This is a genomic window from Enterobacter cloacae complex sp. P42RS (genome assembly GCF_014930595.1).
Taxonomy (GTDB): domain Bacteria; phylum Pseudomonadota; class Gammaproteobacteria; order Enterobacterales; family Enterobacteriaceae; genus Enterobacter; species Enterobacter bugandensis.
Genome location: NZ_JADBRK010000001.1, coordinates 229,359 through 286,017 on the forward strand (window position 1 = coordinate 229,359; position 56,659 = coordinate 286,017).

The 56,659-nt window shown below is 54.5% G+C and carries 54 protein-coding genes and 4 pseudogenes (2 of these 58 only partly in view); 29 read left to right on the forward strand and 29 right to left on the reverse strand.

The features are described 5' to 3' along the window. Both IM314_RS01090 and asd read left to right on the forward strand, forming a co-directional pair. A protein-coding gene (locus tag IM314_RS01090; RefSeq protein ID WP_193358290.1) for a glutathione peroxidase crosses the window boundary here: on the forward strand, positions 1-107 show its 3' portion. It extends 373 nt beyond the left edge of the window; the window shows 107 of its 480 coding nt (coding positions 374-480); its start codon lies off the left edge, out of view; it ends in the stop codon at positions 105-107. A gap of 231 nt (positions 108-338) precedes the next feature. Then, the gene (gene asd, locus IM314_RS01095; protein WP_060573009.1) at positions 339-1,457 is read left to right on the forward strand and encodes an aspartate-semialdehyde dehydrogenase; all 1,119 of its coding nucleotides are present in this window, start codon (positions 339-341) and stop codon (positions 1,455-1,457) included. A 287-nt stretch (positions 1,458-1,744) separates the two neighbouring features. Here the strand turns inward: asd and IM314_RS01100 are convergent, their stop codons facing one another. Both IM314_RS01100 and IM314_RS01105 read right to left on the reverse strand, forming a co-directional pair. Beyond that, entirely contained in the window at positions 1,745-2,119 is a 375-nt protein-coding gene (locus IM314_RS01100; protein WP_227008534.1) for a hypothetical protein, read from the reverse strand. A 92-nt stretch (positions 2,120-2,211) separates the two neighbouring features. Further along, positions 2,212-3,012 carry a winged helix-turn-helix domain-containing protein gene (locus IM314_RS01105; protein ID WP_193358289.1) on the reverse strand — a complete coding sequence of 267 codons (801 nt, stop codon included), beginning with the start codon at positions 3,010-3,012 and terminating at the stop codon, positions 2,212-2,214. 571 nt (positions 3,013-3,583) lie between these two features. Here IM314_RS01105 and IM314_RS01110 point away from each other — a divergent pair. The 6 genes and pseudogenes from IM314_RS01110 to IM314_RS01130 all read left to right on the forward strand — a co-directional run bounded on the left by IM314_RS01110 (position 3,584) and on the right by IM314_RS01130 (position 13,965). Beyond that, on the forward strand, positions 3,584-4,027 hold the full coding sequence (locus IM314_RS01110) for a winged helix-turn-helix domain-containing protein (protein WP_059354836.1): 444 nt from the start codon (positions 3,584-3,586) through the stop codon (positions 4,025-4,027). Positions 4,028-4,092: 65 nt separating this feature from the next. Next, positions 4,093-4,203 (forward strand): annotated as a pseudogene (locus IM314_RS22095) (ESPR domain-containing protein); the annotation flags it as partial. A gap of 2,076 nt (positions 4,204-6,279) precedes the next feature. Beyond that, positions 6,280-12,000 (forward strand): autotransporter outer membrane beta-barrel domain-containing protein, encoded by a 5,721-nt coding sequence (locus tag IM314_RS01115; RefSeq protein WP_193358362.1) that lies wholly within the window; start codon positions 6,280-6,282, stop codon positions 11,998-12,000. Between the two features lie 68 nt (positions 12,001-12,068). After that, a complete protein-coding gene (locus IM314_RS01120) occupies positions 12,069-12,650 on the forward strand; it encodes a hypothetical protein (RefSeq protein WP_048956397.1) in 582 nt (193 codons plus the stop codon). 57 nt (positions 12,651-12,707) lie between these two features. Further along, entirely contained in the window at positions 12,708-13,319 is a 612-nt protein-coding gene (locus IM314_RS01125; RefSeq protein ID WP_047365269.1) for a LuxR C-terminal-related transcriptional regulator, read from the forward strand. Between the two features lie 10 nt (positions 13,320-13,329). Next, the gene (locus tag IM314_RS01130; RefSeq protein WP_193358288.1) at positions 13,330-13,965 is read left to right on the forward strand and encodes a hypothetical protein; all 636 of its coding nucleotides are present in this window, start codon (positions 13,330-13,332) and stop codon (positions 13,963-13,965) included. Between the two features lie 35 nt (positions 13,966-14,000). On the opposite strand, the gene IM314_RS01135 is transcribed toward IM314_RS01130, so the two are convergent. Then, positions 14,001-15,188 (reverse strand): MFS transporter, encoded by a 1,188-nt coding sequence (locus IM314_RS01135; RefSeq protein ID WP_047365265.1) that lies wholly within the window; start codon positions 15,186-15,188, stop codon positions 14,001-14,003. 130 nt (positions 15,189-15,318) lie between these two features. On the opposite strand from IM314_RS01135, the gene IM314_RS01140 reads away from it, so the two are divergent. Then, a complete protein-coding gene (locus tag IM314_RS01140; RefSeq protein WP_047365263.1) occupies positions 15,319-15,855 on the forward strand; it encodes a MarR family winged helix-turn-helix transcriptional regulator in 537 nt (178 codons plus the stop codon). Between the two features lie 24 nt (positions 15,856-15,879). Then, the gene (locus tag IM314_RS01145) at positions 15,880-16,803 is read left to right on the forward strand and encodes a LysR substrate-binding domain-containing protein (RefSeq protein ID WP_041910158.1); all 924 of its coding nucleotides are present in this window, start codon (positions 15,880-15,882) and stop codon (positions 16,801-16,803) included. Positions 16,804-16,850: 47 nt separating this feature from the next. Here IM314_RS01145 and IM314_RS01150 read toward each other — a convergent pair whose 3' ends face one another. Beyond that, positions 16,851-17,321: a hypothetical protein gene (locus IM314_RS01150; RefSeq protein ID WP_041910156.1), complete on the reverse strand. Its 471-nt coding sequence runs from the start codon at positions 17,319-17,321 to the stop codon at positions 16,851-16,853. A 250-nt stretch (positions 17,322-17,571) separates the two neighbouring features. On the opposite strand from IM314_RS01150, the gene IM314_RS01155 reads away from it, so the two are divergent. Both IM314_RS01155 and IM314_RS01160 read left to right on the forward strand, forming a co-directional pair. Then, positions 17,572-18,249: a DUF1963 domain-containing protein gene (locus tag IM314_RS01155; protein ID WP_193358287.1), complete on the forward strand. Its 678-nt coding sequence runs from the start codon at positions 17,572-17,574 to the stop codon at positions 18,247-18,249. A gap of 140 nt (positions 18,250-18,389) precedes the next feature. Then, positions 18,390-18,866 (forward strand): WbuC family cupin fold metalloprotein, encoded by a 477-nt coding sequence (locus IM314_RS01160; RefSeq protein ID WP_193358286.1) that lies wholly within the window; start codon positions 18,390-18,392, stop codon positions 18,864-18,866. 65 nt (positions 18,867-18,931) lie between these two features. Here the strand turns inward: IM314_RS01160 and IM314_RS01165 are convergent. Next, positions 18,932-19,126 (reverse strand): annotated as a pseudogene (locus IM314_RS01165) (cysteine hydrolase); the annotation flags it as partial. 235 nt (positions 19,127-19,361) lie between these two features. Between IM314_RS01165 and IM314_RS01170 the strand changes: the two are divergent. Next, a complete protein-coding gene (locus tag IM314_RS01170; RefSeq protein ID WP_193358285.1) occupies positions 19,362-19,664 on the forward strand; it encodes a hypothetical protein in 303 nt (100 codons plus the stop codon). Positions 19,665-19,778: 114 nt separating this feature from the next. On the opposite strand, the gene IM314_RS01175 is transcribed toward IM314_RS01170, so the two are convergent. From IM314_RS01175 to IM314_RS01205, 7 genes are all read right to left on the reverse strand, one after another. Beyond that, entirely contained in the window at positions 19,779-20,378 is a 600-nt protein-coding gene (locus tag IM314_RS01175) for an NAD(P)H-dependent oxidoreductase (RefSeq protein WP_193358284.1), read from the reverse strand. Positions 20,379-20,452: 74 nt separating this feature from the next. Beyond that, the gene (locus tag IM314_RS01180) at positions 20,453-21,046 is read right to left on the reverse strand and encodes a TetR/AcrR family transcriptional regulator (RefSeq protein WP_193358283.1); all 594 of its coding nucleotides are present in this window, start codon (positions 21,044-21,046) and stop codon (positions 20,453-20,455) included. Positions 21,047-21,080: 34 nt separating this feature from the next. Further along, on the reverse strand, positions 21,081-24,170 hold the full coding sequence (locus IM314_RS01185) for an efflux RND transporter permease subunit (RefSeq protein ID WP_193358282.1): 3,090 nt from the start codon (positions 24,168-24,170) through the stop codon (positions 21,081-21,083). After that, positions 24,167-25,276 (reverse strand): efflux RND transporter periplasmic adaptor subunit, encoded by a 1,110-nt coding sequence (locus IM314_RS01190; RefSeq protein ID WP_193358281.1) that lies wholly within the window; start codon positions 25,274-25,276, stop codon positions 24,167-24,169. The genes IM314_RS01185 and IM314_RS01190 overlap by 4 nt, the downstream gene beginning before the upstream one ends. Before the next feature lie 74 nt (positions 25,277-25,350). Further along, complete coding sequence (locus tag IM314_RS01195) at positions 25,351-25,965, reverse strand: TetR/AcrR family transcriptional regulator (RefSeq protein ID WP_041910138.1); 615 nt, start codon at positions 25,963-25,965, stop codon at positions 25,351-25,353. Positions 25,966-26,161: 196 nt separating this feature from the next. Next, positions 26,162-26,476 (reverse strand): PTS sugar transporter subunit IIB, encoded by a 315-nt coding sequence (locus tag IM314_RS01200; protein ID WP_047365488.1) that lies wholly within the window; start codon positions 26,474-26,476, stop codon positions 26,162-26,164. An 84-nt stretch (positions 26,477-26,560) separates the two neighbouring features. Further along, positions 26,561-27,028 (reverse strand): nuclear transport factor 2 family protein, encoded by a 468-nt coding sequence (locus IM314_RS01205; protein ID WP_193358280.1) that lies wholly within the window; start codon positions 27,026-27,028, stop codon positions 26,561-26,563. A gap of 119 nt (positions 27,029-27,147) precedes the next feature. Between IM314_RS01205 and IM314_RS01210 the strand changes: the two genes are divergently transcribed. Continuing rightward, complete coding sequence (locus IM314_RS01210; protein ID WP_227008533.1) at positions 27,148-27,705, forward strand: TetR/AcrR family transcriptional regulator; 558 nt, start codon at positions 27,148-27,150, stop codon at positions 27,703-27,705. A gap of 101 nt (positions 27,706-27,806) precedes the next feature. Then, the gene (locus IM314_RS01215) at positions 27,807-28,319 is read left to right on the forward strand and encodes a GNAT family N-acetyltransferase (RefSeq protein WP_041910132.1); all 513 of its coding nucleotides are present in this window, start codon (positions 27,807-27,809) and stop codon (positions 28,317-28,319) included. On the opposite strand, the gene IM314_RS01220 is transcribed toward IM314_RS01215, so the two are convergent. Both IM314_RS01220 and IM314_RS01225 read right to left on the reverse strand, forming a co-directional pair. Continuing rightward, positions 28,300-29,088: a hypothetical protein gene (locus IM314_RS01220; protein WP_041910130.1), complete on the reverse strand. Its 789-nt coding sequence runs from the start codon at positions 29,086-29,088 to the stop codon at positions 28,300-28,302. The two genes, IM314_RS01215 and IM314_RS01220, sit on opposite strands and share 20 nt — an antisense overlap. A gap of 1 nt (position 29,089) precedes the next feature. Beyond that, positions 29,090-29,287 (reverse strand): hypothetical protein, encoded by a 198-nt coding sequence (locus IM314_RS01225; protein WP_008502331.1) that lies wholly within the window; start codon positions 29,285-29,287, stop codon positions 29,090-29,092. A gap of 257 nt (positions 29,288-29,544) precedes the next feature. Between IM314_RS01225 and IM314_RS01230 the strand changes: the two genes are divergently transcribed. Genes IM314_RS01230 through IM314_RS01265 form a run of 8 tightly spaced genes read left to right on the forward strand, consistent with a single transcriptional unit; the run spans position 29,545 to position 35,419 of the window. Next, positions 29,545-29,979 carry a nuclear transport factor 2 family protein gene (locus IM314_RS01230; protein WP_028013056.1) on the forward strand — a complete coding sequence of 145 codons (435 nt, stop codon included), beginning with the start codon at positions 29,545-29,547 and terminating at the stop codon, positions 29,977-29,979. After that, a complete protein-coding gene (locus IM314_RS01235; RefSeq protein ID WP_193358279.1) occupies positions 29,976-30,695 on the forward strand; it encodes an SDR family NAD(P)-dependent oxidoreductase in 720 nt (239 codons plus the stop codon). The genes IM314_RS01230 and IM314_RS01235 overlap by 4 nt, the downstream gene beginning before the upstream one ends. Next, positions 30,692-31,951: an NAD(P)/FAD-dependent oxidoreductase gene (locus IM314_RS01240; RefSeq protein ID WP_193358278.1), complete on the forward strand. Its 1,260-nt coding sequence runs from the start codon at positions 30,692-30,694 to the stop codon at positions 31,949-31,951. The genes IM314_RS01235 and IM314_RS01240 overlap by 4 nt, the downstream gene beginning before the upstream one ends. A 1-nt stretch (position 31,952) precedes the next feature. Next, positions 31,953-32,675 (forward strand): DUF1365 domain-containing protein, encoded by a 723-nt coding sequence (locus tag IM314_RS01245; RefSeq protein WP_193358277.1) that lies wholly within the window; start codon positions 31,953-31,955, stop codon positions 32,673-32,675. Next, on the forward strand, positions 32,672-33,892 hold the full coding sequence (locus IM314_RS01250; protein WP_060573023.1) for a cyclopropane-fatty-acyl-phospholipid synthase family protein: 1,221 nt from the start codon (positions 32,672-32,674) through the stop codon (positions 33,890-33,892). The genes IM314_RS01245 and IM314_RS01250 overlap by 4 nt, the downstream gene beginning before the upstream one ends. Next, complete coding sequence (locus tag IM314_RS01255; RefSeq protein WP_153655919.1) at positions 33,889-34,374, forward strand: DUF2878 domain-containing protein; 486 nt, start codon at positions 33,889-33,891, stop codon at positions 34,372-34,374. The genes IM314_RS01250 and IM314_RS01255 overlap by 4 nt, the downstream gene beginning before the upstream one ends. Beyond that, positions 34,371-34,895 carry a hypothetical protein gene (locus IM314_RS01260; protein ID WP_048956423.1) on the forward strand — a complete coding sequence of 175 codons (525 nt, stop codon included), beginning with the start codon at positions 34,371-34,373 and terminating at the stop codon, positions 34,893-34,895. Before IM314_RS01255 ends, IM314_RS01260 begins: the two co-directional genes overlap by 4 nt. Further along, positions 34,892-35,419 (forward strand): DUF3833 domain-containing protein, encoded by a 528-nt coding sequence (locus IM314_RS01265; protein WP_193358276.1) that lies wholly within the window; start codon positions 34,892-34,894, stop codon positions 35,417-35,419. Before IM314_RS01260 ends, IM314_RS01265 begins: the two co-directional genes overlap by 4 nt. 2 nt (positions 35,420-35,421) lie before the next feature. On the opposite strand, the gene IM314_RS01270 is transcribed toward IM314_RS01265, so the two are convergent. Both IM314_RS01270 and IM314_RS01275 read right to left on the reverse strand, forming a co-directional pair. Further along, positions 35,422-35,880, reverse strand: a complete 459-nt coding sequence (locus tag IM314_RS01270) for a DMT family transporter (protein WP_193358275.1) — start codon at positions 35,878-35,880, stop codon at positions 35,422-35,424. A 4-nt stretch (positions 35,881-35,884) separates the two neighbouring features. After that, on the reverse strand, positions 35,885-36,319 hold the full coding sequence (locus tag IM314_RS01275) for a DMT family transporter (RefSeq protein ID WP_193358274.1): 435 nt from the start codon (positions 36,317-36,319) through the stop codon (positions 35,885-35,887). A gap of 95 nt (positions 36,320-36,414) precedes the next feature. On the opposite strand from IM314_RS01275, the gene IM314_RS01280 reads away from it, so the two are divergent. After that, a complete protein-coding gene (locus IM314_RS01280) occupies positions 36,415-37,347 on the forward strand; it encodes a LysR family transcriptional regulator (RefSeq protein WP_193358273.1) in 933 nt (310 codons plus the stop codon). 5 nt (positions 37,348-37,352) lie between these two features. Here IM314_RS01280 and IM314_RS01285 read toward each other — a convergent pair whose 3' ends face one another. From IM314_RS01285 to IM314_RS01305, 5 genes and pseudogenes are all read right to left on the reverse strand, one after another. Beyond that, a complete protein-coding gene (locus IM314_RS01285) occupies positions 37,353-38,381 on the reverse strand; it encodes a methionine synthase (RefSeq protein WP_041910105.1) in 1,029 nt (342 codons plus the stop codon). A 23-nt stretch (positions 38,382-38,404) separates the two neighbouring features. Then, positions 38,405-39,379 (reverse strand): DUF1852 domain-containing protein, encoded by a 975-nt coding sequence (locus IM314_RS01290; protein ID WP_045261399.1) that lies wholly within the window; start codon positions 39,377-39,379, stop codon positions 38,405-38,407. 196 nt (positions 39,380-39,575) lie between these two features. Beyond that, positions 39,576-39,674 (reverse strand): annotated as a pseudogene (locus IM314_RS01295) (type VI secretion system tube protein Hcp); the annotation flags it as partial. Positions 39,675-39,692: 18 nt separating this feature from the next. Continuing rightward, positions 39,693-39,917: pseudogene (locus IM314_RS01300) on the reverse strand (DUF4926 domain-containing protein); the annotation flags it as partial. A gap of 10 nt (positions 39,918-39,927) precedes the next feature. Beyond that, positions 39,928-41,043: a DUF6883 domain-containing protein gene (locus IM314_RS01305; RefSeq protein WP_193358272.1), complete on the reverse strand. Its 1,116-nt coding sequence runs from the start codon at positions 41,041-41,043 to the stop codon at positions 39,928-39,930. Positions 41,044-41,351: 308 nt separating this feature from the next. Between IM314_RS01305 and IM314_RS01310 the strand changes: the two genes are divergently transcribed. Next, a complete protein-coding gene (locus tag IM314_RS01310; RefSeq protein ID WP_041910098.1) occupies positions 41,352-41,891 on the forward strand; it encodes a DUF2058 domain-containing protein in 540 nt (179 codons plus the stop codon). A 7-nt stretch (positions 41,892-41,898) separates the two neighbouring features. On the opposite strand, the gene IM314_RS01315 is transcribed toward IM314_RS01310, so the two are convergent. Together IM314_RS01315 and azoR are read right to left on the reverse strand one after the other, a co-directional pair. After that, positions 41,899-42,585 (reverse strand): RluA family pseudouridine synthase, encoded by a 687-nt coding sequence (locus tag IM314_RS01315; RefSeq protein WP_193358271.1) that lies wholly within the window; start codon positions 42,583-42,585, stop codon positions 41,899-41,901. Positions 42,586-42,675: 90 nt separating this feature from the next. Next, positions 42,676-43,281 carry an FMN-dependent NADH-azoreductase gene (gene azoR, locus IM314_RS01320; RefSeq protein WP_008502313.1) on the reverse strand — a complete coding sequence of 202 codons (606 nt, stop codon included), beginning with the start codon at positions 43,279-43,281 and terminating at the stop codon, positions 42,676-42,678. 204 nt (positions 43,282-43,485) lie between these two features. Between azoR and hrpA the strand changes: the two genes are divergently transcribed. Beyond that, a complete protein-coding gene (gene hrpA / locus IM314_RS01325) occupies positions 43,486-47,388 on the forward strand; it encodes an ATP-dependent RNA helicase HrpA (RefSeq protein ID WP_193358270.1) in 3,903 nt (1,300 codons plus the stop codon). Between the two features lie 71 nt (positions 47,389-47,459). On the opposite strand, the gene IM314_RS01330 is transcribed toward hrpA, so the two are convergent. From IM314_RS01330 to IM314_RS01350, 5 genes are all read right to left on the reverse strand, one after another. After that, a complete protein-coding gene (locus tag IM314_RS01330; protein ID WP_193358269.1) occupies positions 47,460-48,119 on the reverse strand; it encodes an O-methyltransferase in 660 nt (219 codons plus the stop codon). Between the two features lie 84 nt (positions 48,120-48,203). After that, on the reverse strand, positions 48,204-49,583 hold the full coding sequence (locus IM314_RS01335; RefSeq protein ID WP_193358268.1) for an efflux transporter outer membrane subunit: 1,380 nt from the start codon (positions 49,581-49,583) through the stop codon (positions 48,204-48,206). Continuing rightward, positions 49,583-50,662 (reverse strand): HlyD family secretion protein, encoded by a 1,080-nt coding sequence (locus IM314_RS01340; RefSeq protein ID WP_041910088.1) that lies wholly within the window; start codon positions 50,660-50,662, stop codon positions 49,583-49,585. The genes IM314_RS01335 and IM314_RS01340 overlap by 1 nt, the downstream gene beginning before the upstream one ends. A gap of 22 nt (positions 50,663-50,684) precedes the next feature. Further along, the gene (locus tag IM314_RS01345) at positions 50,685-52,337 is read right to left on the reverse strand and encodes an MFS transporter (RefSeq protein ID WP_032644875.1); all 1,653 of its coding nucleotides are present in this window, start codon (positions 52,335-52,337) and stop codon (positions 50,685-50,687) included. A 157-nt stretch (positions 52,338-52,494) separates the two neighbouring features. Continuing rightward, positions 52,495-53,814, reverse strand: a complete 1,320-nt coding sequence (locus tag IM314_RS01350; RefSeq protein WP_047365486.1) for an MFS transporter — start codon at positions 53,812-53,814, stop codon at positions 52,495-52,497. A 64-nt stretch (positions 53,815-53,878) separates the two neighbouring features. On the opposite strand from IM314_RS01350, the gene IM314_RS22040 reads away from it, so the two are divergent. Together IM314_RS22040 and IM314_RS01355 are read left to right on the forward strand one after the other, a co-directional pair. Then, positions 53,879-54,004: a hypothetical protein gene (locus tag IM314_RS22040; protein WP_255517940.1), complete on the forward strand. Its 126-nt coding sequence runs from the start codon at positions 53,879-53,881 to the stop codon at positions 54,002-54,004. Between the two features lie 137 nt (positions 54,005-54,141). Then, positions 54,142-54,936 (forward strand): YdcF family protein, encoded by a 795-nt coding sequence (locus IM314_RS01355; RefSeq protein WP_193358267.1) that lies wholly within the window; start codon positions 54,142-54,144, stop codon positions 54,934-54,936. A 53-nt stretch (positions 54,937-54,989) separates the two neighbouring features. On the opposite strand, the gene gap is transcribed toward IM314_RS01355, so the two are convergent. Beyond that, positions 54,990-55,991: a type I glyceraldehyde-3-phosphate dehydrogenase gene (gene gap, locus IM314_RS01360; RefSeq protein WP_028013079.1), complete on the reverse strand. Its 1,002-nt coding sequence runs from the start codon at positions 55,989-55,991 to the stop codon at positions 54,990-54,992. Between the two features lie 188 nt (positions 55,992-56,179). Here gap and cybB point away from each other — a divergent pair, with 188 nt between their 5' ends. Then, positions 56,180-56,659: the 5' portion of a cytochrome b561 gene (cybB, locus tag IM314_RS01365; protein WP_047365229.1), read on the forward strand. 51 nt of this gene lie beyond the right edge of the window; the window shows 480 of its 531 coding nt (coding positions 1-480); it begins with the start codon at positions 56,180-56,182; its stop codon lies off the right edge, out of view.

Here is a 56,659-nt window from a genome sequence, read left to right on the forward strand (position 1 = left end):
ACTTTACTAAGTTTCTGATCGGACGCGACGGTAAGCCGCTCAAGCGTTTTGCACCGATGACGACGCCTGAGAAAATGGAGGGGGCAATTGTTGCCGCCCTCGGTTGAACTCACCGCCAGGAGTGGACAACTGCGAGATGCCTGTACCTTATCATTTTCTTTAATATCAGAGGGCTGTGGCTTTTGTTTCTTTTCCGCGTATCAAAATCGCTGATGCCGTATGAAACATTTTAATAATAAATGAATCTGATGCCGTTCGTGATGACCTGCAATTTAAGATGAGATATAACGTGTTTCGAAAATAAATTAACATTCTCATAACGTCATAAGGTTAAGCAAATGAAACAGGTTGGCATTGTTGGTTGGCGAGGAATGGTAGGTTCTGTTTTGTTGCAAAGAATGGTGGAAGAGAACGACTTCGACGGTATTTCAGCGCATTTTTACAGTACTTCAAGTACAGGTGCCACCGGCCCTGTTATTGGTGGCGTCAGCTACACGCTCAAAGATGCTCATTCCATAAGTGCTCTGGCCGAAATGGATATTATCATAACCTGTCAGGGTGGTGATTATACTAAAGCAATCTATCCTGCTTTGATTGAACATGGCTGGAAAGGCTACTGGATTGACGCGGCCTCAGCGTTACGGATGGATGAGAGAGCCTGTATTATTCTTGATCCCGTCAATCGTGCCAATATTGATCGTGCAGTCCAGGATGGAATTAAACTCTTTGTCGGTGGCAACTGTTCCATTACGCTGAGTCTTATGGGGCTGGCTGGCCTGATCGAGGCTGACTTGATCGAATGGATGAGCGTGATGACCTATCAGTCTGCGTCAGGTGCAGGGGCGCAATATGTCAGGGAGTTGATCGCTCAAAGCGCTTATATCAGTAAGCATTTGTCCTCCGATGAACTGGCGTCATCAGGATCTGTCCTTCCTTTAGTCAATAAAGTCAGTGAGCTTATTAACAGTGCTGGTATGCCCATCCAGAATTTCGGCGCACCTCTCATGGGGAGTATCATACCCTGGATTGATAGCGATTTAGGTGACGGGAATAGCCGGGAAGAGTGGAAAGGTGAAGCAGAAACGAACAAAATACTTGGTCTTGCTCCTGGTACGATCCCGGTAAATGGTTTGTGTATACGTGTCGGCGTGATCCGGTGCCACAGTGCTGCAATTACACTGAAGCTCAAGCGTGAAGTCAGCGAAGAAGAATTCGCAGCGTTAGTCACGCATTCCCATCCCTGGGTTAACTATGTGCCTAATAATAAGGATGAAAGTGTCAGCAAGCTAACCCCGGCTCATATCAGCGGTTCGCTGCAGGTTGGTATTGGCCGTTACAAGAAAATGTCGCTAAACAATGACCCTATATATTCGGTTCTGACGGTGGGCGATCAGCTATTGTGGGGAGCAGCGGAACCCTTGCGCCGCATGCTGAATATTCTGCTTGGTAAAATCTGAGTCACCATTTTTATTCTAACTTGTTCCTGAATAATTACGGCTGTTTGGGTGAAAGAATGTAAGTCGACGTCCGTTACAGTACGTAGCGGACCTGACAGCCAACTAAAGTAGCTATTAGGTTGTTCAGATCCCTGTCGTAAATCAGATGGAAATGGTTTTATATGCTGGCGGACAATTTTACGCTATTGGGATAGGAACTAAATTTAATTATGGTCCGGGGAAAGACTAATCTGTTTCAGTATCAGGACGACGGTTCCAGAAGACCTCACGGTTCGGGGCTTATCGCATTACCGACGTGGTATGTTTTTACACAGCAGCAGGGGAATGCCATGCTGTCGGATCAGATAACTCCCGTCGCTTTGCTCCCGGAATTGATAGACATAATCCACATTTTCACTGGTGACGGAAAAAGGGAGCAGGTGACTGAATGCTTCATGGATGTCCTCTGACTGGTATGAGGTTTTGTTGCCGGTAAAACGAACATGATAATCCTCACCTGTGATCTGATAGGCAATACCGGAAACCAGTTTTACCGGTGTCTGTTGACCTGCAGGTGAAATATAGTCGCCGCTGATCTGAATACTGCCTTTTTCCCGGTACAGATAGAGCGTGACTTTGGCATTAAGGCGGTTCTGATTAACCTGGCTGTTAAACGCCGCCATACAGTGAATGACTCTCCCTTCGGATCTTTTTTTCAACTCCAGCAGATGATAAACGGAATAACAGAATACCAGCAGGCTGACAGTGCATGCTGTTATTCTGAGAGCTGTAGGTAGCCTGAACTGCATATTCTTTCTGCCTTATTTTTTCCATTACATGAAAGATAAAACACACTGTGGTAGTTACGGTACGGCGTAATATATCGTTGTGGTAACCGGCTACAGTTGGCCGTAGTACCCGGCCATCTCTTCAGGAACTGTTCAATTTTTAAACTTGACACGGTTTGACGTTTATTAACGTAAACCTCACACCCTTTTTGCGCGCCTGCATAATCATATTCCGAAGTAAAATCGTCGTGGTGGGTCGCTCCGTATCTGAAGTGCCCTGCAATAAAAATGACTAATGCAAGAATAAAAAAAATTGCCGCAACCGGGAGGGGCATACGGGACAGCAGGGTGGGGGCAGTGTCTCTGAGCAACAGAGTTTTACTGCCGTTACTATTTGGTTCAGATCGTTTTTTATCCGGAACTGAAACGGAATTCTCAGGAGAAACCCTTACTGTCACCGTCATGGTTTCATTAAACCGGAATCCCTTTCTGGGAACGGTGATGATAAAGTCGTCTTCACTTTCAGCGATATTGCGGAAGGCCTTACGGGCCAGAAGGATATTCTGGTAGAGGGTATTGGGTGCGACATCTTTATAGGCCTCACCCCAGCCAGCCTTATACAGTTCTGCCTGGGGGACAATGCTCCCCTCCGCATCCAGCAGCGCCTCAAGGCAACGGGCGCAGGGCTCATTCAGTATTTCCGTGAGATCCGGATTAACCTGGCTGGCCAGTTCATTTTGCCCACTGCGAAAGACTACCCTGCCGTCGATTAAATACGTTTTCTTCATGACTCCCTGCCTGCTGACTGCCTGCCCCAATTTTAGCTCTCCCCGATTCAGGACGCCATGAATTACTTCAGAACTCTTAAGTGGCTAAAGAGCGCATGGTTGATTCTACATTAAATTCAATTAGTTATGTGTTTTTAATCTTAAGTGAAATCTTAACCGTCTTAATTGAAGTGTTGATCCCTTCACCCTTGCCGGGCAGATGTTAACATCCGGTCAGACAGAAAAATCCTGGTCCCTGCCGGAAAACCCGCTCAACAAGAAATGGAGGGGATGAACCTTAAGTAGTAAACACTTTAAAAAAGAAATAATAAGCATAAAACACTTCATTAAAAAAAGAAGGTTTTTTGTTAATTTCATCAATCGAAATATTAATTATTTGGATGAAATGTCTTATTTATGCCTGTTTTATAGTGATATTGACTGGCTTGGCTTTAGTGCTTGGTGTTTTGCTTTTATCAAATTGATTAGTTTGATATTAGATTTCGTCTGAAACTATTATGCTGACATGCTTCCAACAGACCGCTGACAGCTATTGCAGAAATGCAGAGCCGGAATATGGAGATATCTATCCGTGAGAAAATTTGGTTATATTTTGGGAGATGACCGTAATGGTGTGATGGTTCTGCGGGAAAACCGGGTGCTTATCCCACTTAACAGTCAAAAATTAAATCAGAAGCATATTTATCTGAGGCAGACTATGTTCCGGCTGCTGGAATTTCTGCTGGAAAGAGGGCGGTCTGGACTATTGCGCGATGAAATCATCATGAGAGCCGTGTGGGAGGCATATGGGCTGAAATCCTCAGGGCCACGCTTATGGCAGGTCATGAATGAATTAAAGAAAAGGCTCGTCGGTCTTGGTGTCGATGAGGATTTTATTATGCGCGTGGAGGGGCGGGGCTATATGGTGAATACCGCAGGCTATGAACCTGTTTATATACGGGCATCATATGATCGCTTGAATCGTTTTATTTTTACCCGCCAACAGGCTACTGATATGGTCAAGTCAGTAAAATAACTGTTGATCTGAGATTTAACTACTTAACGCAAAATTTAATTACGCCCAGGGCGTAAGGACCTTATATGAACGCAATCTATAAAGTAATATTTAACAGAGCGACCGGACAGCCCGTTGTTGTTTCTGAACTGGGGAAGGGGAAGGTTAAAAGCTCTTCGGTAAAAAACAGTATTAAATCGGCCATCTTTCTTAGCATGGTGTCGATTATATCCCCTGCATATGCAGCAACTTGCGATACAACTACTTTTTCATGTTTATTAGATACTACGTGGAGTTATGACTCAGTTGGCGCAACCATATCAGATGGCAATAAATGGTCTGTTAGTGGCATCGCTAACTGGAAGAAAGCCTCCAAGTCTTATGTATCGTACGATAATTTATATGATGTCATTAAGGGAGGGTATTCTGTTGCAAATGCTAACGGTACCGTCACCTCTTTGCCGACAACAAATATTCGCTTGAGTTTACCTGGATTACAGACGGCTATAACTGTTACAGATCCTATAACGCAAAATACATCTACTGTTAATGTTTACAACAGTCAAGATTTCCTGGAGCAGGATTCATATTATCTGGGTACTTATTATGGCTTTATGGTTCCAAATGCTAATGTATATAATAATACGAATCTTGTCAAAGTGACTAATGGTACTGCCGACATCTCTTTTAAGGATCAAATTTATTACATTGGGGAGGTTAGGGGGAGTAATCTTGTCGATATTGATGGCGCAAATAATTCTGCTATAGCTACGTGGAATTCTAAACAGGCATTTATTATGGATACCCCTGTTGTTTGGGATGCTTCTGGAGCAGCAAAAAATTTCAAAACGCAGGTTGTTACATATAACGGAGTAATTGATACTTTTGACGGCGGAAAGTTTACAATTAATAATCTTGCTGATTTAAAAAAATATAATGATTGGTTAGTGAAAAAAGTTGCTGATCAAAAGCTGGATCCTGATGAATATGTTAAGCAGCTTAAAAACGCATATACCAGCGTGGATGAGGTGTATACCTATTCTGTTTATCCTGCCGGGGGATCGAGTTCAGATTATGGCGATGTTGAGGGGGCGATTATTCGTGCTTCTGGCTCCCATGCTAAAGCAACGATCTCCAAAACAGGGGAGATATTTTCAAGCCTTGGCACAGCAACATCCCTTAAAGTTCTTCTTGCTGAAACTAGTGCCAGTATCATCAATGATGGTAAGGTTATTAGCTCGGGGAGACTCGCTGAAATATTATCCGGCTCCCAATTGATAAACAATGGTATTCTCTCTCTTGGCGGACATTCATCCGTCGGTGACTATGATTTGGGAGGTGGAATTACCTCCCAACCGATAATAATTGATGGGCAGGGAAGCCAATTTATAAATAACGGGGCATATAATATCAATGCTCGTGCACTTTATGAATCTAAGTCGAAAAATGGCATTACCGCTGGCATGAGTTTGACAAATGGTGCTACGGCTGTAAACCATGGTTTTCTCAACAGTGGTTATTGGGGCACAAGCAAAATTATCTCCTCAGATCCAGCGTCGGGTGCTGTTCGTACTGTTAATGTCGGCTCGGGAAGTTCTTTCCTGAATGATTCAAATGGGCATATTCAATTAGGGATTAACGAAGATGGTGTTACACCTGACTATCTCGGTGCGTCGAGCGCTGCGATTGTTGTAGATTCTAATGCACAAGCTGAAAACAGGGGGATCATTACATTAGGCGCGACTGCTGACGGCGTTTATGGACTTTATGCTAACAATGTGAGCAATACACATTTAGTGAATAGTGGTACTATAAATATTAATTCTAATGGTGATAATGATGCATACATACCATTGCAGAGTATCGGGATTTTCTCTGAGAATAATGCATCGGGAACAATTGATAACGCCGGTGTAATTAATGTCAATGGCGCGAATGGCATTGGAGTTAAGGCTTTTAACGGAGGTGCTGCCTCATCTTCAGGTATTGTGAATGTTTATAAATCTGCTGGCTCAAGCGGATTGAACAATTACGGTGCCTGGGTGCAAGGGGCAGGCTCAAAAATTGGTATTGCCGGAGATATTAATCTAAACGGCGATGGTGCTATTGGTGTGCATGCCCGTGACGGGGGGGTTATCAACTTGAGCGGTAATGCAGCCATTAATTTTTTATCAGGAAAAAAACAGATTGGTTATTTTATCTATGGTTCCGGATCACAGATTAATAACAGCAGCAGCAGCGTCCAGGATGTCTCATCAGATAATTCGACGTTAATGCGCCTTGATGGTGGGGCCAACTTTACCGGCAGCGCCATTCAGGGCTCCAGTATGGTTTCGTCAGGACAGAATTCCGTGGTCTTATTGGCAACGGGAACTGGCACGTCGGTAAATACCGGCAGCCTGACCCTCGATCTTTTGGGAACGGGATCCACTGGCGTACTCATTGAGGGCGGAGCCACGGGGGTCATTGATGCCAACACCGTGCTGCAACTCAATAATGCCAGCGCTATTGCGGCGATCGCAGACGGAAATGGCTATGATCTCACCGGCGCACTGACGACCACCGGCGATTCATCTACAAAACTCAATTCCGCCGCCGCTTTGTCTTCGACACAGAATAAGGTGACCGGTTATATCGCCCGTAATGGCGCCGCACTTGAAAATTCAGGAAGTATCTCTTTTGACGGCGAGAATACAATCGGGATAGAAGTACTGGATGGTTCCACAGGGACGAACAGCGGCAGCATCTCGTTGAACACAGGTGGCGTTGGTCTTAAGGCCAGCTCCAGCAACCTGATCACAACCGTTAATAACACCGGAGATCTGACGCTGAAAGGCGGTGCCGATGATAATCGTACCACCGGTATCCAGGCTTCCGGGAAAACCGTGACGGTGAATATGACCGGAGGGACCATTCGCCTTGAGGGGCAGGGCGCGATCGGTGTCGCTGTACACGACGGTGCAACGGTGAGTTTGGCCGGTACGGCTATGCCAGACTTTGCCGGTAACAATGTCAGTAACCAGATTGCATTCCTCATTTCTGGTGCAGGCTCCACTCTGAATACCCTGGGCACTGCAATGATGGATGCGAACGGAGAGGGATCGACCCTTTTCCGCGTTGAGAATAAAGCATCCCAGCAGGGAGTCTTGTCATACACCGTATCCGGTAACAATGCCCGTGGGATCTGGGCGACGGGATCTGGAACGCTCGTGAAAGCCGCAGCAGGCAGTCAATTATCCATCGCTGGGACGGGGGCTCAGGGGATCTATGTTGCTGGCGGTGCAGATGCCACGCTTGAAAAAGGCGTCACGGCCAATTTAACCGGCAGCGGTGCCGTGGTGGGGGTGGTTGACGGCAACGAGTACGATCTGGCAGGGGGCGTAACTAATAGTAACATGGGCACCATCTTGACCAATGAAGCCAGCATCACTTCCGGTCTCGCTGGCGCGACTGCCTTTATCACGCAGAATCAAGGCAAGTTGATCAACACCGGTCGTATCGATCTCAGTAACGGCTCCGGGAATACCGGTATTAAGGTCATCAGCGGCCAGTTCGAAAACAAAGCCAGTGATATTACCGTCAGCGGTGTGGCTGTGGACGTTGAAGGGGCTAACTCTACGGTATTCAGTACTGGAGGTAGCATCATTGCCACAGATGGAGAGGCCGCTATTCGCCTGAGTCAGGGTGCTTCACTGGATTTAGTGGGCAGCGGTATGGGTGTCGTCGAGGGCCGGGGTACGGCACATGGGGTGCTGCTGGATACCGGCGCGAAAGGACTGATTATCAACGGCGCGCGGATCGATGTGAACGCAACCGGCGCCAGTGGCAATGGTATCGAAAACCGGGCCGAAATCGCGGGCATTCAGCTTACCGGTACCACGATTAATGTGCGGGACGGTAAAGGCGTACGGACATCAGCGACCCTGGCGCAACAGAACAGTGGCACGATTAATGTGGATGGAAGCGGTACAGGTATTGCTTTCATGGCCGCCGATGGTGGGAACTCTGCAAACGATCTTGATTTGTCTCGCTCGTCAGGGCTGACGATCAACGTTCTTGGCAGCGGCGGTGCCGGTATCCTGGCGAACACTGCAGATGGTGCGACGGTGCAAAGTGCGGTCAGCGTGAATGTCACTGCGGCAGACGGCGGCTCCGCGCTGGTGGTGAATAATAACGCGAAGCAGGTGGAACAGACTGGCGTTCTCCGTTCTGCATCAACGACCGCAGCGGTAGTGGATGCCGCGAAGGTCGGCACGTTTATCAATACCGGCGCTATCATCGCGGCCACAGACACCTCGCTGGCTATGGCCTTTGATGACGGTGTCGATACCGTCATGCGTAATGGTGCCGGGGGCGTTATCCAGGGGGTTATTGCGCTCAATAACGGCAATAACAGCCTCTACCTCGATGACGCCAGTACGCTGACCGGTACCGCCACTCTGGGGAACGGAAACAACCGCGTCACCCTGACCGGTACGGCCCGTGCGGACAGCGTGATTGCCGGTAGCGGTGACAACATCTTTACGGTGAAAGGCAGAGGAGCCGTCTTTAATCTCCTCGACGGGGGCACAGGCAGCAACGACACCCTGGTGTTCGATGCCGCCGTGCACCGTCTGGCCAGTGCGTCAACGCTTCAGAATTTTGAGCGTGTGGCCCTCAAAAATAACTCGCTCCTGACCCTCGAAGAAGCGCTGGTGCTGACCGACGGGGGGATCGGTGCCGGTGCTGTCGACATCGAACGTGGCAGCGAGCTGGCGGTGAAGCCTTCTGTCGCGGGAGATTTCACTTTTGACCCGACGCTTACCGGTCAGGGCCTGGTATCGGTCAGCCTCGATTCCTCGCAGTCGGATTTTGCTTTCACCGGCAATACAGGAAGTAATTTCGCGGGCACCCTGAAACTGGGCACCAGTCATTTCCAGCTGGAAGGCGATAACACGTCTTCACTGACGCAGGCCTCCCTGGTTACCGGGAATGAAAGTGTGGTCACGGTCGGTGCGGGTGAGCAGCAACTCGGTAGCCTGTCCTTTGACGGGGGAACCGTTCAGTTCCGGGCCGTCATGCCGGGCGATATCATTGCAGACAATCACATCACCACCTCTGCCAGCGGCACGCTCGATATCGGAGGCAAGGGGACGGTTCAGGTCACACTGGGTGGCGGGGTGATTAACCATGTTCCTGCCAGCCTCAGTAAAAAATCGCTGATGGAGCAGGATGACGCCACCACGCTGGTCCAGCTTGCCGGGGCAGAAGGCGCGGTAAAAGGAACGGGTGGTCAGCTTAATCTGGTAGATGAAAACGGAAACGTTATCAGTGACGTGCAGCACCTGGATATCGTTCAGGACGGCAACACCGTCGCGAAGGGAACCTGGGATTACCAGATGGTAAGCAGTTCCGACGGTATCACCAGTGACGGGCTTTATATCGCCTACGGTCTGAAAGAAGTCGAGCTGATGGGAACGGGCGACAATGCCCTGACGCTTGCGGTTGGGCCGGATGCTCAGGGGCTACAGACCGATCTGCGCGTGAAGGTGACCGGCAGTGGCGATCTGGCGATCGATACCGGCAGCGCGCAAACCGTGAGCCTGTCGAATGGCGGTAATGATTACACAGGTGCCACCAGTGTGATCAGTGGAACGCTGCGTCTTGATGCCGACAACACTCTGGGGCTGACTTCGGCTGTGAATGTCGCGGCTGGATCTGTGCTGGATATAAACGGTTCACGCCAGACAGCGGGTGCGCTGAATACAGAGGCTGGCAGTCAGGTCATGCTTGACGCAGGCAGTCATTTGACGCTCACCCACGCGCAGCGTGAGGCTGGCATGAATGATGCGGGATCCATCGCCGGTAACACACTTATTGGGGCGGGTGAGCTGGAGGTGCTGTCCGGTGAACTTTATGTCGATGGTGCGAATACCGGCTATACCGGGGAAGTTGCCCTGAACGGCGGCGCAAACGCCATGCTTAACGATGTGGCGGGCCTGGGTAACAGTGGAACGGTCACGATGACGTCAGCAAACGACACGCTGACGCTGAACGATGGTGTCTCTGGTGCGCTGGCGAAAACGCTGGCAGGAAACGGGGGTGTCGTACTTAAGGACGGTGCAGATATCACCCTGGCAGCGGATAACAGCGGATTCTCGGGCCTCTTTACGGTGGACAGTGGCGCGACACTTACTGCGCAGGGGCCTGAGCAGACCGGTAAGGCCGATATTGAGAACCACGGTAGCCTGGTGCTGAACAATGTGGCCGCCTGGACGGTAGAAAACCACATCACCGGTACAGGGGATCTGGTGAAAAATGGCCGGGGTAACGTGACGCTGACGCAGTCCGCCGCGCAGTACACCGGTAATACAGACGTTAATCTCGGCATACTCACTCTGGGTGATGTGGACAATGCAGTTTCGCTGGCTTCATCCGCTGTAAACGTGGCTCGTGGCGCTGTCTTTGGGGGATACGGCAGTACGGCAGGCGATGTTATCAACCAGGGCACGTTTGTGCTGGGAGAGTATGGCGTCGTGGAGGCAACCCCACTGCAGTACGCTGTAGGCGGTAATCTGACCAACGCCAGTTCGGTGTTGATCGGCCAGTCGGGAGCCAGGGCCGGTAACACGCTCCAGGTGAGCGGTGACTATGTTGGCAACAACGGCACTATCCACTTTAACACCGTGTTGGGTGATGACCGTTCGGCAACCGATCGGATGGTGATTGGTGGTTCTACCAGCGGCAATACTACTGTCAGCGTTACAAATGCGGGCGGAAGTGGCGCTGCCACCCTTAACGGGACTGAGCTGATTACGGTAGGCGGTAAATCCGAGGGGGAATTTACTCAGTCCGGACGTATTGTGGCCGGGGCTTACGATTACCGTCTGACGCGTGGACAGGGCAGCAATAGCGGGAACTGGTATCTGGTGAGCCGGGATACCACCCCGGTCGATCCGGTAATCCCGGATCCAGAGCCAGGAACAGGCCCGGATACAGGTTCAGGAACGGATACGGACACGGGCACCCAGCCTAAGCCGGACTGGATCCGTCCTGAAGCGAGTCTGTACGGGGTGAATATGGCTGCTGCGAATACGCTGTTCACACACCGACTCCACGATCGTCTGGGGGAGACCCACTATGTAGACGCTCTCACCGGAGAGAAAAAGGTCACCAGTATGTGGCTGCGTAACGTCGGTGGACACACCCGCTCGAAAGACAGCAGCGGACAGATGAACACCCAGTCAAACCGGTATGTGATGCAGATGGGCGGTGACATTGCGCAATGGAGTAGCGACAGTGAAAACCGCTATCACCTGGGCGTGATGGCGGGCTATGCAAACCAGAAGAGCAACGCGCGTAACCACCTCAACGGTAATAAGGCTGATAGCAGTATTAACGGGTACAGCCTGGGCATTTATGGCACCTGGCTGCAGGAGAGCGAGGCGAAAACCGGAGCATGGGTGGATACCTGGCTGTTGTACAACTGGTTCGACAATACCGTCAGTGGAAAATCTGCTGGCAGTGAAAGCTACAAATCAAAAGGGTTCACTGCATCGGTGGAAGGGGGATACACCTGGAAACTGGGCGATCGTGATGAGCGCACGGCCTACTACATCCAGCCAAAAGCGCAGGCTATCTGGATGGGGGTGAAGGCTGATGATCTGACGGAAAGCAATGGTACCCGGGTCACCGGTGAAGGGGACGGCAATATTCAGACCCGCCTGGGCGCTCGTGCCTTTATTAAAGGACACAGCACACTGGATGACGGAAAAGAACGAACCTTCGAGCCGTTTATTGAAGCTAACTGGATCCATAACACTGAGACGTTCGGTGCAACCCTTAACGGCGTACGGGTGAATCAGGCTGGTACCCGTAACATTGGCGAGCTGAAGGTTGGAGTGGACGGCCAGCTGAGCCGCAATGTCAACCTGTGGGGCAATGTGGCGCAACAGGTGGGTGACGATGGTTATAGCGACAGCAGCGCCATGCTGGGCCTGAAAGTGAGCTTCTAATTAAAAACCGGGCGGGCTTCGTGAAAAGCCTGCCCTCTAAGACCGTATTCGAGGGAAGAGGTAAATAAATGAGCCAGACAACCCGTCAGTTTTTTACGTTTTATATGATCATTATGGCACTGTCTGTGGTGCTGCTGGGAGGATGTGATATGAAGAAAAAAGGAAATGATGTTGCTTATGTAGACCTGGCAGCGGTCTTGTCAATGTCAGGACTCGCGCAGCAGGAAAAGGAGCGCATGGATTTGGTTGTAGATGCGCTGAAAAAGGCCGAAACCGAAGCCGGAAAACTTTATGAAAAAATGGACAAAGACCAAAGAGAAAAAGCGCGCCAGGCCGATCAAATTATGCTTCGTCGCGTGCTGGCTGAAGCAGGGCAGTCTGCCAGAAACAGCATTTTGGCGGAGGCCCGCCAGGCGATAGAGAAGGTCAGACAACAGGAAGGGCTGCGTATCGTGATGGACGGTTCGCTGATCCTCGCCTCGGCAGACGATACCAATTTAACGGTTAATGTCACAGAAGCGCTTAAAGATGTTAAAGCAGACTTTGGCCCTCTGCCTTCCATCTCTGTCACCAGTCCGAAGCCTGAACCTGCTGAAGCGGCTAAAGAGAATAAGGACGTCATAAGTCCTAAAAATAAAACCTCAAAATAATTCAGGAAGAGGCAGTCTTGAAAGGACTGCCTTACAGTCATTAAACAGGGATTTGAGATGGTGATATTATTTATTGGAGCCGATAATTTTTGGGCAGAAGGTGTTAGGCATATTTTAGAGGAAACGTATTCAGAAAGTGTGAAGCTTGTATCAATTCACAATGCGTGTGATTCAGTCAATCATAATGCGCTTTTTTACAGAAGATACGACTTTGTATTTATTGATATGATGAGTTATGTACCAGCACTCTATGGGAACTTATACAACATTTTAAAAAACGCTAAAGAAAAAATTGTTTTCATTCAGCCTTCAAACTCAACCGGTGTCAATATTCATAGTACTCTGGTATCAAAATCCATAACGATATCCAGGTACATGGCGATTGAATTGTTGAAGGTTAAACTGATGTCTCCCTGTGTTTGTAAGGAAAATGATTTAATACCACATAATCATTACCAGTCAAGCTTTAAACGTTCGAAAGCTATTATGAATGCTTTCGAACTTGAAGTTATTAGATCCATTTCCGCTGGAGCGAGCGTGAAAGATGTCGCTATACGAATGAATAAAAGTGATAAGACAATTTATCAACTACTATCAAGGATAAAAATGAGGATGGGAATAAAAAGCAAGCATGAGTTCCTGTATTTCTTGTCATCATTTGGTTCATGAGGCTATGACCATGTCAAAAATTAAGTATTCAACACCGTTTAAAACAGCCTTATTTATTACTGTTATGCTATTAAACGGGTGTGATGCAAACGAAAAGAAGCTGAGTGTTGGTTATGTCGATATGAAGGTAGTTCTGACACAGTCAGGATTGTCCCTTCAAGAAAAAGCCTATCTGGATAACGTTGCCAGCGTGCTTAAAGAAGCAAATGACGAGGCGCATAAATTGTATGAAAAAATTGATACGGATAAATTAAACGAGTTGCGTGAATTGGATCAACTGCTTTTGCAAAAATCATTACGAATGGCACGCTATTCTGCAAGAAACCTCCTCTATACAAAGACAATAGAGACGGCAAAAAATATATGCGATAAAAATGGGTTGAAAATAATACATTATGGTCCTCTGATACTTACTTCTGGCGACTATATAGATGTAACAGATCAGGTCATTGATGCCCTTAAAGGCTCTCAGGTTGATTTTGGACATATTCCAAAATTACAAATAATATTACCTGAAGATAAAGGAGAGGGTGGTAAGTTTATGACGGGAGTTATAAACTTAAGTAAATTGTCTAATGGCAACCCCAGGTCTTTAGTCATTGTAAACGGGTTCTTAGGGACTTCCTTTATTGGATTTGCAGCATGACTCGCAAGCGGCCTTCCTCAGGGAGCAGATAATCACTATTCCCCTGCACCGGCTTCAGAGGAAGGTCGTGTCTGCTCGCTCACGACAGGCTTAAATTTCAGCGCTATAGCAATCAAAAGCACGACTCCCGCGCTCATCACCAGCCATGCGCTGGTCAGTGAAACAGCGCTGTCGCTAACGATCCCCGCAATTAACGGCATTAGCGCGGCGATCATATATCCTCCTCCCTGAACTTTAGACAGTAACTTCCCGGCCTGCGCGGGCGTTCGCGCATGATCGAACGTGACGATAAGCGACAGCGGGAAGAGGGCGCCGATACCGATGCCAAGCAGCAAGGTTGATAAGACCGGCGTGGTGCCCGACGCAAAGACCAGACACAGTAATCCCGCCAGCAGCAGTAACAGTACAGTTATCAGCGGAACACGGCGGTCGGGGAATTTACCGATCAGCGCGGAGACGGCAAACCCGGCGGCCACCTCGGTTAAGGTCAGCCAGGCCAGCATATAGCCGCTGCTGCGTGCGGACCATCCTGCCTGAATATAGAGCGGGGGCAGCCAGGCTAAGACCAGCGTGTAGGCACCCGTCCCCACGCCAAAAAAGAGCAGAAGGAGTCCAGTCCGGGAGGAAGAGAGCGTAACGGATTCATGTGCTGTTTGTTCCCCTTCAGACTGTTTAACCAGGGGTAACCACAGCATCAGTGCCAGCAGCGCGAGCACGCCTGCCATAGCCAGCGCGTGCTTCAGCGAGAGCCATGAAAACAGCGGCTCGGCGCTGGCGGCGGCGACTGCCGCACCGGCCATAATGCCCGTGCTGAATAGCGACATGATCGTGCTGGCCGTTTGCGTATACGCCTTTTTTATCAGGGCAGGCATTAACGCCTGGATCGTGCCGATGCTGGCCCCACCCAGTAACGCGGTACCCATCAAACCCGTCAGCGAGGTGCTAAAACCGCGTAATGAACAGGCTACCAGCAAGATGAACAGCCCGAGCATAATTCCCCTGACGGCACCGATCCTGGCTAAAAGCCAGGGGCCACACAGGGCAGCCAGTCCCATCATCGCCACCGGCAGGGTAGTCAGCAGGCTGAATTGCGTCGCGTTCAGCCCCGCTTCGCGCTGCAGCACGGAGAAAAGAGGGCCGACCGAGGCCAGAATGGGGCGCAGGTTCAGCCCAACGATAAAAGCGATAACGGCGAAGAGTAATGGTGATGTACGTTTCAACATGGCATCCTTTTCGGTTGTGAATGGCCCAGGCAAATTGCCGCGAGCATTTATCTTAACGTTAAGATAAAATCTGTTTTTGTGTAAGATGTACCGCACAACTCGATAAATTCCCACGCTATCCGGGGTGAAGATGAAAGACCATGTAGACTTCGTTGTTGGCCAGTGGAGCAGCGCCATGCCTGAGCTGGACGCCTCGTCGATGAAAATTTTTGGCCGAATGCTCAGGCTGATGAAGCACCTGGGAAAAGAACGCGCGCAGGCCATGGCGCCGTTTGGCTTTCGCGAGGGCGAGTTTGACGTCCTCGCCACGCTGCGTCGCGCCGGGGAGCCGTACTGCCTTTCGCCCACGCAGCTGTATACATCCCTGTTGATCACCTCAGGGGCGATGACGAACCGGCTCAACCATCTTGAACAACAAGGCCTTATCAGGCGGATTGCCGATCCTGATGACAAGCGCAGCACGCTCGTCAGCCTGACGCCGCACGGGCAGGCTCGTATCGAACAGGCGCTGCTCGTGCACACGGAAACGCAGAATGCGCTGCTGAGAAACCTCTCTGAGGCGCAACGCGCGCAGCTTGAGTCTCTGCTCAGAGGGCTGCTGCTGACGTTTCCGGCTGAGGAATGGGGTGAAAGGTCACCGAGTGCCGATAATACAAAAACTGTATGATTACACCTTCCAAAAAGGGAATGTATGTCTTTACCGCCACTGTATGCGCTGCGCGCGTTCGAAGTTGCCGCACGGCTGAACTCGTTCAGCAAAGCGGCTGAAGTCCTGAATATCACGCCGGGGGCGGTCAGCAGGCATGTCCGCACGCTTGAGATGTGGTTCGACTGCGAGCTGTTTAAACGGCAGGGACCGAGAGTGGAGGTCAGCGACGCCGGGCGTATTCTGGCCGGGCAGCTTAGCGAAAGTTTCTCGAATATTGAGTGGGCCTGTCGCGCATTCAAAAGTGAAAACCATCTTCTGCGCCTCAAAGCCCCCAGCACCCTGACGATGCGATGGCTTCTCAATGTGCTTAAATCCTTTCGGGAGAATCATGCGAAGCCGAAAATCGAAATCGCCAGCGTCTGGATGGACTTCGACACGGTTGACTTCAGCCGCGAGCCCTACGATTGTGCGATCCTCCTCGGTAACGGCTATTTCGGCGAATCAACGGAGAGCAGGCTGCTGTTCAGCGAGTGGCTTATTCCGGTTTGTACGCCGTCTTTGTTGGAGCCTGCCCGGCATCAGCTTCCTGAGTGCGATCTTATTCATCCGTCACCGGACCGACGGGACTGGAAGCGCTGGCTGAAAAGGACGGGCTTATTCCCCGGCCTCGACATGAGCGGTGGGATCGTGTTCGACACCCTGGAGCAGGGAAGCCTTGCGGCCATGCACGGACACGGCGTGGCGATGGCCGATCTCCGGCTCACGCTCGACGCGCTGAAAAGCGGCCTGCTCGCGCTGCCCTTCCGGGAGGCGATAGCAACAGGGGACGGTTACTATCTTGTCTGGCCGAAAAATTCGCTCAGAGGACAGAGTATTGAACGGTTGCTGGCCTGGCTTAACCTTAATGCGCCAGTGGTGCCTTCTTTGGATATTGTCTGTCTTGATTTCAATGAAAAGCGGATTTAATAAATAGCGGAATATTAACAGGGAGATATTCCGCATAGTGTACGTATTTATGCGTAGGGAATATTTGCCATCTTTTTATATCTTTCCGGCAGGGCGCTGTTCAGGTTGAGTAATTTATCCAGTATATAAAGCGTGGGCGTTCCCTTTGCGCGTTCAGCTTCGATTAGCGCAGAACGTAACAGATTGGTAGCCGATGTCATTTCACGGAAGTACTTCTCAGATTCAGGCGTCTGAACTTCGCCTGAAGCGGCGTAGCGCACCCTTGGCCAGTCCGCGAAGTCAAGAAGCGGAAGGAGCCCATCTTCTTTGGGCAAATGCGCAGAGAGCAACTCTTCGGCGTTACCCGGATTGCTTTGGGCGAAAGACAGAAGATGCAGTCGATGAATAAAGGGCGAAAGAACCTCAGCGCTATCGTTTTCTGATGAAAGAAAAGTTATTAGCGCATGAATATTTTCACCCGCGATGTTTTTTTCAGGTGAGATCATTTTCATTAGATGAAATAAAACATCGAGTGTCATACGTACTCCATATGCATGCAGGTGTATTTATTATTTGAGTTTTGCTCTCTGTTCCAGGTCAGGAATAGACCGGGAATGAAGGGATGGTATTTCAATGTGATTACGTTTGAAAAACGAGAAATAGTGGGAATCAATGTGAGTTTTACTCAACATAGGTTTTATTATTCAATGAGATTCTCCAGCTGTGATGATTATCTTACAATGAACAGCAGAATATCTATCCGACAAGCGTCTACAGAGGCGAGCAAACATGAGATTAGAGAGTGCGTCAGTTTTAGAAGAACTCCGGACCAGGCTAAGACCCGCATCGGTCGCGCAGGTCGGTGGGTTCCGGCCGCCTGAAGATCCCATTACGTCATGGTTTCTGAAGGGTGTTTCTCGTGCAGATGAAGGATTACCCACCTGGAAGGGCAAACCAATGTTTCCACTTCTTCAGATCAGGGTCGACGAGCTTCCTGTTATTCCTGACCAGTTGAAGGGCATAGCCCTTCTGGTGTTATTTCACAATCTGGAACAACATCCCTTTGACGAACCGCACGGTGAAGGATGGTTAATTCGCGAGTATGCCAGCCTTGAAGGGCTTCAGCCATTGCCTGAACTGGACACGCCGTATCGGCCGTTTCCAGTTCAATGGCTGAGTGTCATTGACGATGCACCAGGATGGGAAGATGCCTGGGATATTATTGATCTCTCTTGCGTAAATGATGATGAGCAGGCCAGTGATAGTTTTTTTGAAGATTTCAACCGTTACAGGGGAACCAAGGTAGGGGGATTTCCGACTGAGATACAACACGGTGTGGGAATCGAAGAGTTTGTTTTTCAGGTTGGGTCAGAAGAAAAAGTAAGCTGGATGTGGGCGGATAACGGTATCGGTTACTTTCACCGGTCATCAGAAGGGGAATGGCGGTTTACATGTCAGTTCTACTGATGAGCTCCCTGCCGGGGGATTGACCACTCACCCGGTAGCGATTTGTTTCACAAATCCCATCGTTCCTCGACCGTTCAGGATGGTATAACGTCCTGCGGCAACCGGGTTGCCGCAGACAGCCCACATACCTGAAGGTGTATATGAAACAGATTACTTTCAGTGACCTGCAGCAGCAAAGCGAGCAGGCCGCACATTCTCCTCGCTTACGCGCGCACCGTAATTTACACCCTGACCTGAGCGACCCGGTGCAGCGCTTAGCCATTGCAATGGAACCCGGTACCTATGTCCGCCCCCATCGCCATCCGCACACGTTTGAACTGCTGACGGCGCTGAGTGGTCGCTTTCTGGTGCTGAATTTTGACGACAGCGGAAACGTGACCCGGCGCGTGGTGTTAGGCGAAGAGTGTAAAGTCCTGGAGATGGATGCCGGAACCTGGCATGCCGTGCTGTCGCTGGATAGAGGCGGCGTCATTTTTGAGGTTAAATACGGGGCGTATCAGCCCGTGCCCGAGCATGATACCGCCCCATGGTCACCGGCAGAAAACGAGCCCGGCACCGAGAAGCTGATGCAATGGTACGCTCAGGCACAGGTGGGTGACGGTGGTTTTACCCTGTAATTATTCTCTTATGTGCCCGGCGCGCGGAAAGGCGAGCCGGGTAAAAAGATAAGCGCTCACCTGAGTCAACTCACCGTACTAAAAAGCCAGTCACGAGCAGTCGACAGCGTCACAAACGGACCGGCCAGCGTGCTGTTGCGATGGGCAATAATGTCGCTGGCGGATAAATAGTCATTATCCATTGTGATATGCGCATCTGAAATTAATACCGTCCTGAAACCCAGCTCCGGCGCGGCCCGGCAGGTCGTATCGATGCAAAACATATTAATACCTTCGCTGATATGTCGAGTATCGAGGGTGGAAATTACCTTCTCTGAATTGCCACCGAGAGTTCTTTTCAATACCATCAATATGCATGTAAATATGACTAAAATCATACCAACATATTTGTTAGATGCGGGTTTGTCGGTTCGACCTTTAGCACAATCCAACTGTGCGAGAGACTGGATAAAAACCGTTGTGTTTCAATAAAAAAATCACAAAAAGGATGTGCGTATGTTGAAAAGCTTAGTCGCGGGGCAGTTGAGCTTACCGATGACTTTCTGGGGATGGGGAATTTGCGGTAATTTTTTACTGGGTCTCATTGGGCTTGCTGGAGTGCAGACCGGTCACCCGGCCATGGTGCCGCTTTCCTATATACTTAAAGCCATTCTGTTCAGTGCTGTACTTTCCGGCATAACTTTCATTCTGCGTCGAAAAATCACAATATTGGGTGGGATCGCTTTTTTTATTATTTTGATTCAGGTGATTATGAGTGTAGTGATGACGATAGGCCTTTTCTCGTTATTTTTTGAATAATCACAAGAAAGAGAGTTCCGGTTTGCCAGCAGGATCCCTGACGGTTAGTAACATCGAGAACTCGTGCCTCCTTTTGGCGAAGGAGGCACGCCGTTGCTGTCTGGATAGCCGATATTATTTTAGGTCGCGGATCTCGTTCAGGAATTCCTCAACCTGCTCAGGCGTAGCCGTATCTGCCTGGTAAAGGATTTCGAGCTTAACGTTCTTCAACCCGCAGAAGCCAAATACCCCTTCGATTATCTGCGTCTGGATCGCCGTCGAATAGCCGTGCTTGTCGAACCCGGTAAGATCGCTACCGCCGGTGGCAATCAGGCGGACGGGAACATCACGTAAGTTGCCCACAATCCGGCCGTCGTCGGCCACCTTATACGCCCAGTTCAGGGTTAACACGCGATCGAACCAGCCTTTCAACAGCGCGGGAACCGACCACCAGTACACCGGGAAGACGAATACCAGCATATCCGCGCGCTCGACTCGCTTTTGCTCGCGCAGAATATCGTCGGGGAGGGCGCTCGGATCGCCGTGATACAAATCGAGATCGGCGCGGGTCATCGCCGGATTAAACCCTTCAGAATGCAGATCGGCGATCTCAACCTGCGTACCTTCCTCGCGTAATTTCCCGGCAATACGGGCTGCCAGCGTATGGGATAACGAATTGTCGATCGGGTGTGCCGTCACGATCAGCGCGTTTTTAATAGCATGGGTTGCAGACATAGCGGCCTCCAGATGGGGGAGAAGTGATGCCTATATTACTATTGGTAACTTAGGTGTCAATCCGCCCCCGGCGATCATTTTGTGCTATTCGCGTAGGTCTCCAGCACCCCAGTCATGACGCCGCAGAGCATATCTTCTGCCACATTCCGGGCGAGCACGCCGTTGCCCGCCGAGGTGCTGAGCGCCTCCGCCGCGCCAATGATGGCCGTCAGTACCGCTTCTCCCTGAACGCCTTTTAAGACGATAAAAGGAGAAAGTGCGGTGCGCAGGCAGTCGGCGCAATCGGCCACGCATGCTTCCCGAAACGTCTGCAGCGCGCGAGAACCGGACAGCGCCGCGGCGATTGGCCCGGTTTCAGGCCCGGCGGCAATGGCACAGTCGATATAGGCCGCGCTGAAAAAGCGGATCGTCTTCTCCAGCGTTTTGCTGTCTACCGCCAGCGTCTCCCTGAATTTCGCCAGCTGCCGATCGCTATAGTCCTGGTACAGTGCCATCAGCAGCCCCTCACGATCGCCAAAGTGGTCGTAGGGGATAGGCTTGGTCACGTTGGCCCGTTCTGCCAGATAGCCAAGGGTCAACGCCTCCGTGCCTTGCTGACGCACGATCCCTCGCGCAACCTCCAGCAGCTGCACGCGGCGGTCCTCTTTTCTTAAGCGCTTAATAACCATGCTTGCCTCAGGTCAGTTATCTACTGATGGTAGTTTACACGCTTTCAGTGGTATGCTGCACACGTTGTTCAGCCGGGCGGATCCGGAACCAGATCGCATACATCGCGGGCAGGAAGACGAGCGTAATGATCGTCCCGCCCAGCGTGCCGCCGATCAGCGTCCAGGCCAGCGTGCCCCAGAACACCGAATGCGTCAGGGGAATGAACGCCAGCACGGCCGCCATGGCGGTGAGTAAGACCGGCCGCGCTCGCTGGACCGTCGCCTCGACCACCGCCTGGAACGGATCGAGGCCGTCCCTCTGGTTATGATCGATTTGACCGATCAGAATCAGCGTATTGCGCATCAGAATGCCGGAGAGGGCGATCAGGCCGACCAGCGCGTTGATGCCAAACGGCTGATTAAATATCAGCAGGGTCGGCACAACGCCAATCAGCCCCAGCGGCGCGGTTAAGAACACCATGACCATCGCGGAGAGTGAGCGCACCTGCAAAATGATGATCAGCAGCGTCAGGGCAATCATGATCGGGAAGAGCGGTAACATGGCCTGCGTGGCTTTGCCCGACTCCTCAATCGACCCCGCCATGTCAATGCGGTAGCCGGCCGGTAGCGAATCAACGATCGGCTGGAGCTGCTTCATGATGGCGACCGACACGTCCGGCGGCTGAAGATTGTCGGCGATATCGCCCCGTACGGTAATCGTGGGGGTGCGATCGCGACGGCGAAGGACCGGGTCTTCCATGCCGACCTCTATCTTGCCAATTTGGGACAGTGGCACGCGCTGTCCCGCATTGCCGACCAGGGTAAAGCCTTCGATTTTTGCCGGGTCAAGGCGGATATCACCCGCCGCGCGGGCAACGACCTCTACCGATCGAATATCTTCCCGCACGGAGGTGACAGGCACGCCTGAGAGCAGGAACTGAAGCTGCCCGGCAACGGCACTGGAGGTTAAGCCGGTCGCCTGCAGGCGGTTTTGATCGAGGGTGAAATGCAATACGGGAACGCGTGACCCCCAGTCGGTATTGACGGTTCTCATCATCGGGCTTGCCTGAAGCACGGCTTTCACCCGTTCGGCGATGTCATGCACCTGTTTGACATCCGGCCCCGACACGCGCCAGGCAACCGGGAAAGGCGAGTAGGGGCCAAACACCAGCTGCGTCACCCGCACGCGGGCTTCGGGCGCAAGGCCGCTGGCGACGGCCTCCCTGAGCCTGAACTTGAGCGCCTCGCGTGACGTCTCGCTGTCCGTCAGGATCACGATTTTCGCAAAAGAGGGATCGGGCAGCTCGGGGGCCATTGCCAGATAGAAACGGGGCGAGCCCTGACCAATATAGGCCGTGACGATTTTGGCTTCTGGCTGCTTGCTCAGCCACGCTTCTATTTTTGCAGTAGCAGCGCTGGTTTGCGCAATCGAGGTACCATAAGGCATCTGTACTTCAACCAGCACTTCCGGGCGATCGGAGGTCGGGAAGAACTGTTTTTTTACCAGCCCCATGCCAAGCACGGCCAGAATGAAAATGGCGACTACGGACCCGGCCACGCGCCATTTTCTGGCGATAACGCGGCCAAGCAGCTGGCGAAAACGGTTATAGCGAGGCGTGTTATAGATGGCGGCATGGCCGCCTTCCACTTTGGGGATCGCCGGCAGGATCTTCACCCCCAGATACGGCGTGAACACCACCGCAACAAACCATGAGGCAATCAGAGCGAGGCCGACAATCCAGAACATATTGCTGGTGTATTCCCCGGCGGTCGACTGGGCAAACCCATTCGGCATAAAGCCAATCGCCGTCACCAGTGTACCGGCCAGCATCGGCGCGGCGGTGTGGCTCCAGGCGTAGGCTGAGGCTTTGATTCTGTCGTAACCTTCCTCCATCTTCACCACCATCATTTCGATGGCGATAATGGCATCGTCAACCAGCAGGCCGAGGGCGAGGATCAGGGAGCCCAGCGTGACGCGGTCAAAGTTTATTCCCGCGGCCTCCATCACCACGAAGACGACCGCCAGCGTCAGCGGGACCGCCGCCGCGACCACCACCCCCACGCGCCAGCCCATGCTGACAAAACAGACCACCATGACCACAAGCAGGGCGACGAAGAATTTGATCATAAACTCATCGACCGACGAGCGGATATTCACGGACTGGTCGGTGACCTTGGTCAGGGTCATGCCAAGCGGCAGGCTATCATTGATTTTCGCCGTCTCCGCATCCAGCGCTTTACCCAGCGCCAGGCCGTTCCAGCCCTCACGCATGACAACACCCAGCAGCAGGGCGGGTTCATGCTGATTGCGTATCAGCATCGTCGGGGGATCTTCATAGCCTCGTTCAACCGTTGCCACATCCGACAGCGTGAGCGTTTTGCCCTGAGCGACTAAAGGCGTATCGCGGATTTTCTGCAGTTCATCGAACGCGCCGTCCAGGCGGATAAAAATCTGCGCGCCCCGGGTCTCAATGGCGCCCGCCGCGGCCAGGGCATTCTGGTCGTTGAGGGCATTGAAAATATCCTGCGGTGAGAGGCCCATCGTCGCCAGACGGTCATGAGAGAAGGCGATATAAATCCGCTCGGCCTGTTCACCGATGATATTCACTTTTTTGACCCCTGGAACGTGCAGAAGCTGCTGGCGCAGGCCTTCGGCATCGCGTACCAGTTGCCGCTGCGGTTCGCCTTTTGCTTTCAGAGCAAAGAGGGCAAAGGTGACATCCGAGAATTCGTCATTGATCATCGGGCCGATGACGCCCGCCGGGAGACGCTGGGATTCATCCCCAAGCTTTTTACGCGCCTGATAGAACTCCTCCTGCACTTCGGCTGGCGGGGTCTTATCCTGCAACGACAGCGTGATAAATGCCATGCCGGGACGGGTATAGGTTTCGGTACGGTCATACCATTTGAGCTCCTGCAGGCGCTTTTCCAGCGGCTCCGCGACCTGATCCTGGATCTCCTGCGCGGTTGCGCCCGGCCAGACGGCAATCGCCGTCATCTGCTTCACGGTGAAGGGCGGATCTTCCGCGCGTCCCAGTCCAAAAAAAGCGTAAATACCGGCAATGGTCACCAGAACGATCAGAAACAGCGTGACGGAACGCTCGCGGACGGCCAGCGCGGACAGGTTGAAGCGACTTTGGCTCATGGCGCGTTCTCCGCCGGAGCGGCATGGCGTTGTTCTGCAACCCGGACAACTTCACCTTCGTGCAGAAGATGGGCGCCTAACGCAACAATCTTCTCCCCGGGCTTCACGCCGCCCGTGACCTGGACCGCATCTTCGTCCACGCTCAGCACCTTAACCGGCGTCCATGTGACCTTTGCCGGCTGGGCGGAAATGCGCCAGACGCCGGGCCCTTTACCCGCATCGTAGAGTGAGGCCAGCGGGACCTGCATGGCCTGACCTTCCGCTTTCGGGTCTTCAAGGCTGAGCGTGACGGTCGCCCCCAGCGGCGCGTTCGCCAGCTGGCCAGCCAGCACGTAGCGTGCTTCATACGTCCGGGTTGTGGCATCCGCGGAGTCAGACAGCAGTCGCAACGTGGCGGTGACCGGGTGTTGTTCACGGCCATAAAGCGTGGCTCGTGCTTCGCTGCCGACGGCAGGGCGCAGCGTTTCCGGAAGCTGCACGAGCGCTTCGCGCTGTCCCGCTCTGGCAAGGCGGATCGCCACCTGCCCGGCGCTGACCACCTGACCGGGTTCGGCAAGCGTCTCCATCACCACGCCGTCTGAATCCGCCAGCAGGACGGCATAGCCCGTGGCGTTTTGCGCAACGTTGGCCTGCGCCCGGGCGGCGCTGAGATCCGCCCTGGCCGTATCGGCCGCCGCTTTAATCTGATCGTACTCCGCGGCGGACACCGCGCCGGTTGCCACAAGACCGCGATAACGCGCCTCATCGCTGGTGGCTTTTCTCGCCCGCGCCTGGGCAGCATCCACCGCGCGCTGCTGCGCCTGAGCCTGTAATTTCAGATCAACCGGATCCAGACGCAGTAAGGGCTGGCCCTCTTTGACAGTCTGACCGGTATCCACCAGACGTTCGAGGATTTTACCCTGAACCCTGAAGCCCAGGTCGCTTTGCGTTCTTGCCACCACCACGCCCGTAAAGGTGCGAGCGGCTGGATTCGCCATCTCGACGGAGGCGGATCTGACAAGCGGTGGCCTGGTGCGTGGATCGTCACTCGCGGCAATATCGCCGCATGCCGCGAGGGCAAACGGCAGAAGACATATGGCAAGGCGGGCTGAAGTGAGCCTGAGCATGGGAAACCCTTTTGAAGTAACAGGACAGTTTCCGCATTCTGTGATTAGTGACCAATAAAGTCAATGGTCACTAATCAGGGGGCCAGGCTTCTTAAAATCAGTGAGGAGAGGAGTACCGCTGCCGTTGGGGCAGTTTCAAGGTTGTACTGCAGCTGAACGGGGTTAATGTAAGGGCACATCACCATGTAAACGGCGCAGGTGACCTCATCCAGTGGCGTCTTCCTTTCGAACTCTCCAGCCTGTCTGCCTTCGATAATGATGCTCTCAATCAGCTTCAGGAGGCTTTCGGTATACCTTTCCGTCGAAGGCCACTTCTCCCGTGACGCGACGGCGGCGATGTCGTAGAGCTTGCGATCGTGGAAAAACAGCTCGCTTCCGGCCTCGGTAAGTGCTTTAAAGAGACGGCGGAGTTTTTCGCTGGCTGACGGCGCATCCGCAATGGCGGAAAGCACGGCCGTCATGATCAGCTCCAGGCGGTTAGCGCAGATCACCTCGCCGATAGCCTGCTTGGAATCGAAGAACTTATAAATATAGGATTTTGAAAAACCGATAGATTTCGCCAGCTCGGCGACGGTGGTTTTTTCATAGCCGTAGTGACCGAAGTGCTCAAAGGCCGCTTCGACGATTTGCTCTCTGACAGAATGGTCAAGTGGACCACGTATTGATGGGGCGTTCATAGTTTTAGTCATTATGTAAGCTTAGCGTGACGAGCTACGATTGACAACGAGTGACCATTTCGTATTTTGGTTACATCCGTTTTCGTCGTGAGCCGTTCAGACGGGACGATCAACCAGGTGGGGTAAGTGTATCACTGTTTTTCGCGCGCTATGGCATCTATCTGTCTGAGGGGGCGAGGAGGCCGCAATAGCGATGCGGCCTTGTCTGTCAGGCAGCCAGTTCAGGCATTTGCTCCTTTACGAAATTCAACACCTTTTTCGCGTCCAGAGACGCGTAGGGAAGACTCTCAATGATGGCGATTGAACGTGTATTGCCCACCGTTGCGTGTATCTCGTCGAGTTTGTACTGAATGTGCGGCGCGATAAGAAAACCGTCGAAAGCGGGGGCGACGCTGGCGAAGTTATCCAGCCCAACGGCGCTAATCATCAGTGGATAGCCTTCTTGTTCTGCCAGGGACTGCATTTTTTTGGCAAGAGCGTTTGCGGTATTACCGAACAAACAACATATCAGAAGCTTTTTCATATTTTGTTCCTCCTGAAAACCGCTCATAGGGTAGCCCTGAGGTGGTCACCGAAATGCGCGCTATCTCTGATTTTGGTGACAAAACTATAACCCCAGATCGCTCAATGAGGGATGATCGTCCGGGCGTCTACCCAACGGCCAGTGGAACAGTCGCTCGGATTCTTTTATCGGCATATCGTTAACGCAGGCAAAACGGCGCTTCATCAGTCCGTCCGGTTCAAACTCCCAGTTTTCATTGCCGTACGAGCGGAACCAGTTGCCGGAATCATCATGCCATTCATAGGCATAGCGAACGGCGATGCGGTTATCCGTACACGCCCAAAGCTCTTTAATCAAACGATAATCGAGCTCTTTTTTCCATTTCCGCTCCAGAAACGCCTGCGCCTCTTCACGGTTGGTGGCGAACTCCGCGCGGTTGCGCCATTGAGTATCCAGCGTATAGGCCAGCGCGACCTTCGCCGGGTCGCGGCTATTCCAGCCGTCTTCTGCCAGTCTGACTTTTTCGATGGCGCTTTCACGCGTGAAGGGCGGTAAAGGAGGACGTGCGTTCATTGCGATTACCTCTGTCTGTTATTATGTAGACAGATCTGTCTACTTGCGCTAATCTATGCTTGAAAAATAACGCTGTCAACACTCCTTTTAGAGGCTGCCGAAAAGTGAATACACCCGTCATGAGCAACGATAAAAAAATCAGCGTCAGGGATAAAATATTACATACGGCGCACGATCTGTTTTATTCCACGGGTTTCAAAGCCACGGGGGTAGATACGCTGATTAAAGAGGCGAAAGTGACGAAGGTGACGTTTTATCGCCATTTTCCGGGTAAAAGCTTACTTATTCTTGCCTACTTACAGTACCGGCATGAAATATGGATTAACTGGTTTGAAACTACGCTGCGTCGACATCTCGACGCAGGCCTGACAGCGTCTGATGCATTATCCGCAACGCTTCACGAATGGTTTGTTTCGCCCGAGTTCCACGGTTGCGCGTTTATTAATGCCAGCGCCGAAGCCAAATCCGAAGATATTGAAAGCGAAATAAAAGCGATATGCCGCGATCATAAAATCGAAACTAAGAATATTATTGCGTCGCTGACGAAGATCGCGGATGAGCACGTCGTCAATGAAATCATGTTGCTCATTGACGGTGCCATTATTCATGTGCAGATGGGCATGGAGACGGATGAGGTCATTGCTCCGTTGAAGAGGGCATTAGCCGGGTGTACTTAACGTCGTTCACCGCAATACTATATGCTGCAAGAATTTAACTTTTTTTGTCTTTCTCGTTTCGCACGACATCACACGTAAAGCGGCTAGTAAGGATACCTTCCATGACTCATCGAATTCGACAGGCCACCGGGGCCGATTCTGCGCTCTTAAGCGAACTTGGATACCGCATTTACCCCGCCCATTTTCAGCATCTGTGGGTATCAGACGCCGAGATGAAGGCCTTTCTGGACGGCGAGTACGCCGTTTCTGTACTTGAACAGAGCCTGAAAGAGCAGAATGTGACCTGGTATATTGCACAGACCGATCGGCCTGTGGGATTTATGAAAGTGACCTGGGACGCCATGCTTCCAGAAACGGACAAGAGGGGCGTTCTCCTCAATAAGCTCTACCTCGATCCTGCCGAGACCGGCAAGCACTATGGTCAGGACATGTTCAATAAAATTATCGACATGGCCCGGAGCAGGGGAAAGGACTATCTTTGGCTGGAAGTGCTTGAGCAGAACGCGGGAGCGTACCGGTTCTACCAGAAGCAGGGCATGCTCTGCATTAAGAACGTCCTTTTTGAAACAGCCTCACAGCAGAGCATACTCAGAATTATGGGGATGTCTCTTTAGGGCCAGGGCTATCGTCCCGCTGCGCCAGCGACAGCGCGCTGGCGCTGGCAGGATCGAACAGCGAGATGCTCTCAATCTGATTAAGCAAAATCACCTTGCGGAATGACATGGCGCTGCGGGGTTCAGAGTCGAGCGTAATGTCATGCTCCGCATACCACCTGCTGTAATTATTCTCGATACGCAGATCCATCGTCTTCGCATCCCGGTACCCGCTCAACATTGGGATCAGCACAATATTGGCCGTTTTTTCATATTCCAGCGTCGCGGTGTGGATCATACCGACGTAAATCCGCCGCGACCGGAGTGTGACCTGCGCCAGCTCGCCTTGCTCCATACACTGATAGAGCAGTTGTTCAATCCCGCTCGCCTGTGCAAGCCGTTTGTAGAGCTTTTTCCGGCTCTCGCCGTCCAGCCTGGCGCTGCCTGCCCAGTTAGAGCGGTAGAGGCAAAACAGAATGGCAAACGCCAGCATCACCACCACCGGCGCCTGAATACCTAAAAAACTCCAGTTCATAAAGTCGATTTGCCAGTCGGTGTATTTCGGTGAGGCAAAGTGAAAAGCGTTGTTGGCGGCGGAAAGGGCGAACAGCAGCAGCCAGAGCAATCCCGTGGCGATTACGCCCTGCAAAACGAAAATACAGCCGTAAAGCGCGACGAGAAAATAGACGTCCCAGCCAAAGGAACGCTTAATTTTAAAGCGGGTCGACAGATCGCGGCTGGTGTACCAGTACCCGCAGACCATCAGCACCATAAATATCGCCGTTCCCATATCAGGCCCTCTTCAGCGCGTTAACGTGACGCAGAAAGTCCTGCCGCACCTCGTTGCTCTTGTAGTTCACCGAGGCGTTCCCGTCCTGGTCGATAATGATGCGGTCGCCATCTTCCACGGCTTCAATAATTTCCTGCTGACTCATCACCTGCAGTAAGGATTCCGGGCTTGAGAAGAGGGAGAGAAAGAAACGTTTCATGTCAGGCATCCTTATGAATAAAAAGGATAAGCCTGGAAGATGACGGCTGAATTTGCCTTAAGGATAACCTGAAAGTGAAAGTCGGGTGGCGGCTACACCTTACCCGGCCTACAAAACCGTCAAATGTTTGAGCTTTCAACTTATTGATATTTATGGGTAATAAAAAATAAATTTGCACAAACTTGGACAAATAACGTTAATTGTGTAAGTTTTAATTATGCGATTACGCCACGTTGTTTACAGCCAGGATGTGACCCATGAGCACTTTGCCCTCTGTCGTGAGTCGGTTTATTGAGTACTATGCCGCACTGGATAGCCAGCCGCCGACCGCGCTGGTCGGGCTTTACCATTCGAATGCCACCCTTATCGATCCGTTCGGCGAGCACAACGGTATTTTCGCGCTTCAGCGCTATTTCACCCATCTGCTGGCAAACGTCGAGCAGTGCCGTTTTTCTATCGATCCGCCGCTCTGCAGCGGGAACCGGTTTGTTGTCACCTGGGTAATGCACTGGTCGCATCCGCGCATTGCCGGAGGCGAGCCGCTTGAACTGCCAGGATGTTCGGTGGTGGACACCGAAAACAATCTCATCACGCGTCAGCGGGACTTCTACGATGCGGGAGAGATGATCTACGAACACCTCCCTCTGCTGGGCTGGGCGGTACGCGGCGTGAAGCGGAGGGTCAAATCATGAAGACGGTGCTGATTACCGGCGCAAGCTCTGGCATCGGCGCGGGGCTGGCGAAGTCCTTTGCTGCTGACGGCTACCACGTGATTGCCTGCGGGCGCGATCCGGCGCGGCTTGAAGCGCTACATCAGACCTGCCCCAGTCTCACCGTTCGCCTGTTCGATATGACAGACAGGGACGCCTGTCGCCAGGCGCTCAGCAGCGTTTACGCCGATCTGGTTATTCTCTGCGCCGGTACCTGCGAATACCTCGACGGCGGCGTGGTGGATGCGGCGCTGGTGGAGCGGGTCATGAGCACCAATTTTCTCGGGCCGGTGAACTGCCTGGCCGCGCTGCAGCCGCAGCTGGTTGCCGGTAACCGCGTGGTGCTGGTGAGCTCGATGGCCCACTGGCTTCCCTTCCCGCGGGCAGAGGCCTACGGCGCGTCCAAAGCGGCGCTGAGCTGGTTTGCCGACAGCCTGCGTCTGGACTGGGAGCCAAAGGGGATTGCCGTGACGGTCGTCTCTCCGGGATTTGTCGATACCCCGCTGACGCGCAAAAACGATTTTGCCATGCCGGGCAGGGTGAGCGTTGACGAAGCGGTCAAGGCGATCCGTACCGGGCTGGCAAAGGGCAAAATGCATATCGCGTTTCCGGCCGGGTTTGGCCTTATTTTGCGGCTGCTCTCCGGGCTGCCCGCGTTTTTGCAGCGCGCGCTGCTGCGCAGGATGGTGCGCTCATGAACATTGCAATTATCGGCAGCGGCATCGCCGGGCTGACCTGCGCCTGGCGGCTGGCAGGGCATCATCAGGTAACCCTGTTTGAAGCGGGCACCACGCCCGGCGGCCATACCGCGACGGTTGACGTCTCAACGCCGCAGGGCACATACGCGATCGATACCGGGTTTATTGTCTACAACGACCGCACCTACCCGCGCTTTATGGGCCTGCTCAGCGAGCTCGGCATCAGCGGGCAAAAAACACAGATGAGCTTTTCAGTACACAACCCCGAGACGGGGCTTGAGTACAACGGCCACACCCTGACGTCGCTGTTTGCCCAGCGCCGAAACCTGGTAAACCCGGCATTCTGGCGGCTGCTCGGTGACATCGTCCGCTTTAACCGCCTGGCGAAACAGGCGCTTGAAGGGGAGGTCGATCCGAACGCAACGCTGCAGACGTTTCTGGACCAGCACGGCTTCACGCCGTTTTTTGCGCGCCACTACATTCTGCCGATGGGGGCCGCGATCTGGTCGTCGTCACTGCAGGAGATGAAGCGTTTCCCGCTGCCGCTCTTCCTGCGCTTCTTTCACCATCACGGCCTGCTGGATATCACCCAGCGTCCGCAGTGGTACGTGGTGCCGGGCGGCTCGCGGGAGTATATCCGCGCCATGCTGGAAAAACTGGGCGACCGCCTGACGCTGCACCTGAACGCGCCTGTTCTGCGGGTGAGCCGCCACGCGCACGGGGTCACGCTCCAGCTTGAAAACGGCAGCCACACCTTCGACCAGGTGATATTTGCCTGCCACTCCGCCCAGGCGCTGGCCATGCTTGACGACCCGACCGCCTCAGAGCGCGAAGTGCTGGGCGATATCGGCTGGCAGCGCAACGAGGTTGTTTTGCACAGCGATCCGCGCTGGCTGCCGGTGCGACAGCGCGCCTGGGCCAGCTGGAACTACCGCCTGAGCGCGCAGGAGCAGGCCAGCGCCTGCGTCACCTACAACATGAACATTCTGCAGGGTCTGCCTGCGGGCAGCCCACTGTTCTGCGTCACCCTGAACCCGGACGAGCCGGTGGATGAACGCTTCGTCCTGCAACGCTTTGTCTATGAGCATCCGCTGTTTAACCCGCAAAGCTGGCGTGCGCAGGCGCGCCGTGGGGAGATCAACGGTCATCACCGGAGCTGGTTCTGCGGCGCTTACTGGTACAACGGTTTTCATGAAGACGGCGTGCGCAGCGCGCTGGACGTGGTCAATGAAATAGCCGCCGGGGAGGGGAACTGACATGAACAGCTGCCTCTATCACGGCGTATTGCGCCACCGCCGCCTTCAGCCGAAAACGCATGAATTCAGCTACGGCGTTTTTATGGCCTGGCTGGATCTTGATGAACTGCCGCTGCTGGCGTCCGTCGGCGTACGGCGCAACCGCTTTGCCGCCGCCGCGTTCCATGACGCGGACTACCCGCTCGGCACGCCGCTTAAAGAGAACGTGCTGAACAGGCTGGAGAGCCTGACCGGGGAACGTCCCGCAGGGCGGGTCATGCTTCTGACGCAGCTGCGCTACTTCGGGTTTCATTTCAATCCGGTCAATTTTTACTACTGCTATGACCAGGAAAACACGCTTCGCTGGGTGCTGGCGGAGGTGCGCAATACGCCGTGGAACGAGCGCCATTATTACGCGGTCGACGGGCAAAATGCCCGGCCCACGGAAAAAGCGTTTCACGTTTCCCCCTTCAACCCAATGGACATGGTCTACCACTGGCGCTTCAACAACCCGGACAACACGTTGCATATGCACATTGAAAATCATCAGGAGGCGAAGGTCTTTGACGCCACGCTGGCCCTGCGCAGGGAGCCTCTGACCCGCCCGGCGCTGCGCGCGCTGCTGCTGCGCATCCCGTTGATGACTCTGAAAACCGTTTTCGCCATTTACTGGCAGGCGCTGAGGCTGTGGCTCAAGCGCATGCCGCTGTATAACCATCCCGTCAGCAGGAGTGAACGCTCATGACCGATCCCGTCTTTGCGCTAGAACCCGATATCCCGCGCAACGTCCGCATCGCGCGATGGCTGCTGTTTCGTCTGTTAAGCGGCATTCGCGGCGGCTCACTCACCCTGCGTGAAGGGGCGCAGACCTTCCATTTTGGCGAGACATCCTCCGCGCTGCACGCCGACGTGCAGATCCTCACGCCCGGCGTCTACTGGCGCGTCTTAACGGGCGGGAGCCTTGCCGCCGCAGAAGCCTGGATGGACGGCGAATGGGAGACCGCGCAGCTTACGCCGCTTCTGCAAATTCTGGCCCTCAACGGCGAGGTGCTTGGTCGTCTGGAGAACGGGTTTCGGCTGCTTGGCCGACCGCTGGAGCGGCTGCGCCACTGGACGCGGCGCAACTCTCGCGCCCAGGCCCGCGAAAATATTGCCGCCCATTACGATCTGGGCAACGCTTTCTATGCCCATTTTCTGGATAAGGAACTGCTTTACTCCAGCGCACTGTTTACCGCGGACGAGCAGGATCTGACGGCGGCTCAGCAAGCCAAAATGGCTCGCCTCTGCGACCAGCTGGCGCTAAACCCGGGTGATCACCTGCTGGAAATTGGCACCGGCTGGGGGGCGATGGCGGAATACGCCGCCCGTCACTACGGCTGTCGGGTGACCACTACCACGCTGTCGCAGGAGCAATATATCTGGGCGACCGAGCGCATTGCCCGCGCCGGGCTGCAGGATCGGGTTGAGGTACTGCTCTGCGACTATCGCGACCTTACCGGGCAGTACGACAAGCTGGTCTCGATAGAGATGATTGAAGCCGTCGGGCAACGCTATCTGCCCACGTTCTTCCGTACCTGTCAGGCGCGGCTGCGCCCCGGTGGACGGATGGCGATTCAGGCCATCACCATTCAGGACCAGCGCTACCGCGACTACAGCAAAAGCGTCGATTTTATCCAGCGCTACATTTTCCCCGGCGGCTTCCTGCCGAGCATTACGGCGATGAACGAGCTGATGACGCGCCACACCGATTTCGTGGTGCGCAATCTCTTCGACATGGGACCGGACTACGCCCGCACGCTGGCCCACTGGCGGCAGCGCTTTGTCCACGCCTGGCAGGAGATTGAAAAGCTTGGCTTTGATGAACGGTTCCGCCGCATGTGGCTGTACTACTTCGGCTACTGCGAAGCCGGGTTTAACGCCCGCACCATCAGCGTGGTGCAGCTGACCGCCGAGCGCGTATGAGACGCTACCTTCAGGTCTTTCTGCTGGCCGTCGCGTTCGATCTCTACTGGGCGCTGGTAGTGCTGTTTCGCGAACAGGGCCTGATTATCTGGCTCGGGCTGGCGATCCTGGCGTGTATGTTATTGCCGTCAGCTTACCGTCTATACGCCATTGGTCTGGCCGCGGCGGGCAGCCTGCTGGATGCGCTCTGGGCGTTGACGGGGCTGATTGCCTTCACGGGTGACTCCCTGATGCCGCTCTGGATGGTGGCATTGTGGCTGATGTTCGCCGTGGTCTGGACGCAGCTTGCGCGTACCACCACATTACCCGGCTGGCTGCTGACCCTGCTGGCGGCCGTGGGAGGCCCGGTAGCCTACCTGATTGGCGAGCGGTTGGGCGCCATCACGTTTCTGGAGCCAACCTTTATCGTCGTCAGCTGGATGGCGCCGGGCTGGCTGGTGCTGATGCTGTTTTTCCACCTGCTAATGGGGAGACAAAAATGAGGGCTGCGGTTCTGCTGTTTTGCCTCATGCTGGTTGTTCCTGGTGCTCAGGCCGCCGACTGGCTGGCCTGGCGCAAGGTGGGCGACGCCACGCTGACCTGGGGGCCGTTCACGGTCTATACCTCTCAGCTCCGCACGCCGGATGGCCGTTACAGCCGGGACGATCAGGATCAGGCGCTGATTATTACCTACGCGCGCGACATAGATCGCGATGAACTGGTTGAGGCGACCCGCGACCAGTGGCAGGCGCAGGGGATCCTGACGCAGGAACCGCAAAGTGAAGCCTGGCTAAGGATGCTCCAGTCCCTGTGGCCGGATGTCCGGCCGGGTTCACAGCTGGCGTTTGTTCTCAACGATAAGCAGGGGCAGTTCTGGTACCGCGCGTCGGCGGCGCAAAAATCCTTTATTCCGCTCGGGCCGCGACAGTCAGAAGCGTTCAGCACCCGCTTTCTGGCCATCTGGCTCGATCCCCGCACGCAATATCCTGAGCTGCGTCAGCAGTTAATCGGAGGCCAAAAATGAAACGAATCCTGACGCTGGCGCTGGCATTCACGATGCTGCTGGCCGGCTGTAGCACCGACGTGTCCGAGTATCGCCAGCAGCAGCCGCGGCTTGATATTTTTAACTACTTTCAGGGCAAAACCGAAGCGTGGGGCATGGTGCAGGATCGCAGCGGCAAGCAGATACGTCGCTTTCACGTTGAGATTGCCGGGGACGTGATTGGCGATACGCTGACGCTGAACGAGCGCTTCGTTTACGACGACGGCGAGAAGCAGCAGCGGGTATGGCACATTCGCCGCGTGGGGAACGACCGCTACGAGGGAACGGCAGGGGATATTGAAGGGGTTGCGACGGGGCAGGCCGCAGGCAACGCCTTTAACTGGCATTACAGCATGAACGTGAAGGCCAACGGCAAAACCTGGCTGCTAAACTTTGATGACTGGATGTACCTGCAGGATGAAACGCATCTGTTTAATAAAACCGAGATGAAGAAATTTGGCGTCACCGTCGCCACGGTGACGCTGTTCTTCACCCGGAAGGCGTAAGCTTAGTCGCGAACATCGCCGGTTTTGCTGCTGGAGTAAATGAAGTACAGGGCAATCCCCAGGCACACCACCGCGCCCAGACGGCTCGGTGAAAACGGAATAGCGGGATTGTTCAACCAGCCAAAGTTATCTATCAGCATGCTCATGGCGAGCTGGCCGAATATCACCGCCACCGTGGCGACGGCGGTGCCGATGCGCTGCACGGCGAGCACCATGATCACAATGTAGGGCACGCCGAACATCGCCCCGAGAAGCTGCCATTTCGGCACGTCCAGCAGCGTGACCGTCTGCTTAGGCTCAAAGTAGAAAATGAGCAGGGCGGTCACCAGCGCGCCGACGGAAAACGTCAGAAACGCGCTCTTGAAAACGCCCACGCTGCTGCCGAGCTGTCCGTTAATTGCGGCCTGTATGCTCAGCGTCGCGCCGCCGCAGATGGCGAGAATTATCATCATCAGTGTCATGTGTTTACCCCTTTGCGACCAGTACCAGTGCGGCAATAATAAAAACCAGCGCCACGATGCGTCTTGCGTTTATCTTCCTGTGCGGCGTACCCAGCAGGCCAAAGTGGTCAATGATCAGGCTTTTAAAAACCTGACCTGCCAGAATGCCGATCATCGTCAGAGCGATGCCGATAGCGGGGGTGGCGACAGTCAGAATGACAACGTAAACAGGACCCAGCACGCCGCCGAGCAACTGCCAGCCGGGCTGTGCGAAAAACGACGGACCGTTGCGCGGGCTGAAAAACAGCATCAGCAGAAAGGTCAGCGCGGCGCCGACCCCGAAAATGCTGAACGTGGCCCATAAATCGCCTACTTCTCCCCCTAACGGCCCCAGCAAACCCGCCTCGACGGAGAGGCCCATCCCGCCGGCAATCACCAGTAAAATCAATACAAACTGCATTATGCTTCCTCCATTATCAGGCGAAGAAGATTACGTCGGTAGACATGTGAGAAAAATGCCATAATGCAGGAAACACCTTTGCAGGAAATGCATTAATGTCAGATGCCGGAAGCATGAACCTTCGCTCACTGCTGCTGTTTATTGCCGTCTATGAAACGCAGAACTTTTCCGTCGTTGCGCGACGGGAGGGAATTTCTGCATCGCAGGTGTCGCGGATTATTCATCAGCTTGAGGACGCGCTCGGCCAGCAGCTGTTCTATCGCAATACCCGGGCGGTGATCCCCACGGAAAACGGGCATCTTTTTATCCGCTATGCCCGGGCGATGGTCGATAACTTCGAAGAGGCGCGTCGGGAGCTGGATGAACGTTCGACCGAACCCTCCGGCACGGTACGCATTAACGGGCCGGTATTTTTTGGACAGAGGCACGTTGCACCCGGCCTGGCAGGACTGGCCGAGCGTTATCCACGGTTAACCATAGAGCTGACGCTGACCGATGACTTTATCGACCCGCACCGGGATGCCGCCGACCTCATTTTTCGCATCGGCACGCTGACGGACTCGACGTTCCACGCCCGCATCTTCGGGCAGCAGCGCTACCATCTTGCCGCGTCGCCCGCGTATCTGCATCAACACGGCGTACCGGCCGACCCGGCCGTGCTGAGCCAGCATAAATGCCTGGTGTATCGCGGTTCGTCTGGCCCTAATCGCTGGCTTGTGCGACGCAAGGGGGAGAATTGGGTGCACTATCCCGTGGCGCCGCTGATGACGTCCAATAATGCGGAGTCGCTGCTCATTGCCGCGCTGGGTGGAATGGGGATCGTCCTGTTTCCGGACTGGCTGATTGGCGACAGGCTGCAGCGGGGGGAGCTGGTCGCTCTTATGCCGAAAATGGCGTGCGCTATCAATACGGAGCCGCTGAATATTGCGGCGATCTATCCTCACGCACGTCATCCGCCCCTGAACGTCAGGGCGGTGATTGATTATTACGTGGCGTTTTTCGGCTCGCCGCCGTACTGGCAAACGTAAGGCAATTACGCGCCGAGTTCCTTGCGGATAATTTCTGCGCCGGCGCTGAGCGCTTTCAGCTTACCGTTAGCCACCTGACGGGAGAGGGGAGCCATGCCGCAGTTGGTTGAGGGGTAAAGCTTGTCGGCGTCGACGAACTGCAGCGCTTTACGCAGGGTGTCGGCGACCTCTTCTGGCGTTTCGACGGTGTTGGTTGCCACGTCAATCGCCCCAACCATCACCTTTTTACCACGAATCAGCTCCAGCAGATCCATCGGTACGCGGGAGTTGTGGCACTCGAGGGAAATAATGTCGATGTTAGAGGTTTGCAGCTTAGGGAAGGCCTCTTCATACTGGCGCCATTCTGAGCCGAGCGTCTTTTTCCAGTCGGTATTGGCCTTGATGCCGTAGCCGTAGCAGATGTGTACCGCGGTTTCGCATTTCAGACCCTCAATGGCGCGCTCGAGCGCGGCGATACCCCAGTCGTTGACCTCATCAAAAAAGACGTTAAACGCCGGCTCGTCGAACTGGATAATATCCACGCCCGCGGCTTCTAATTCACGCGCTTCCTGGTTGAGGATTTTGGCGAATTCCCAGGCCAGCTTTTCGCGGCTTTTATAATGCGCGTCGTAAAGGGTGTCGATCATGGTCATTGGCCCTGGCAGGGCCCATTTGATCGGCTTGTCCGTGAGCTGGCGCAGGTACTTTGCATCGTCCACGAATACCGGCTTCTGACGTGCAACGGCAGAAACCACGGTCGGCACGCTGGCGTCGTAGCGGTTACGAATGCGCACCGTCTGGCGATTTTCAAAATCGACGCCGCTCAGGTGTTCAATAAAGGTGGTGACGAAGTGCTGACGGGTCTGTTCCCCGTCGCTGACAATATCGATTCCCGCACGGATCTGCTCGTCAAGGGACAGGCGCAGTGCATCCTGTTTACCCGCCAGTAATTCCTGATCCTGCAATTTCCACGGAGACCAGAGCGTTTCAGGTTGCGCAAGCCAGGTCGGCTTAGGCAGGCTGCCAGCCGTAGACGTCGGGAGCAATGTTTTCATAATAAAAGACCTTTTTTGATGAATTAAAGCGTGTAGTTATCAGACCACTGCTCGAGAATATGTTTATAAGGCTTAATGAAATATTCTTCGGTAAATCGACCCTGTTCAATCGCCAGCCGGCTTCGCTCTTCGCGGTCATAAATAATTTTGGTTAATGAATGATCCTGCTGGTTCAGGTCCGGGCGATAAAAAAGTCCCGCCGCCGAGTTCGCGTTATAAATTTCCGGGCGATAGATTTTCTGGAACGTCTCCATCGTGCTGATGGTGCCGATTAGTTCCAGATCGGTGTAATCGCTCAGCAAGTCTCCGGTAAAGAAGAACGCGAAAGGCGCCACGCTGTTCTCAGGCATGAAGTAGCGGACCTTCAGGCCCATTTTGGCGAAGTACAGTTCCGTTAACGATTCGCCATCCGGCGCGTACTCAATACCCAGAACAGGGTGCTGGTTACCGGTGCGGCGATAAGTGTCTTTGCTCGAGACGCTCAGGCAGATCACCGGGCCCTTTCTGAAGTTCTCTTTGTATTCCGGCGAGTTCACAAAATGGCGGAAAATATTGCCGTGCAGTTCGCCAAACCTTTCCGGAATACTGAAGTGCTGCTGGTTCTTGTTGTGCTCCAGCAGCAGGACGCTGAAATCATAATCCCGCACGTAAGAGGAGAAGTTATTCCCGACAATGCCTGCGATACGCTGGTTATTTTTTTTGTCGACAATATACGTCTGCAAAATCTCGATGGCCGGGAACGGCTTTTCCGCGCCAATGTTCAAATCGACAGAGATGATTTCAAGCTCAACCGCGTAGCGATCGGCGGTCGGGTTATCCCAGCGCGCCAGGGCATTGAAGCGGTTGTTGATCATCACCAGCGTATTGCGCAGGTTTTCCTGACGTTTTTCCCCACGCGCCAGGTTGGCAAAGTTGGTGGTCGTACGCGTATTTTCTGACGGGTTGTAATTCTCATCGAAGCAACTGCGCTTAAGGGTATATGTGAAAGCTTTGCTCATTGTGGTTATGCATCCTAAGTTCATGTTGCTAAGAAGTTACCAATGCATAATTTATGCCTGAGCCCGCGGCGCAGGGGAAGTGACTTAATTTCAATGCAACATGAGGGAAGTTCATGAACAGGGAGACGCTGAGTGGAAACTTCAGATTGCTTCAGGCAGGGAAGTGAAAGAGTAAGGGGCATCGGGCCCCTTTGGGCTATGCTGTAGGACGTTCGTCCCAGGCGTCGCTGTGCATGATGTTCCCATCGACGATGCGCCAGCTAATTTTTTCATACTGCAGGCTTACGCTTTCAATCACACTTTATTCAGGGCGAACCAACCGTGTTTTGAGGGTGCCAGGAATGAAATAACTCTTTAGCTGAGCGGGTAGCAAAGCAGGCATTGCTATTGTTCTTCCTTCCTCGTCGCAAAATTCGACAAGATAGCCCAGTGTCGGAGTATCGAAAACCATAACAATCGTACCAACAGCCCCTTTTACCAGTCCTTCATCCGGTATATCCTCGTCTAAAACCACAACGTCTAATTCGGCTCTTTTCATTTTTGTTTTCTCATTTAACGAATAGGGTTGTCAGGCGAGGAACTAGCGCGTCAGTTTCATACATCCAGCCTGTACGCACGATCGCTGTTTCACCGTTGACGCCTAAAATGGGCATATCGACAGCCATTGTTTGACCGTAATTGTTGGCCTGCAACACTTTTGCTGGGACCGATAATACGCCTTCCTGAATTTTTGCTGCTAAAACATCTGCATTAGTTGGGTTATATCCCAGCGCTGACTCAAACACCCTGGCTTTGTGCCCACCTGTAGGATGTGTTGAATCTAAAGCATAGGTTGCGAGCTTTTTCGGATCGATAATGGCGTGTTCAGCGTTCACTAACGTACCGCTTTCAGATGTGAAACCTTTTACATAAGGGCTTTCAAACGTTGGTATTTTACTGAGACCCGATATTTCATCTATCTCGCTTAGAGGATTCAACCTGCCCATTGTTAATCCTGCTGCAACAGAGGCACCCGTAATAATTAACCCTTTGTTATTCATCACTTGATCGTAACCCGCTGGAGCATCCCCGCCAAGCTGCTGCGCGGTTTCATGAAACCCTTCAATGTTGCCGTTATATACACCGCCAGCGGCCAGCAGGTGGCCAACGGTTTTACTGTTCAGCGTTTTCCCCGATCGTGCTGTTGTTGGTCCGTAATAATCATAATGTATCCGTTGAGTGGGGGCAGGCTTCCTGCCTTGCCGATCGGCAATAACGTGCCGGTAGGCACTCATGATTGAGTCCTTATACCATGCATGCCAGGATGAGGCTGTAGGAGTAAACATCAGATCGCCGTTGTCGTCGATGTAAAATGGATTCCGGTCGCTGCTCCAGCGCCTGGAGGTATCTACACCAACAAGCCAGCCAATTTGCAGCTCGTGCTCAACCTCATCATAAATCGGATCTGCGTAGCCGCGACCTTTTCGCTCATACGGCCTTTTATATGGGGACACGCTGTATATTTTTTTGGGGAGACCAAAAGAGAGGCTTTGACCGTTAGCTTCATAAGACAGATCATAATGTATACATGCCTCTTTCAGCGAACCTGCCGGCGTGAGAATGTATTGAAAATCTCCAGGGCTTAATTGCCGTGTTAAATCATGTGACCGGTAGAGTCGGAACATGCCGAATCCTTATCGTTAAGCAACATTGTTTCTTTCAAGGGCATATTTTTTCATTCTTTAATAAGAAAAAGCAGCCTACGCCTGAAGCGAACACAGATATTCAACCCACATCATATTTATGAACTGCTCATTTTTTTTAAGAAAATAACCAGGCAATTTTTAACCATTTTTTTAGGCGTTAGCGTGAGTCTATGTTGAATCAATAATGAACCAGATTCAGGCAGCTAAACGGCATATCTGCTTCTCTGGTACACCATCCTCAATTCCCGCTATAATCCCCAAAATTTCCAACCGGTTTAGAAACGATCATGACAAAACTCACCTTACAAGAGCAGATGCTGAAAGCGGGCCTGGTCAGCAGCAAGAAAGCGGCGAAAGTGCAGCGCACGGCAAAGAAATCACGCGTTCAGGCACGTGAGGCTCGGGAAGCGGTAGAAGAGAACAAGAAGGCGCAGATCGAGCGTGACAAGCTGCTGAGCGAGCAGCAGAAGCAGGCCGTACTCGCGAAAGAGTTTAAAGCGCAGGTGAAGCAGCTGATCGAGATGAACCGCATTACCGTGGCGAAGGGCAATATCACCTTTAACTTCACCGACGGTAATCTGATCAAAAAAATTGAGGTCGACAAGCAGACGCAAACCCAGCTGATCAACGGCCGTCTGGCCATTGCGCGCCTGGTGCTCAATGCTAACGGTGACTGCGACTACGCGATCATTCCGGCAGTAGTGGCCGATAAAATTGCCCAGCGCGATGCCGACAGCATCGTGTTAAACAGCGCGCTCAGCCAGGAAGAGCAGGACGAAGACGATCCGTACGCGGACTTCAAAATCCCTGATGATTTGATGTGGTAAACCGCATTCAGAACGGGGCGGCGTGACGGGCGTTAACCGGCTCTCCGCTCACGGGATGAATAAAATTCAGCTCGCTGGCATGCAGCATCAGCCGGGGCGCGTCTTCTACCCCCGGCGCGTCAAGACCGCCATACAGATCGCAGCCCAGAATCGGGTGTCCCAGCTGCTGGCAGTGAATACGCAGCTGATGGGTTCGCCCGGTCTCCGGGATCAGTTTCACGCGTGTTAGCGGCAGTCCCGCCCCCTGATAAAACCGTTCCACGACCTGATAACGAGAGCGGGCGGGTTTACCGGTGATGGCGCAGATCGACATCAGTGGAAACAGCGCCGGGTCTTTGGCAATCGGCGCATCAATAACCCCTTCATCATTTTCCACGTGGCCGCAAAGCAGGGCGCTGTAGACTTTCTCCACGCTGCGCTGGCTGAACTGCTGGCACAGCGCCGCGTTGATGGCCTTATTGCGCGCAACCACCATCAGCCCGGACGTGCCAAAATCCAGACGGTGCACCAGCGTGCAGCCCGGGAACGTCTGAACCAGTCGATAGTGGACGGAATCAAGGTTTTGCGGATTTTTGCCCGAGAGGCTGAGCAGGCCGGAAGGCTTGTCGATCAGCAGCAGATGTTCATCCTGCCAGAGGATCTGAATGTCATCGTGACACGGTGGGGCAATAAAAGAATCAATGATCGCAGACATCAGGCCGCCCGGCTGGAGAGTGGGAGCGGATGATAACGAAATGCGGGGGAAAAGAAAAACCCTCCCACCGGGCGGTGAGAGGGAGAAGTCTTACGCTGCAACCAGGCTGTCGATGGCGGCTTTCGCGTCGGTCTGTGCTTTGGTCGCCACTTCCGGACCGTAAGCGATACCTTCCGCGAACACGAAGTTCACGTCAGTGATACCGATGAAGCCCAGGAAAAGGCTCAGGTACGGCGCAACCAGGTCGGTTGGGGTATCTTTGTGAATACCGCCACGGCTGGTCAGGACGATCGCACGCTTGCCTTTTACCAGACCTTCCGGGCCGTTCTCGGTGTAGCGGAAGGTTACGCCAGCGCGCGCCACCAGGTCGAAGTAGTTCTTCAGCTGGGTAGGAATGTTGAAGTTGTACATTGGGGCGTTGATGACGATGACGTCATGCGCCTGCAGCTCAGCAATCAGTTCGTCGGACAGGGCCAGGGCTTCCTGCTGACGCGGGGACAGTGGCGCATCGCTTGGGCGCAGCGCGCCAACCAGCTCGCCGTCCAGCACAGGAATAGGGTTTGCTGCCAGGTCACGCACGGTGATTTCGTCTGCAGAATGCTGTTCACGCCACTGTTCAACGAAGTAATCAGACAGCTGACCAGACTGAGAGTACCCTGCCAGAATACTGGATTTCAAAACTAATACTTTGCTCATGGGTGATTCCTGTTGTTGCATTTGATTGAAGGGGGGGCCCCGTTGCTTGTTGACACTTTATTCACAATCTTGCCACAGAGATAGCGCAATATATCGAAGCCTATGTTCGAATTTTTTGAATAAGGCGCTAAAAGCGTCAATGTGGTACTCTATAGCAATCATTAAAAAGAGATTTTATCCGGCAGAGCACTGCCCGTTAACGCTATGACAGAACAACCCAAAATCACCTTCCCGATGCTCCTGCAACAGCTTGATTCCCTGATGCTGCGCGATAAACAGCGGTTTTCCCGCCGGCTGCACGGCGTGAAGAAGGTTAAAAATCCTGATGCACAACAGGCCATTTACCAGGAGATGGCCAAAGAGATTGAACAGGCGGCAGGGAAGGTTGTGCTGCGCGAAGCCGCGCGTCCGGCGATCACCTACCCGGAAAACCTGCCCGTCAGTCAGAAGAAACAGGACATCCTTGAGGCCGTCCGCGACCACCAGGTGGTGATTGTCGCGGGGGAAACCGGTTCAGGCAAAACCACCCAGCTGCCGAAAATCTGTATGGAGCTGGGCCGCGGGGTGAAGGGGCTGATTGGCCACACCCAGCCGCGTCGTCTGGCGGCGCGCACCGTGGCGAACCGTATTGCCGAAGAGCTGCAGACGGAGCCGGGCGGCTGCATCGGCTACAAGGTGCGATTCAGCGACCACGTCAGCGACAACACCATGGTCAAGCTGATGACGGACGGTATCCTGCTGGCGGAAATACAGCAGGACCGCCTGCTGATGCAGTACGACACCATCATCATCGATGAAGCGCACGAGCGCAGCCTGAACATCGACTTCCTGCTTGGCTACCTGAAAGAGCTGCTGCCGCGTCGCCCTGATCTGAAAATCATCATCACCTCCGCGACCATCGACCCGGAGCGCTTCTCAAAACACTTCAACAATGCGCCGATTATTGAAGTGTCGGGCCGCACCTATCCGGTGGAAGTGCGCTATCGCCCGATTGTGGAAGAGGCGGATGATACCGAGCGCGATCAGCTGCAGGCCATCTTCGACGCCGTTGACGAGCTGGGCAACGAGAGCGCGGGCGACATCCTGATCTTCATGAGCGGCGAGCGCGAAATTCGCGATACCGCCGATGCGCTCAGCAAGCGCGACCTGCGCCACACCGAGATCCTGCCGCTGTATGCCCGCCTGTCGAACAGCGAGCAAAACCGCGTCTTCCAGCCACACAGCGGACGCCGTATCGTGCTGGCGACCAACGTGGCGGAGACCTCGCTGACCGTACCGGGGATTAAATACGTTATCGACCCGGGCACGGCGCGCATCAGCCGCTACAGTTACCGCACCAAGGTTCAGCGCCTGCCGATTGAGCCGGTCTCCCAGGCTTCCGCTAACCAGCGTAAGGGCCGCTGCGGCCGCGTGTCGGAAGGGATCTGTATTCGTCTTTATTCCGAAGACGATTTCCTGTCGCGCCCGGAGTTTACCGACCCGGAAATTCTGCGCACCAACCTGGCGTCCGTTATCCTGCAGATGACCGCGCTGGGGCTGGGCGACATCGCGGCGTTCCCGTTCGTCGAAGCGCCGGATAAACGCAACATTCAGGACGGCGTGCGTCTGCTGGAAGAGCTCGGGGCGATCACTACCGACGAGCAGGCCACGGTCTACAAGCTGACGCCGCTGGGCCGCCAACTCAGCCAGCTGCCGGTCGACCCGCGCCTGGCGCGCATGGTAATGGAAGCGCAAAAGCACGGTTGCGTGCGCGAGGCGATGATCATCACCTCGGCGCTCTCCATTCAGGACCCGCGCGAGCGTCCGATGGACAAACAGCAGGCATCGGACGAAAAGCACCGCCGCTTCCACGATAAAGAGTCCGATTTCCTCGCCTTTGTGAACCTGTGGAACTACCTCGGCGAGCAGCAGAAAGCGCTCTCCTCGAACCAGTTCCGCCGCCAGTGCCGCGTGGATTTCCTTAATTATCTGCGCGTGCGTGAATGGCAGGATATCTACACCCAGCTGCGCCAGGTGGTGAAAGAGCTGGGCATTCCGGTGAACAGTGAACCGGCGGAGTACCGCGAAATTCATATCGCGCTGCTGACTGGCCTGCTGTCCCATATCGGGATGAAGGATGCGGATAAGCAGGAATATACCGGCGCGCGTAACGCGCGTTTCTCCATCTTCCCGGGTTCCGGCTTGTTCAAGAAGCCGCCGAAGTGGACCATGGTCGCGGAGCTGGTGGAAACCAGCCGCCTGTGGGGGCGCATTGCCGCGCGCATCGACCCGGAATGGGTTGAGCCGGTGGCTCAGCACCTGCTGAAACGCTCGTACAGCGAGCCGCACTGGGAGCGCGCGCAGGGCGCGGTGATGGCGACCGAAAAAGTGACCGTTTACGGCCTGCCGGTGGTCGCCGCGCGTAAGGTCAACTACAGCCAGATCGATCCGGCGCTCAGCCGCGAGCTGTTTATCCGCCACGCGCTGGTGGAGGGGGACTGGCAGACGCGCCACGCGTTCTTCCGTGAAAACCTGAAGCTGCGCGCCGAGGTGGAAGAGCTTGAGCACAAGTCCCGACGCCGCGACATTCTTGTGGACGATGAGGCGCTGTTTGAGTTTTACGACCAGCGCATCAGCCATGATGTTATCTCCGCCCGCCACTTTGACAGCTGGTGGAAGAAGGCCAGCAAAGCGACGCCGGACCTGCTCAACTTCGAAAAGAGCATGCTGATTAAAGAGGGGGCGGAGTCGGTCAGCAAGCTCGACTACCCGAACTTCTGGCATCAGGGCAACCTCAAGCTGCGTCTGACCTATCAGTTTGAACCGGGCACCGACGCGGACGGCGTAACCGTCCACATTCCGCTGCCGCTGTTAAACCAGGTCGACGAGAGCGGGTTTGAGTGGCAAATTCCCGGCCTGCGCCGCGAGCTGGTGATTGCGCTGATCAAATCCCTGCCGAAACCGGTGCGGCGCAATTTTGTGCCAGCGCCAAACTATGCGGAAGCGTTTCTGGGCCGCGTCACGCCGCTGGAACTGCCGCTGCTGGACGCGCTGGAGCGTGAGTTCCGCCGCATGACCGGCACCACCATCGACCGCGAAGACTGGAACTGGGATCAGGTGCCCGATCACCTGAAAATCAGCTTCCGCGTGGTGAATGATAAAAACAAAAAGCTGCTGGAAGGGCGTTCCCTCAGCGAGCTGAAAGAGGCGCTGAAAGGCAAAGTTCAGGAGACGCTTTCTGCGGTGGCGGACGACGGCATCGAGCAGAGCGGGCTGCATATCTGGAGCTTTGGCCAGCTTCCGGAAAGCTACGAGCAGAAGCGCGGCAACTATAAGGTCAAAGCCTGGCCGGCGCTGGTGGACGAACGTGACAGCGTGGCGATCAAACTGTTTGATAACCCGCAGGAACAGCAGCAGATGATGTGGCGCGGGCTGCGCCGCCTGCTGCTGCTCAACATCCCGTCGCCGATCAAGTATCTGCACGAGAAGCTGCCGAACAAAGCCAAGCTGGGGCTCTACTTTAACCCGTACGGCAAGGTGCTGGATCTGATTGACGACTGCATCTCCTGCGGCGTGGACAAGCTGATCCACGAGGCGGGCGGCCCGGTCTGGACGGAAGAAGGTTTTGCGAAGCTGCATGACAAGGTTCGCGCCGAGCTGAACGACACCGTGGTGGAGATTGCCAAACAGGTCGAGCAGATCCTCACCGCCGTGTTCAATATCAACAAGCGCCTGAAGGGGCGCGTGGATATGGCCATGGCGCTGGGGCTGTCGGACGTGAAGGCGCAGATGGCGGGGCTGGTGTACCGCGGCTTTGTCACCGGCAACGGCTTTAAGCGTCTGGGCGATACGCTGCGCTATCTGCAGGCGATTGAAAAACGTCTGGAGAAAATGGCGATCGATCCGCACCGCGATCGCGCGCAGATGCTGAAGGTCGAAAGCGTGCAGCAGGCGTGGCAGCAGTGGTTAAACAAGCTGCCGCCGGCGCGCCGCGACGATGAAGATGTGCAGGAGATCCGCTGGATGATCGAGGAGCTGCGCGTCAGCTTCTTTGCCCAGCAGCTCGGTACGCCGTATCCGATTTCGGATAAGCGTATATTGCAGGCGATGGAGCAGATTTCCGCTTAACGTCCTTGCCCGGTTTTCTCCCTTTCCCTGTGGGAGAGGGTCGGGGTGAGGGCATCAGCCCGCACATTTTTTCACCCATTCACAATCGCCAGCGTAAACCCATCCCATCCCTTAACCCCCACCGTTTGCAGCGCGGTGGCGGTTAAGCGCGGGTTAACCCCCGTCATCTCGATAAAACGCCGTACGCCCAGCACGCGCGCGTCGTCGCTTTGCCCGTTAATGACCTCGCCGTCGCGGACCACGTTATCGCCGATAATCACCGTGCCGGGGCGGGAGTAGTGCAGCGCCCACTCCAGATAGCCGGGATTGTTTGGCTTATCGGCATCAATAAAGATCAGGTCGAACGGCGGAACGTCACCGAAATTCTCCAGCGAGTTCAGCGCCGGGCCTTCTATTAATTCAATACGATCGTTCAGCCCCGCGAGGCGAATATTCTGGCGGGCAACATCGGCATGCGTTGGGTCCGCCTCGAGCGTAATCAGCTTTCCGTCCGGCGGCAGGGCGCGCGCCATCCAGATCGAGCTATAGGCACCCAGCGTACCGATCTCAAGAATGCGTCTTGCCTGCGTCATGCGCACGAACAGCGCCAGCAACTGCCCCTGATTGGCCGCGACATCGTGTTCGGGTAGCCCGGCGCGCTTGTTGTTTTCCAGTACCTGGCTCAGTACGTCATCGACAGGAATAAGCGAAGAAATCATGAAATTATCAACTGCAGACCACTGTTGTTGCATAGATTGTCTCCTGAGGGGGAATCGCCGGGTGGCGGCTGCGCCTTACCCGGCCTACGTGACGAAATCCAGGCCTGTTAAGCGCCTTCAGGCATTGACCCAGCCCCCGCCCAGCGCTTTATACAAATCAATCTGCGCCAGCAGCAGGTTATTTTTGACCTGCACCACGCTGGTCTGGACCGAGTACAGCGTGCGCTGCGCGTCCAGCACGTCAAGATAGGATGAATAACCGTTGCGATAGCGGTTCTGCGCAATGCGCAGCGTCTCCCGGGCCACATCCTGCTGGGCAAGCAGCTCCGTCAGCTGTTCCTGATAGCGCGTAATGGCATCAAGGCTGTTGTTCACTTCGGCAAACGCGTTACGCACGGTTTTTTCATACGCATACAGCGCCTGGTTACGCTGGGACTGGGAAATATCCACCTGCGCGTTCAGCGCCTGGCGGTTCAGCAGCGGGGCGAGAATGCTGCCGCCTGCGCTCCAGAGCTGGAGCGGGTTGTCCAGCAGGCCGGAAAGGGTGCGATCCTGGATCGATCCGGTTGCGGTCAGGTTGATCGACGGCAGCAGGCTGGCGCGTGACGCGGCAAGCGAGGCATCAGCCGCAACCAGCTGTCGCTCGGCCTGCACGATATCTGGCCGACGATTCAGGAGCGTGGAGGGCAGCTGTGACGGCAGCGTGAGCGGCGTCAGCGCCGCAAAGCTTTCGCTACGCGCTAGCGCACCGGGATTGCTTCCCAGCAGCAGGCTCAGGGCATTCTCCTGCTGCGCAATCTGATGCCGCAGCACGGGCACCTGCGCTCGCGTTGAGCGAAGCTCGGAATCCGACTGCATCAGCTCCAGGCGCGAACTGTAGCCCGTCTCAAGCTGGCGTTTGGCAAGCTTAAACGCCTCTTCGCGCGATTTCAGCGTGGATTCGGTCACGCGCAGCTGTTCATCAAGCGAGAGCAGGGTGACGTACCCGTATGCCACAGACGAGGCGACGGTCAAATCCGCGGCGGCGGCGGCGGCTTTTTGCGCCGCCAGCGAGGCTTCGGCAGCGCGCGAGGTGCTGCGGTTGACGCCCCAGATATCCACGTCATAGCTTGCCGTCAGGCTCCCTTTGTACAATGTGCCGTAAACCGGCAGCCCGGTCGCAGCGGATTGTGAACGGGCGCGCGTCCCGGTTACGCCTGCGCCGAGGGAGGGAAACAGGCTGCCGTCGGCGGCAAAGACCCGCGCCTGATATTCGTTTATCCGCTCGCGGGCAATCAGCACATCGCTGTTGTTTTTTAGCGCCTGGTCCACATAGCGGTTGAGGTTGTTGTCATGAAAATTGCGCCACCAGAGCTGTTCCGTCGGGCTGGCTGGCCCTGAGACGGCGCGCCATTGAGCCGGAATTTGCAGGGTCGGCTGCGCCGGCTTGACGTCGACGGACTGGCATCCGGCCAGCATGAGCGCCCCCACCAGCGCGGCTATCGGGCGAAGGATCATTACTTCGCCTCCCGCGTATCAATGGTTACCTGCACCGACATACCCGGACGCAGCAGCGCGGAGTCCTCTGGCTTACCGAGCACCTCAATACGCACCGGAATACGCTGGGCGATTTTGACAAAGTTGCCGGTGGCGTTGTCCGGCGTGATAGCGCTGAATTCAACCCCGGTCGCCGGCGAGATGCTCTCTACGCGGCCCTGATACGCTTTGTTGTTTAAGGCATCGACGGTAAACTTCACCGGCTGACCGACGCGCAGCTCCGCCAGCTGGGTCTCTTTGATGTTGGCAATCACCCAGTGCTGCGGCGGCACCAGCGTAGTGAGGTGCGTTCCGGCGGTCACGTACGCGCCGAGACGCACGGCAATCTGGCCGAGCTGGCCGTCGCGCGGGGCGATAATGCGGGTATTTTGCAGGTCAATCTGCGCCAGCTCCAGCGCCGCTTTGGCGTTTTCAACATCTGCCTCCAGAGCGCCGCGGTTCACAATCACCGTCTGCAGATCCTGACGCGACATCTCAAGCGTGGCTTTCGCCTGGTCGATATCCGCGCTGCCCTGAGCCGCACTGGCCAGCGCGGCATCGCGCTCGCGAATGGAAAGCGACCCATCCGCCGTCAGATCCTTCACGCGCTTTAAATCCGCCTGGGTTTTCAGGCTCTGGGCGCGGGCATTTTTCAGCGCGGCTTCATTTTTGGCAATGGTCGCTTCGGCGCTTTTCCGCTGCTGCAGGTTGTTATTCAGCGCGGCAATTTTCATCGCCAGCTGCGCCTCGGCCTGATGGACGCGCTGACGATAGATGCGGTCATCGATCTGCAACAGCAGATCGCCTTTTTTGACCTGCACAAAGTCCTGAACCTTCACCTCGGTGATATAGCCGTTAACCTGGGGGCTGATGAACGTCGTCTGGCCGCGCACGTAGGCGTTGTCTGTAAACTGCGCGTGGCGGGTAAACGGCGGCAGCTGCCAGGCGTAAAGAATGACCAGCACGCCAACAATACCGATGGCAGCGGCGGTGAAAACGGAAACAATGCGCACATTTTTGCGGGTGTTGGCCTGCTCTTTGGCGGCATCCTGCTGACTCATAAACTCTCCAGAAATATCACAATTATTTGTTGCCGGTGGCGTTCTTCAGCGCCATACGGGCAGTAATGCGCAGGCGCAGCAAGCGCCATAAAATCCAGACCAGCGTGGCGGCAGCGATGCTTGCCGTCAGCAGATAAGTATCGTTGTAGGCCAGAATATTTGCCTCAAGGCTGGTCACCGTCTGTAGCTGGGTAATGGCCTGCGTTCCCAGCAGCGTACTGTCGCCAATCAGGCTTTTATACATCTGGGTATAAAGCTGAATCCGCTCGTTGACCAGCGGGTTAAGCGTGGTGAGCTGATCCGCCAGCAGGCTGGAGTGGTATTTCTCGCGCCAGGTCTGGAAGGTGCCGAGAATCGCCGATCCCAGCAGGCCGCCGAGGTTCTGGCTCATGCCAAACATGACCGAAAAGCTGACCAGGTTACGCGGGTCGGCAATTACCCCGCCAATGGCGGCCAGCATGGCGGGCGCCAGGAAGAAGGCGCTGCCGAAGCCCAGCAGGAACTGGCTGACCATCAGCTGATCCGGGCGGGTCAGGTTATTGGACTGGCTGTCCAGCAGCGAGGCAACAATCATCAGCGCCAAAGAGGTGATAATCGGCCACGCCAGCTTTGTAGGCTTAATGGTGAGGCAGCTGGTGACGATCCCGCAGACGATCCCGGCGAAAATAGACCACGCCAGATGGGTCATCTGCTCATTTTGTAACCCCACGTACTGCAGCCAGCCGATGACGCCGGTATTTTGCTCCGCCAGCACGATGCGGATCAGCAGCATGATCAGCCCCAGGCGAACGATGCTGCCGCTCGACAGCCAGCGGGTGTTCAGCAGCGGGTTGGCGCGGTTATGTTCAAACACGATGGCGGAAACAATCAGCACCAGCGATAGCGCCAGCGACCAGCCGATCCACGGCGCCTCGAACCACCAGTCAAGACGGCCTAAAGAGAGCACGGCGCAGAGCAGGGCCATTCCGGGAGCCAGTAAAAAGAAGGTGACAAAGTCTTTCTTCTCGAAGACCTTGCGTCGGTCACCCGGCGGCAGTTTTAAGGCGATTACGCAGGCCAGGGAGATCAGCGCCAGCCCCAGTTCAAAGAAATAGAGCCCGCGCCACTCGTCCAGCTGGAGAAGCTCAGTGGAAAACAGACGCGCCAGCGGAATAGCGAGCGACGATCCAGTGATCCCGATGGTAAGCGCCTTCAGGCGATGCTTCGCAGGCCAGGCCTGGATTTGATAGTAAATCCCCAGCGAGCTGAGCGCGGCGGCCACCATCCCGTGCGCGGCGCGTACCATCAGCGCGGAACTGAGGTCGTTAACGAACAGGTGGAAAAAGGTGACCAGCACGTACAGCACCAGAAAACCTTCCGTAAAGGCGCGCAGGCCGTACTGTTGACGAAATTTGACCAGCAGCAGGTTAATGGAGATGTTGGTCATCACATAGACTGCAGGCAGCCAGGCGATTTCGGTCGACCAGGCCCCAAAGGTTCCCTGCAGGTTTTGCAGGTTGGCGGTGACCACCGCATTGCCCAGTGCCCCCGTCAGGCAAACCAGCAGCCCAACGACGCCATAGGCGACGCGTTTTGGCGTACTGTGCTCGGGGGTGGAAGGCGAACCCAGCAGGGCGGGTTTCTCATGGGGCTGCCACTCGCGAGGAGCATAAGGGTCGCGTTCGGGCAGGCGCATAACGTCATTACCTTAGAAATGATTGAATAATTAGCGGGCTAGCGATTCTACGTCTGCCGCAAATGATAATTCAAGTGAATATGATTTGCGCATGTTAATCAAATGTACGAGAGAAATTTAAGGAAAAAGAGCGGCCCGCAGGACGGGCCGGGAAAGGTCAGAGACGTTCGGGCTGCGCCTCGACGAGAGTGGCACGCTTAACGCGGCTGGCGCAGAAAATCGCGATTAAGGAGATGGCTACCGTGACGGCAAGATACCAGGCCACCGGAACCCAGTCGCCGTCATATTTTGCCAGCAGGCCGGTCGCAATCAGCGGGGCGGTACCGCCAGCCAGCGCGGCACCCAGTTGATAACCGAGCGTAATGCCGGTGTAACGCACGTTTGCGCTAAAAATTTCAGAGCACAGCGTGCCGAGTACCGCCGTGACCGGTGCCCACAGCACACCAAAGGCGATCACCGTCGCGAGCACAATCCCCCACGTGGTACCGGTATTCAGCAGCATAAACCATGGCACGATAAACAAACCCAGGATAAAGACGCTCGTGGCATACATACGCTGACGGCCAATTTTATCCGAGAGCAGCCCCATTAACGGAATCATTATCGTGGCCACCAGGGCCCCCAGCGTCACGGCCTCCAGCGCCTGCGATTTTTGATAGGTTAGCGTGCTGGTGGCATAGCTCACCACAAACGTAGAGAAAATATAAAACGGCGCGGTTTCCACGACTTTGAGGCCGGCGGCAATCAGCACTTCACGCCAGTGATGTTTCAGCGTATCGCGCAGGGGAGCCTTAGCCACCTGACCGGACGCTTTCACTTTCTGAAAATCAGGCGTTTCATCAATATCTTTTCGGATCCACAGGCCGAGCAACACCAGAACAGAGCTCAGCAGGAACGGGATACGCCAGCCCCAGGAGAGAAAATCCTCTTCGCTGAACATCGTCATCAGCGACACGATAAAGGTCGCCATCAGCATGCCGATGGTGACGCCCGCCTGCGGAATGCTGCCGAAGAACCCTTTGCGTTTTTCAGGCGCATACTCATAGGCCAGCAACAGCGCACCGCCCCATTCACCGCCGATACCCATCCCCTGAATGATGCGCATCAGGATCAGCAGCGCCGGAGCCCACATACCAATCATTTCATACGTGGGCAACAGGCCAATCATAACGGTTGCACCTCCCATCAAAGAGAGGGTCAGCACGAGGGTTTTTTTACGGCCAATGCGGTCACCGATGTGTGCGAAAAGTACCCCGCCAATGGGACGTATAAAAAAGGTTAATGAGAAAGAGAGATACGAGAGAATGAGTCCGATCACCGGATCGACCATCGGAAAAAAGATCTTATTAAAGACCAGCGCGGCCGCCGTACCGTAGAGGAAATAGTCAAACCATTCAATGGCGCTCCCGGTAAGGCTGGCGATTAACACCTTCTTATTTTTTCGTAATACCGTCGTCGTACTTTCATGTTCTGTCATGAGCTGAAACCCCGCCACGTTGCTGATATATGAGGTGTCACCTGGCGCGCTTCAGGTGCAACCCGTGAAGATGAAAAAGGTTGTGAAATTGTTAAGCAACTTAGGGTTGGATGTTGCATTTAGCAAGCACTGGCGGGCTGAAACTGGTCAGATCACGTTTAAATTAGCAGCGTTGGCTGCTTTTTCATGACGCCTGTACAATACAATGTTTTGTAGGGCTGGAAATTAAAAGCACAATAGGCAGGTGCAACCCGATGATTTTTGGATGTTTCTGGTTATTTCAGAAAAATGGTAAATTCGCTGCTTCAACAACGTGAGGAGTTCACCATGGTTCAGCCCCATTTTCCCCTTCTGGCGAATGCCACAATGGCGGCCATCAATACTGTCGGCGCATGGCTGGCGCAGGACGACCTGAGCATGACGCGTCAGGCCCCGGAGATTGATGCGGTGATTCTGGCTGGCAACGCGGTGATCCCAACCATTGACGCGGCCTGCAGTATTGCCTCTCAGAAAGACGTGCCGCTTCTGATCAGCGGCGGCATCGGCCATTCGACCCCGTTTTTATATGAAGCGATCCGCAATCACCCGCGTTATCACACTCTACCGGTCGCGGGACGGGCAGAAGCAAACATTCTTGCCGACGTTGCGCGGGCGTTCTGGCTGATCCCCGAGGCGCGCCTGTGGGTTGAAGATCGCTCCACCAACTGCGGTGAAAACGCGCGCTTTAGCTGGAACATGCTAAAAGAGCGTCAGCGGACAAGCGGGCGCGTGCTGGTGGTACAGGACCCAACGATGCAGCGCCGCACGATGGCGACGTTTGCCCGCGTGTGCCGCGATGAACCCGCATCACCGCAGTGGATCAGCCATCCCGGGTTTACGCCAGCGCTGCAAAACGGCACTGAGGGCGTAGAGTTTAGTGGGGGCAACGCCGGGCTGTGGCCCGTTGACCGGTATCTGTCGCTGGTTATGGGGGAACTGCCGCGCCTGTATGATGACGTCAACGGCTATGGCCCGGCCGGGCGGGATTTTATCGCCCACGTTGAATTCCCTGAAACCGTCACCGCCGCATGGAGACAGCTTCAACAGGACCCAGTCCTGAAGGTGGCGCGTAAAATCATCTGAGCACGGAACAATCCCCTCGCCCCATTGGGGAGAGGGTTAGGGTGCGGGGAAAATCACAGCGCCGCAAACTTATCCAGCGTCCGCACCAGCTGCGTCACAAACCCATACTCGTTGTCATACCAGGCAACGGCTTTCACCAGCTGCAGGTCTCCCGCTTCTGACACCTCCGTCTGCGTGGCGTCAAACACCGAACCATAGTGCGAGCCAATCACATCTGAAGAAACAATCTCGTCATCGGTATACCCGAACGATTTATTCCCCTGGGTCGCCTTTTTCAACGCGGCGTTGATCTCCTCGACCGTCACCTTTTTACCCAGAATCGCTACCAGCTCGGTTACCGATCCGGTTTTCACCGGCACGCGCTGGGCATGACCCTTTAGTTTGCCGCTGAGCGCGGGGATCACCAGGCCGATGGCTTTCGCCGCCCCGGTGGTATGAGGAATAATATTTTCTGCCGCCGCCCGCGAGGCGCGCAGATCTTTCCCGCGCGGGCCATCCACCAGCGCCTGGGTGCCGGTATAGGCATGAATGGTGGTCATGGTGCCCACTTTAATTTCAAACGCGTCGTTCAGGGCTTTTGCCAGCGGGGCGAGGCAGTTGGTGGTGCAGGACGCGACGGAAATAATAGTATCACTGGCGTCAATGGTATCGTCATTCACGCTATAGACGATGGTCTTCATCTCACCCGCGGGCGCCGAAATCAGCACTTTCTTCGCACCGGCGTCCAGGTGCGCCCGCGATTTTTCTTCTGAGGTATAAAAGCCGGTGCACTCCACGACGATATCCACGCCCGCGGCTTTCCACGGAATGTGCTTTGCCTCTTTTTCGGCGTACACCGCGATGGTTTTACCGTCGACAATCAGCGCATCCTCGGTGAAGTCCACGCTCCAGGGGAAGCCACCGTAGTTGGAATCATGCCTGAGCAGGTAGGCCAGGACTTTCGGGGAGGTGAGGTCGTTGATGGCGACGACGGTATTGCTGTCCTGGGTTTCAAGAAGGCGGCGCAGCACAAGGCGTCCAATGCGTCCAAATCCGTTAATGCCAATTTTACTCATGGTGTTCTCCTGTGAACGTGTCGATACGACAGTTTGAACTCATCCAGGCTTAGACCATCACGGGCAGGCCAGCAATTGAAGATGCTTCATGCGAGGGGAAGTATTTGAAAAACCATACAGAAAAGTTAATGAATTTTTAAGGAAAGGAGATTATGTTGGCGCGGTGACTGTTTATTTCAGGAAATCCCATGCGCACTAAATATACAAGCCTGCAAATCACGATTCACTGGCTGGTGTTTTTGTTAATCGTCGTCGCCTACTGCGCGATGGAATTCAGGGGCTTTTTCCCGCGTTCCGACCGACCGCTTATTAACATGATCCACGTCTCCTGCGGCATCTCGGTTCTGTTGCTGATGGTGGCGAGATTGCTGATCCGCCTGAAGTTTCCCGCACCGCCCATTCAACCTAAACCCAAAGCGATGATTACCGGGATGTCCCACCTTGGGCATCTGATCGTCTATCTGCTGTTTATTGCGCTGCCGCTGATTGGCATTGTAATGATGTATAACCGTGGAAACGACTGGTTCGCCTTTGGTCTGGCGATGCCTCACGCGGCGGAGGGGAATTTTGACCTGGTGGATGTGCTGAAGGAGTGGCACGTTACGCTGGCAAACCTGGGCTATTTCGTGATTGGTCTGCACGCCTTTGCGGCGCTGATGCACCACTAT

Bases quoted from the DNA above. Each gene is read 5' to 3' on its own strand.
- asd (WP_060573009.1), top strand. From the start codon at position 339: ATGAAACAGGTTGGCATTGTTGGTTGGCGAGGAATGGTAGGTTCTGTT.
- IM314_RS01100 (WP_227008534.1), bottom strand. From the start codon at position 2,119: ATGGCGGCGTTTAACAGCCAGGTTAATCAGAACCGCCTTAATGCCAAA.
- IM314_RS01105 (WP_193358289.1), bottom strand. From the start codon at position 3,012: ATGAAGAAAACGTATTTAATCGACGGCAGGGTAGTCTTTCGCAGTGGG.
- IM314_RS01115 (WP_193358362.1), top strand. From the start codon at position 6,280: ATGCGCCTTGATGGTGGGGCCAACTTTACCGGCAGCGCCATTCAGGGC.
- IM314_RS01120 (WP_048956397.1), top strand. From the start codon at position 12,069: ATGAGCCAGACAACCCGTCAGTTTTTTACGTTTTATATGATCATTATG.
- IM314_RS01125 (WP_047365269.1), top strand. From the start codon at position 12,708: ATGGTGATATTATTTATTGGAGCCGATAATTTTTGGGCAGAAGGTGTT.
- IM314_RS01130 (WP_193358288.1), top strand. From the start codon at position 13,330: ATGTCAAAAATTAAGTATTCAACACCGTTTAAAACAGCCTTATTTATT.
- IM314_RS01135 (WP_047365265.1), bottom strand. From the start codon at position 15,188: ATGTTGAAACGTACATCACCATTACTCTTCGCCGTTATCGCTTTTATC.
- IM314_RS01140 (WP_047365263.1), top strand. From the start codon at position 15,319: ATGAAAGACCATGTAGACTTCGTTGTTGGCCAGTGGAGCAGCGCCATG.
- IM314_RS01145 (WP_041910158.1), top strand. From the start codon at position 15,880: ATGTCTTTACCGCCACTGTATGCGCTGCGCGCGTTCGAAGTTGCCGCA.
- IM314_RS01150 (WP_041910156.1), bottom strand. From the start codon at position 17,321: ATGACACTCGATGTTTTATTTCATCTAATGAAAATGATCTCACCTGAA.
- IM314_RS01155 (WP_193358287.1), top strand. From the start codon at position 17,572: ATGAGATTAGAGAGTGCGTCAGTTTTAGAAGAACTCCGGACCAGGCTA.
- IM314_RS01160 (WP_193358286.1), top strand. From the start codon at position 18,390: ATGAAACAGATTACTTTCAGTGACCTGCAGCAGCAAAGCGAGCAGGCC.
- IM314_RS01170 (WP_193358285.1), top strand. From the start codon at position 19,362: ATGTTGAAAAGCTTAGTCGCGGGGCAGTTGAGCTTACCGATGACTTTC.
- IM314_RS01175 (WP_193358284.1), bottom strand. From the start codon at position 20,378: ATGTCTGCAACCCATGCTATTAAAAACGCGCTGATCGTGACGGCACAC.
- IM314_RS01180 (WP_193358283.1), bottom strand. From the start codon at position 21,046: ATGGTTATTAAGCGCTTAAGAAAAGAGGACCGCCGCGTGCAGCTGCTG.
- IM314_RS01185 (WP_193358282.1), bottom strand. From the start codon at position 24,170: ATGAGCCAAAGTCGCTTCAACCTGTCCGCGCTGGCCGTCCGCGAGCGT.
- IM314_RS01190 (WP_193358281.1), bottom strand. From the start codon at position 25,276: ATGCTCAGGCTCACTTCAGCCCGCCTTGCCATATGTCTTCTGCCGTTT.
- IM314_RS01195 (WP_041910138.1), bottom strand. From the start codon at position 25,965: ATGACTAAAACTATGAACGCCCCATCAATACGTGGTCCACTTGACCAT.
- IM314_RS01200 (WP_047365488.1), bottom strand. From the start codon at position 26,476: ATGAAAAAGCTTCTGATATGTTGTTTGTTCGGTAATACCGCAAACGCT.
- IM314_RS01205 (WP_193358280.1), bottom strand. From the start codon at position 27,028: ATGAACGCACGTCCTCCTTTACCGCCCTTCACGCGTGAAAGCGCCATC.
- IM314_RS01210 (WP_227008533.1), top strand. From the start codon at position 27,148: ATGAGCAACGATAAAAAAATCAGCGTCAGGGATAAAATATTACATACG.
- IM314_RS01215 (WP_041910132.1), top strand. From the start codon at position 27,807: ATGACTCATCGAATTCGACAGGCCACCGGGGCCGATTCTGCGCTCTTA.
- IM314_RS01220 (WP_041910130.1), bottom strand. From the start codon at position 29,088: ATGGGAACGGCGATATTTATGGTGCTGATGGTCTGCGGGTACTGGTAC.
- IM314_RS01225 (WP_008502331.1), bottom strand. From the start codon at position 29,287: ATGAAACGTTTCTTTCTCTCCCTCTTCTCAAGCCCGGAATCCTTACTG.
- IM314_RS01230 (WP_028013056.1), top strand. From the start codon at position 29,545: ATGAGCACTTTGCCCTCTGTCGTGAGTCGGTTTATTGAGTACTATGCC.
- IM314_RS01235 (WP_193358279.1), top strand. From the start codon at position 29,976: ATGAAGACGGTGCTGATTACCGGCGCAAGCTCTGGCATCGGCGCGGGG.
- IM314_RS01240 (WP_193358278.1), top strand. From the start codon at position 30,692: ATGAACATTGCAATTATCGGCAGCGGCATCGCCGGGCTGACCTGCGCC.
- IM314_RS01245 (WP_193358277.1), top strand. From the start codon at position 31,953: ATGAACAGCTGCCTCTATCACGGCGTATTGCGCCACCGCCGCCTTCAG.
- IM314_RS01250 (WP_060573023.1), top strand. From the start codon at position 32,672: ATGACCGATCCCGTCTTTGCGCTAGAACCCGATATCCCGCGCAACGTC.
- IM314_RS01255 (WP_153655919.1), top strand. From the start codon at position 33,889: ATGAGACGCTACCTTCAGGTCTTTCTGCTGGCCGTCGCGTTCGATCTC.
- IM314_RS01260 (WP_048956423.1), top strand. From the start codon at position 34,371: ATGAGGGCTGCGGTTCTGCTGTTTTGCCTCATGCTGGTTGTTCCTGGT.
- IM314_RS01265 (WP_193358276.1), top strand. From the start codon at position 34,892: ATGAAACGAATCCTGACGCTGGCGCTGGCATTCACGATGCTGCTGGCC.
- IM314_RS01270 (WP_193358275.1), bottom strand. From the start codon at position 35,880: ATGACACTGATGATGATAATTCTCGCCATCTGCGGCGGCGCGACGCTG.
- IM314_RS01275 (WP_193358274.1), bottom strand. From the start codon at position 36,319: ATGCAGTTTGTATTGATTTTACTGGTGATTGCCGGCGGGATGGGCCTC.
- IM314_RS01280 (WP_193358273.1), top strand. From the start codon at position 36,415: ATGTCAGATGCCGGAAGCATGAACCTTCGCTCACTGCTGCTGTTTATT.
- IM314_RS01285 (WP_041910105.1), bottom strand. From the start codon at position 38,381: ATGAAAACATTGCTCCCGACGTCTACGGCTGGCAGCCTGCCTAAGCCG.
- IM314_RS01290 (WP_045261399.1), bottom strand. From the start codon at position 39,379: ATGAGCAAAGCTTTCACATATACCCTTAAGCGCAGTTGCTTCGATGAG.
- IM314_RS01305 (WP_193358272.1), bottom strand. From the start codon at position 41,043: ATGTTCCGACTCTACCGGTCACATGATTTAACACGGCAATTAAGCCCT.
- IM314_RS01310 (WP_041910098.1), top strand. From the start codon at position 41,352: ATGACAAAACTCACCTTACAAGAGCAGATGCTGAAAGCGGGCCTGGTC.
- IM314_RS01315 (WP_193358271.1), bottom strand. From the start codon at position 42,585: ATGTCTGCGATCATTGATTCTTTTATTGCCCCACCGTGTCACGATGAC.
- azoR (WP_008502313.1), bottom strand. From the start codon at position 43,281: ATGAGCAAAGTATTAGTTTTGAAATCCAGTATTCTGGCAGGGTACTCT.
- hrpA (WP_193358270.1), top strand. From the start codon at position 43,486: ATGACAGAACAACCCAAAATCACCTTCCCGATGCTCCTGCAACAGCTT.
- IM314_RS01330 (WP_193358269.1), bottom strand. From the start codon at position 48,119: ATGCAACAACAGTGGTCTGCAGTTGATAATTTCATGATTTCTTCGCTT.
- IM314_RS01335 (WP_193358268.1), bottom strand. From the start codon at position 49,583: ATGATCCTTCGCCCGATAGCCGCGCTGGTGGGGGCGCTCATGCTGGCC.
- IM314_RS01340 (WP_041910088.1), bottom strand. From the start codon at position 50,662: ATGAGTCAGCAGGATGCCGCCAAAGAGCAGGCCAACACCCGCAAAAAT.
- IM314_RS01345 (WP_032644875.1), bottom strand. From the start codon at position 52,337: ATGCGCCTGCCCGAACGCGACCCTTATGCTCCTCGCGAGTGGCAGCCC.
- IM314_RS01350 (WP_047365486.1), bottom strand. From the start codon at position 53,814: ATGACAGAACATGAAAGTACGACGACGGTATTACGAAAAAATAAGAAG.
- IM314_RS01355 (WP_193358267.1), top strand. From the start codon at position 54,142: ATGGTTCAGCCCCATTTTCCCCTTCTGGCGAATGCCACAATGGCGGCC.
- gap (WP_028013079.1), bottom strand. From the start codon at position 55,991: ATGAGTAAAATTGGCATTAACGGATTTGGACGCATTGGACGCCTTGTG.